We start from the raw sequence: 52,799 nt of genomic DNA, 5'->3' as shown, positions 1-52,799 counted from the left end.
CGCTCACGGGTCTCGGTGTCGTACTTCCTCGGTGCTGGCATGATTTCATTCTCCTGGTTCAATCAGGAGTCTCCACCCGACCCAGGACAGTTCACATCCTGATCCGTTCGTTTTCGATCAGGGCTCGCAGGCGTGGCAGGCCTAACGTCGCGGCGGTCCGGGCGCCCTCGTCGAGCCGCTGTGTCGCCGTTGATCGGTCGCCGCGCAGCGCCTTGATCCGGGCTCCGGCGGCGTATCGGGCGAGCTTGAAATCGACCAGGCCACCGCCGGCGCCGAGCTTGCAGCCCTCGTCGAGCAGCCGTTCCGCCTCGTCGAGCTTGCCCTGCTCGTAGAGCAGTTCGCCGAGCAGCGACCCCGCGAGCCGCGCGGCGAATGAATGGCTCCCGCCCGATCGCCGGGCAAGCCGCAGGGCTGTCCGGAAGCTGTCCTGGGCCTCGCGGACATCGAGGCGTTCGTTGGCGACGATGCCGACGAAACAGTGTCCGTGCATTACGCCGTACGGACCGATGTTCTCTGCGTGGTAGGGGGCGGCCCACTGCTGCCGCCGGAGTGCCTCGGCGAAGTCGAACCGGTAGATCGCGGCGAAGGTGGCCGCGTCCGCGGCTATGGATACGACAAACGGCCGCAACGTGTCCGGCCGCGACAGGGCCGCCGCGAGCAACTCGTCGACGCCATCGACCCGGTCGGCGCGAGCCGCCACCACGGCCCGCACCACGTCGGCCTCGGCTCGCAGCTCGGCGATCTCGGCGGCGGTGCGCGAGCCGTCGCCGAGTGTGGATTCGACCAGGTCGAGTGCCCGCTGTGTGGGCTCGGTGCGATGGAGCAGGATGTTCGCCCACGCCACCGCGAGCTGCAATCGGGGGCGGGACACCACGATTCGTGGCGGGAGTTTCGCGACGAGCCCGAGGAGGATGGACATCTGGGTGCGCTCGAGCAGATAGGTTCCATCGCGTTCGACCAACTCCACGGCCCGGTCCTGGTCACCGGCGGCCAGGGCATGGTCGACGGCCTCGCTGACCAGCTTGTGCTCGGCGAACCACCGGGACGCGGTGCGGTGCAGGTCGGCGATCCGCTCGGGGTGCTCGCGTTCGAGGCGTTGCTGCAGGCACTGCGCGAACAGCGGGTGGTAGCGGAACCACTCCCGGTTGTCGTCGATCGCGCGCAGGAACAGATCCCGCTCCTCGGCCCGCTCGAGCATGATCTGTCCGTGGTCGACGTGGGCCAGCGCGGCGGCCAGGTCACCGTGGAGTCGTTCGGCCACCGAGGTCGCGAGCAGGAAGTCGAGCATGTCCGGCTCCAGGGTGTCGAGCACGTTCTCGGTGAGGTAGTCGCCGATAGCGCGGTGCCGTCCGGACAGTGACTCGATGAGCTGTTCGGGGTCGTCGCTGCCGCGGAGCGACAATGACGCCAGCTGCAGGCCCGCCGCCCACCCCTCGGTTGTCGCGGTCAGCTCGTCGACGTCGTCCTGCTCGAGTGTCAAGCCGCCCAGGTTGACGAGCCAGGCGTGGACTTCGGCGGCGTCGAACCGGAGGTCGGTGGAGTCGATCTCGACCAGGTCGTCGTGCACCCGCATCCGGCTCATGGGGAGGCCGGAGCGACTCTGGGTGGTCACGACGACTTGCAGGTGGTGGCAGGCGTTGTCGAGGAGGAACTCCATTGCCGCGATGGTCGCGGCAGCGTCGACGCGGTGCCAATCATCGATGACGAGCACGACGGGTTCGCCGGCGTCGTGGATCTCGTTGATCAGCGCGGTCAGCACGTACCGGTCGGCCCCGTCGCCGTGATGTTCGAGCGCCTGATCGAGATCCTCGGCCAGGGTGGGGCGCACCCGCCGGATTGCCTCGAGCAGGTGCCCGAGGAACCACACCACATTGTTGTCGTCGCGATTGACGCTCAGCCAGGCGACGGCCAGCCCCTCCCCGGCCAGCGCCTCGCGCCACTGAGTGGCGAGCGTGGTCTTGCCGAAGCCGGTCGGCGCGTGGATGACGGTCAGTAGTCGCCGCTGCCCGGCCCGCAGCAGATCGAGCAACCGGCCGCGGTGCACCAGCGTCCGGGTCGGTGTCGGCGGACGGAATCGGGTCTCCGGGGCCGGTGGGGTGAGGGTGCGGGCCCCGGACCACCGCTGGGCGCTGTACCGGCCCGAGGTGGATCGGCCCGAGGGCTCGTCGTCGGGGGCGAGCATCGGATCGGCGGGCAGCGGTAGGTCGTCGACGATCAGGCCGTGCCGCTGCTGGAGCATTCGCAGGTTCTCCCCGAACTCGGCCGGGGAGGTGGGCCGATCGGCCGGATTCCGGGCCATGGCCGCTTCGATGACGGCGCACACGTCGCCGGGGATTCCCGCGCCCCGCAGGCCCGGAACCGGCTGCGTGGTGATCCGCAGAAACTGGGCCACCACCTGCTCACCGCTGCGGCGTTCGAATGCCGCATGCCCGGTGATGGCACAGAACAGCGTCGCACCCAATCCGTAGACGTCCGATGCGGCGGTCGCCGACCGCCCCTCGAGCACCTCCGGGGCGGTGAACGCCGGCGACCCGGTCACCGTGCCCGAGGTGGTCTCGAAACCACCGGCGACGCGGGCGATGCCGAAGTCGGTCAGCTGCGGCTCGCCGTAGTCAGTGATCAGGATGTTCGCCGGCTTGACATCGCGGTGCAGAGTGCCGATCCGGTGTGCGGCCTCGAGTGCCCCGGCCACCTTGACGCCGATCCCGAGCGCCTCGCTCCACTCGAGCGGGCCGGACCGGCGGATCCGTGCCTCCAGCGAATCGCGGGAGTGGTACGGCATCACGATGTACGGCCGCCCAGACGGCGTGGTGCCGACCTGCAGGATGTTGACGATGTTCGGGTGGCCGGACAGCGCGCCCATGGCGCGCTGCTCCCGCAGGAACCGTTCGAGGTTGTCCGGATCCAGATCGGCGGTGAGCACCTTGACCGCGACCGTCCGGTCGAGGGCCCGCTGCAGGCAGCGGTAGACGATGCCGAAGCCACCGCGCCCGATTTCGTGGGCGCCCTCGAACCCGGCACCGGCCAACTCCACCGCGATCCCGGGAGTCGGATCACGTTGCGTCACCAGCGGATCGAATTCGGCCATCACCCATCGACCCCGAAGCCTGGTCCCCGCACCTGCACACCCATGGAATCACCTCACGACCAGGTGATCTCAAGTTTAGTCGGCTGCAGGTGTCAACCCTCGCGGGTTGGTTCGGTTCGCGCGGAGTGCCCGTTATCCCAGGGGCGGCACAACTGAGGGCGCGCGTGTCCGCGGGGCACGCGAGATGCCTGTGCGATCGACGCAGGGGTCATCACCGCGTTTCCGGTGCGGTCGTATTGTAAAAGCGTCACGTGCTCAGTACATTCGGCGCGGTTCGACCGGACCGCGGCATGGGACCCTCATGAGCGAGAACGAAACGTCGACGGGTGCATGCGACGGGGCCACGACGGCGGTTTATGCCAGCCGCACTACTTACCGATATGCACCGCACAATCCGCCGGTCGCTCGTTGACTCACGTCCACGATTAGTCTGTCCGGTGATGGGTACGTCCGAGAAGGCCGCCCGTGCGTCGGCGGCCGTGACTGCTGGAAGGCTACATGAACGTTATCAGCGGCGCCGCGCGCGCCGCCAGAAATGCAGTCGGGGTTCTTCGGGACGCAGGAGAGGGCGCCTGGTCCTGGACGAACAGCAAGCTGCGGCAACAGACGAAAACATCGGAGGGAGCCAAGGCCGGACTCGAGGGGAAACCTCGAATCACCACCAAACCCGAGTCGGAGCCGGTGCCGTCCGAGGTGCCGCCGGTGAAGGAGGCTGCTGCCGCGAAGACACCCGTGAAGAAGGCTGCTGCCGCCAAGGCAACCGCCCAACCGGTGCCGTCCGAGGTGCCGCCGGTGAAGAAGGCTGCTGCTGTGAAGAAGGCTGCTGCCGCCAAGACACCCGTGAAGAAGGCTGCAGCCGCCAAGACACCCGCGAAGGAGGCTGCTGCCGCCAAGACACCCGCGAGGAAGGGTGCCGCCAAGACACCCGCCAAACCGACCCGGTCCGCCAAGAGAGGCGCCAAGGAAACTGGGGCTCCCCCCGAATTGTGAACATCGTTCCAGCGAGACCTTCGGTCCCGCCATCTCGGTGTTCATTATTCGGGGAACCTGTCACCCCAATCGAATCCATCACCGCCGTGACGCGGGTCGGCCACAGGCCGCGTCCTCGACCGGATCCCTGTGCATCCCCAGCCGGGCGGAGACCGAACCGGGGGGCCGGACCGGGCCGGTTCAGCGGTCCGTTGCGGGTCGGCACGTCGAGATCGCCGGTGATGCGTTCGAGGATTGCCCGGGCCGCGTGCCACGTCGAGCGAGCCCACTACAGGCGGTCATGAGTGCGGGAGCCGCCCTCGCGCAGGTGCGGCGCGAGGGCGGCTCGGTACCACCGACCGTAGGGTCCCGGGATCGGGGTGTGTCAGCGGGTCGTCACCTTCTCGGCGGGGGCAGCGTTGGCCTCGTCGATCTGGGCGGCGTCGTCGTCGGCCGATTCGGTGCGCTCGTCGGCGCCCGGGCGGGTGCGCAGCCGTTCGACGGTCCCCGCGCCGCGCTCGGCGAGGTCGGCGTACAGGTCGATGGCACCCTTGCGGTACTCGTCGTAATTTTTGCGCAGCTCCTCGACGGTGAACGCCTCCCGCACCTGCGCCCATCCGGGTAGTTCCGAGGGCAACCCGGCGAGGCGCTGCCGGAAGGCCTCGATCCGCTCCTGTACATCGGTGGGCAGTGACCCGACACGCTCCCGGGCGTCTTCGAACCACCCGGACACCTCGGTGCCGGTGTGCTCGGCGCGCTGGCGCACCTCGGCGACGGTACCGGCAACGGCCTGGACGGCCGCATCACCGGCACCGACCGTGGCGTACAGCGGCTTCGTTACGTTGTCGATGACCTTGGACTCACTTGGGGACTCACTCATCTTCGCTCTCCTGCTGTGGGGCTGGACATCAGGTGTCACCTCGGCACCTTGGGCGGCGAGCCCTCTTCGGTCGATCGGTGACATGACAGGACGATCTGCCAAAATTCGGGCCGCCGAAAATGGACTGTAGTCGACCCGGACGTCGTGCCAGCGCCGGAGACGGCGGGTAACCCCGGGCTTGGTGTGGGTCACGACGGCTTCGCCGACCGTCCGAAGGGACCGTGGAGTCCGCCACCGGGTTCGAGGCAGCGGCGCGGGTCAGGCAGGAGGAGACGGTCACCCGCACCCCTCCCGCGACGAATCGCCGGCCGATGGCCCGACCCGACCGCACTGGCCGACCACACCGCCGTTCCCGGAACCGTGCTCGTCGTCACCCCCGAGGTCGAATCGAGGTTCGCCGCCCACCTGCGCGCACCCGGCGTATGCGTGACGACCGGGCGGACAGTGCCGATAGAGGCAAGCGCCGAACCGCCGAATGTACCGTCATCGGCGGTGTGGTTCGGGATGTTCTCGGTCGAGTGTGTCCGCTCTGTGAGTGCATGGCATCGTTCGTGGCCCGCAGCGATAGCGCCGGAGCCGGCCGACGGGCGACACGGGGATTCAAAGACCCGCCCCGGGCGTGGGGTCGGTCCTCGCTCGCCGCGAAAGAGGTGGGCGAAGGGACTGGTGGTGGTCGGCGGGGAGACGTTCGCCGGTGGATTTCGGCCCCGGGTGGTGCGAGTCGGTGGCACCGCCCGGATCAGCGACGACATGTTGTGCCCCTACCGTGGGTACGGCGATCAGTCGGGCACGGTGATCCGTCCACGGACGCCACACGGCGTGCGGGACCGGGCGGCCCATCAGGCCGGTCGATCGGCGGGGTCACGGATCGACGTGGGGATCACCTGCGGCGAATCTGTCCTCGACTCCGATCGCCGGGTAGTTCTCGTGAATCACACCACCGGCCCAGCGAAGCCGTGCGAGGAGCCCGCCACCTGCCTTCGCGAGTGGCGGGCTCCGTTTCACCGGCCACCGCCGCCCGAACACGGCCTCGATCGCACCCGGTCAACCGTCGTGCCCGAGATGGGGACTCGGTCAGTGCGGGGGAGTCGGCGCGATGTATCGGGATCCCGGTCGTGGTGCACGATCCACACACCTGCCTTGGCGGTCTTTCCCGTCGGGCAGAGAGCGGGAGGCGCCCTGTTCGGCGGCGATCCCTGCCAGCTGCTCGAACACCTCCCTGTGCGTGCACCACAAGGTGCCTCGTCCGATCGGTCGAACGCGGCAACGAGTTCGCCGACCCGAGGCGTTCGCGGCGAGCAGTGGGTCGTCGACGATCGGCGGTCGCCGTGCCACCGACAGCGACTGCAGAGTTCGTCGGCAGCGCAGGGTGGGACTCGAGTGCAACGCCGACAGTCCGACGTGGGCGAGGGCGGCGACGAGATGCACGGACTGTCGGTCGCCGAGCGTGCTCAGGGGGCGGTCCGCGTCCAGCCCGGGCCACGCACTCGTGGCGACCGCGTCCGCGTGACGCACCATCACCACCATGTCCGCCCTCCCGCCGGGGGTGGCCGGGCAGAGGCCACCGCCCGACAGCACAGGGTGACCGCCGCTGCCAGGTGACACGAAGCGGGAGGGGTGTCGGGCGTGGGTTCCGGCAACCACCCTGGCGGTCGCGGACCTCGCCCCCAGAACACAACCACCACCAAACTCGATGGCAGAAACTTCGAGCCGAGTCAGGTGAATCAATTCCCGACGAATTGCACTGGCGGCAAACACAATCGGTGATTGCATTCAGAAATGAGATCAGCCTGAGGGCGCTGCCGGACCATGTGGTGGCCGAGCTGCTCTACGCCGGACAATGACATTGGGGACGAAGACCGATGCGGACCATTTTCGAACCCTGACCGATCGTATCCGCATGCACGCGATCGGGTGCCGCTGGTTTGACGTGTTGCGCCTGACCCGGATCTGGATATGTGGATCGACGACGAAGGCGCGGTATCGCTGACGCCCAGGTCAATCTGATGGCGACGGCGATTGCGCGCGCCCACGGGGCGATCTGGCAGCCGTCTGCGGGGCCGTGGTGTTCGCCAGCCCACGACGGCAACGGATCGACGGTGGGCGGGTTATCGGTCGGGCAAAGGATCGGGGTCAGACGGTGTTTGTTTGGGCTATGGTGCTGGTGACCTGGTCGGTATGGCCGTCGCCGAGTGGGTCGGGCCATGTTGTCCAGGTGTCGGGGCCGAGTTCGATTTCGGCGGTGGTCAGCAGACACGCGTCGAGTGCGTGGCGCAGTGCGTCGGGGTCGATTCCTTGGCCGATGAAGACCAGTTCTTGCCGGCAGTCACCGACTGTCTCTTCCCATTTGTCGAGTATCCCCGCGCGGCGGTAATCGTCGTCGGGCCAGTAGGTTTCGGGCAGGAACTTCCACCAGCGTCCGATGTAGCCGTGTCGGATCAGGTGGCCGGCCTGGGAGATGCTGCCGATCTCGGTGAATCGGCACGCGTTCCAGAAGTAGCCTTTGGCGCGCAGGAGACGCCCATTGGACCATTCGCTGGTGAGAAACTGGTGCAGCCGCCCGGGGTGGAAGGGGGCGCGTTCACGGTAGACCACCGAACTGATTCCGTACTCCTCCGGCTCAGGAGTGTGTTCTCCCTGGAGTTCTTGGAGCCATCCGGGTGCCTGGGCGGCCTTCTCCAAAGAGAACAGCCCGGTGTCCATGATGGTCTCGAGCGGGATCTGTCCGTGGGACATAGACTGTATGCGGGCGGTTGGGTTGAGTGAGCGCAGCACTGCGGTCAGTTCGGTCAGGTGCCCTGCTGTGACGAGGTCGGACTTGCTGACCAGAATGACATCGGCGAACTCGATCTGATCGACCAGCAGGTCGGAGATGTCGCGTTCGTCGTCGGGAGCGTCGGCCTCGACGCGGCCGCCGGTCTGGTAGTAGTGGAGGAAGCTGTGGGCGTCGACGACGGTCACCATGGTGTCCAGGCGGGCGATATCTGCCAGAGCGTGTCCGTCGGTGTCGATGAAGGTGAACGTCTCAGCGACCGGTAGCGGCTCGGAGATGCCGGACGATTCGATCAGGAGGTAGTCGAATCGTCCATCGGCGGCCAGTGCACTGATTTCCGCGAGAAGGTCCTCGCGCAGGGTGCAGCAGATACAGCCGTTGGTCATCTCGACGAGCTTTTCTTGTGAGCGGCTCAGTGAGATCTCCCGTTCGACTTCGGCGCTGTCGATATTGATCTCGCTCATGTCGTTGACGATGACGGCCACCCGCCGGCCTTCACGGTTGCGCAGGACCTGGTTGAGGAGGGTGGTCTTTCCTGCACCCAGGAAACCTGACAGTACGGTCACAGGAAGTCGTGTGTCGGCCATTGCTCTGAATCCTTCAGCGGGGTTGGGGAGATGCCGGCGATGGAGGGGGCGTCGGCGGGTACGCGCACGCGGGATGCGTACCCGCCGACGCCATTGGTGACAGTCTGGGCAGCGGGTCAGGCTGCCGGTTCGAGGTACCCCTCGAATAGGTCGACTACGACGCTGCCGGCGTCGGTGTCTTCTCCGAAGAGGTCCTCGGCCGCGAACTTGACGTGGTAGGTCGGCTCCTCGCCAGCATCGGTGCGGCCGTGGCCGATGGCGTCGGGGAACGGCCAGTCGTCGCTGGTGCGGTGGGTGACGGTCCCGACCCTGCCACGACAGTAGGCGGGCATTCGGATGTGCCCGGGAACGTACTCGTCGCGTACCCGGACACGTTGCCCGACACTGAAGGTGATGGTGTCGGTGCGGGCTGGACGTCCCTCCGACTCGGTCGGCCGGGACAAGGGGAACGGGCCCCCGGCGAGGACTTCGAGTTCGTCGTGGGTGAGGATGCCCTTTTCGACCATGAGGGTGGCAACGCCGATGACGTACCTCTCGTAATAGGGCGTCATCATGTAGTGGCGCGGTTCCAACCGTTCGACGACGTGGCGGACCTCGTCGACACTGAATGCCCCCAGGTCCGCCGCTCCGAGGAACAGCAAGCTGTAGGGGAGGTGTTCCCACTCGGTGTGGAAGGTGGGGCCGATATCGGCGTCGACGGTGTGGGGGACCTTGCCGAATCCCTGAACACCGGCGAGATCGTGTACTCCATCCATGGGTCTATCTCCTTCGATTCGGTGGTTCAGTTGGCCGGGGCCTGCGGGACTGCGACCCCGATCAGGCAGTCCTTGGTCACGACCTGCTGCAGTTGCTCCTGGCTCCAGCCTTCGGTGCCGGCCGGCCGTTGGGGCAGCACGATGTAGCGGGTCTCGGCGGTGGTGTCGTACACCCGGATCTCGACATCCTCCGGGATATCGGTGCCCATTTCTGACAGCACTTTTCGAGGTTCACGGACGACGCGGGCACGGTACTCGAAGCTCTTGTACCAGGTCGGCGGCAACCCGAGGATGGGCCACGCGGTGCACGAGCACAGGGAGCATACGATCACGTTCTTGAGGGTGGGGGTGTCTTCGAGCGCCACGATGTACTCACCCTGCGGTCCCAGATAGCCGTACTGGTCCACGGCCGCGGTGCCGTCGGTGAGTAGCAGTTCGCGGAATTCCGGATCGGTCCACGCTCGCGCGACGAGTTCAGCGCCGCGTTTCGGGCTGAAGTCCTCCTCGAAGGTCTTCTTCCACCCTTCGGTGTAACCCTCTGGGACCAGGCCCTTTCCGTCGAGCGCACGGAACAGTGCCCACGCGCGATCCGACGCCGGTGCTTGAGCTGGTGCCGCGTTGTCTGGTGAGTGTTCGATCGTTGCCGACATTGTTTCCACTTTCTGTAGGGGCTGATACTTGTGAAGTGGTGGTCTGGGTAGGCGGGTGGGACGCGCCTTGGCTCAGGCGAGACTCAGAGGTGCCGAGGTCGCCGGTTGGTCGGTCGCTGTGGGGAAGGCGCCGCGGATCTGTTCGAAGGCGTGGCCGGCGCGTAAGACCGTGGCGTCGTCGAAGCGTTTTCCGATGATCATCATTCCGACGGGAAGTCCGTTCACCAGACCTGCCGGCACCGATAGGGCGGGGTGGCCGGTGACATCGAATGGGGCAGTGTTCGCGATCATTCCGAGGGCTTTGGTGACGTAGGTGATTCGGTCCACATCCTGCGCCGGTAGTTCGGAGGCGACGTACGGCAGGGTGGGCATGACCAGGACGTCGTAGTCTTCCAGCGCCGCATCGTAGGCGGCGCGAGCGCGTGGCACCAGGTTGCGGGCCTTGCCGTAGCTCGATCCGCCCAACGCGGTGACACCGTGATGGCCGCACAAGGCGACGAGTTTGACGGTTTCGGACAGGGCATCAGCGTGCTGGATGCGGCGCTGCGCGAAGTACGCCATCAGTTCAGGGTCGTAGAGGCCGTCTGCGTTGAGACCGTAGCCGTTGCCGTCGAGCATCTGATAGGCGCCGCCGTCGGTGGCGATCACATTCCACACATGGAACGCGTGCAGGTGCCACGGAATACTCACCTCGTCGACCACACCACCAGCGTCGGTGAACCGTTGTGCGGCCGCGCGGACCGCATCATCGACCTCCGGCTGTGAGACCGCGTGCCCGAACCCCTGACTCACGACGCCGATCCGCAGGCCGTCGATCCCGGAGTCGAGGGTTGACACATAGTCATCCACCACGAGGTTGTCTGGTTGACGGGGATCGTGGTCGTCGCGGCCAGCGATCACCGACAGAAGCAGGGCGGCGTCTTCGACCGTGCGGGTGATGGGCCCGAGATGATCGACCGTGCGCTCGATGGGGAAGGCACCGGTGTAGGGGACCAGCCCGAACGTGGGCTTGTGGCCGACCACGCCACAGAATGCGGCCGGAATGCGGATCGACCCACCCTGGTCGCCGCCGATCGCGAAATCGACCTCGCCGCCTGCGACGAGAGCGGCGCTGCCGCCGGAGGATCCACCCGCCTCGCGGTCGGGGTCCCACGGGTTGCGCACTGGACCGCTGGCCGGGGTGAAGCTCGAACCGGAAAAGCACAGATCCTCACACACCGCCTTGCCCGCTACCGTGGCACCGGCATCGAGCAGTCGGGTGACCACGGTTGCATCACGAGTGGGAACGAACCCCTCCAGCGATCGCGATCCGTTCATCATGGGCACGCCCGCGACGGTCACGTTGTCTTTGATCGCCACACGGCGGCCGGTCAGCGGCCCACCCGTTGCGGTCGAGATGTTCGTGGTTACGTACCACGCGCCCAAGGGATTGTCGCTCACATCAGGTGTCGCATGATCGCGGGAGGGGGCTGAGAAGCTCTCGTCCGCGTACAGGTCGTCGACCACGTCGTAGGAACCGAGCGCGCTATCGACCAGGCCTGCGAACTCCTGCCGAGCCGCAGCGTCGAGATGTAGGCCGTAATGATCTGCGGCAGAGCCGATTGCATCGTCGTCCGGTCGGATGACTGTCATCAGGTGGTGCTCCTCACGTGATCTGTTTCACTTCGGTGCTTGACGGGCTGGGCGTCGCGCAGCATGCCGGTCTCGGGGTGGCAGTTGATGTATTCGTACAGTTGGTCGCGCGCGTCGAACACCGAGACCTCGTGATAGAGGCGGAGTTTTGACAGGCCGGCGGCGACGCGGAAGAAGGTGGTGAAGATTCGCAGGTGGGTCGGATGCGATTCTGCCCAGCGTTCGAGTTTGTCGAGAGACCCCCAGTGGCCGATGTTGTAGCTCAGATCGAGATGGTTCCCTTCCAGATCGATGTTGCGCACGAACCTGTTGCTGTAGCAGCCCACCGACTCGCCGTTGTCGCGAAGAAAGTCCATGCCCTCCTGCAAAGTTGGGAGGATTTCGTCGAGATACAGGTCGCGTTCTTCGGATTCGGCATCTTTCCAGTCCTGGCCGGACCGAATCAGCGCGATGTTGTCGTGGCCCTGTACCAACACACGGCCACCCGCAGCAGGATCACCGCTGATCACCCGCAGGTCGCCCGAGGGCTGCATCCAGTCATTCTGGGAGATCGGGAAACGTTCGCGCATCGAACCCCAGTACCCGTGTTCGTTGATCTCGCCGCTGATCCCGTCCATGACAGCGCCGACACCAGGGAGGTGGTCCTGAAAGGCGTAGAGCGTTTCGAATTGCTCGGCCCGCGGGGCTACGATCTCGCGGAAGTAGCCAAGCCCCTCGGACAGTCGTTCGTCCGATGCCCACCAATCGGCCACAGCAGGGCGTTTGAGCCAGCGACTGTGGACAGCAATGTCTTTCCAGTATCCCACGATGATGAGATTCTCGTAGCCCTGACTGTCCGCGTGATGGGTCAGGTCGTGGTGCAGCGGGCCGTCGTCCAGATCGAAGCTGGCAACGATGTGACACATGGCCGCAAGCGCGGCGGGGCGTTGCTCGTCGCCGCGGAACTGCACGCCGAGATACGCCATCACTACCTGCTGTAAGCGGTCGTCAGCACGTCCTACCCACATGGGGAAAGGGGGTTGGTAGTCGTCCGGCACACGCCGGGTCAAACTCCGCGGACATGTGAGATGGTCGCCGATTGCAGATTCCATGAGGACTCCTCATTCATCGAGTTTGGGTTTGCCGAGAACGTTCGGCAACTCGGTTCGAGTCGAAGCTATCGTCTTGTGCCGGTGTGGATTTGACTGCGAGCGACAGGTAGTTCGACGATTAGCGACACTCGGCGCTGGAACCCTTGGTCACTGCCGGAGAGTGCACGACGCCGAGAACGAATTGCGACAGAACAAGACCCGATAGGCGCGAGGGGGACGAAGTTCAGCGCCGTTGTCCCGCCTGACGGGATGTCCAGTGATGTGCTGGGGCCGTCGGAACGAGATGCGCATTGCGCGGGCCCAAGATTGGGTGTTCGAACGATTCGCACCCGATTGGACGGACAATGCAGTCCGCCCTCGCGGTCCAGTGCTGCCGACCATGGTGATCAATTCGATGCCTTCGTACCGGGCGGGGTGGTCAGTCTGGATTCTCCGCAGGACGTAGCTGTGCCGCCGAGATCATCGGCGTACATGCGCTCGTCGTGTGTCCCCGCCAAGTATGCGTGCAGTGCCATTGACCGTCGATCGGCTCGTGCCGTCGCGATTCTGTTGACACCGTCCTTCAAGTCGGCGGGCCAACGGTAGGGCCGGATCAGCATTCGGAGAAGTGCAATGACAGCGTCGAGCAGCAGGAGCGGCATGCTATGTCTCTTCGTTTGGGCCACGGCCGGATATGCCAGGCTCCACTGAGTAGCGAACGGCGACGACTTCCATAGTTTGTCCTTCTGTCTACATCGGCTATCCGCCGGCGGCCGGGACGAGGAAACATCAATCGGTCAAGAGGTCTCAACAGTCCGGGGATTCCGGCGTACTCGAACGGTAGGAGCTTCCGGGGCGCCATGTTTGACACTCAGCGACAGCCCCCTTTGCACTCCGCGACATCGTCATCGTGGGGGCGGAGCCACTGAGCGCCAGAATTCACAGTCTCGACCGCTGTCCGTCGAGTCCGGTCCGCGTGATTTACGCCCTGATACGTTTGCCAGCTTTTGTCACGGGTGAAATCGTGTTTCTTCCGCGTAAAGAGGTCGGTGCGCGTTGACATGCGGTTTCCGCGCTCCTAGCGTGAGGTTCACGCGAGCAGAGGGAGCCGTTCATGTCGTCGTTGCCACCGCCTGACGGCGACCTCGTGCATAGCTCCTGCCCGGATTGCCAGCCTGTGAAAACGCCAGAGCCGGAACCTTCACTGTCGCGTGTCGGGCCGTCACCTCAGCAGCGCCGCGAGGTGGTTCGGACCACCACGCTCGGCACCTGGATCGACACCATCCGCGACACCTTCGTCGCGCTGGACATCGACCCCGCCGAGCCTGCCCGCTTTACCGGCGCGGTCCACACCCGCCATTTCGCGCACCTGATGGCTGCCGACGTCACCGCGACATCTCAATCCTTCCGCAGAACGGCGAGGCTCACCAACCGTCACCCACTCGATTTGATGCAGATCGGCATGGTGGTCGCGGGTGAGGGACAGCTCATCCAGGACGGACGTACATGCATTCTCGGCCCAGGTGATTTCGCCCTCTACGAGACCTCACGACCATTCACCTGGAACCTGCATCCGGAATGGCACCTCCGCGTGTTCACCTGGCCGCGGGCCTCCGTGTCGCTCACCGAGAGCCAATCGCAGCAGTTGACGGCGCGGACTGTCAGGTCCACTTCCCCTGTGGGACAGTTGCTGTCGCCAATGCTGTCCGGCCTCCTCGCCGCCGACGGCGATGTGTCCTCTGGGGGCGCGATCGGGCTCGCCGGCGGCCTGGCGGACCTGGCAATCACCGCAGCGCAGGAGGAGTGTCAGCCCGAGGATCCAGATGCCGCCATGCGGGAGTTGTACGCGAACATGGTGCGGTACATCGGACAGCACCTCGACGACCCGGGCCTGTCCCCGTCCGGCATCGCTCACGCGTTCTTCGTCTCCACCAGAACCGTCCACAGATTGTTCGCGCGCTTCGACGCAACCGCCGCTGCCACGATTCGCGCACACCGACTCGAGGCCTGCCGCCAAGCGATGGTGGCACCACGCAACACCCCCCGATCGCTGACCGATATCGCGTCCCAGTTCGGGTTCATAGATCTGTCAGTCTTCAGCAGGGCATTCACGGCGACCTACGGCATCAGTCCGAGTCGCTACCGCGAACAGCACCGATGATCGAGGCCTGAAGCGGCACCGAGCCTGGTCTCGACATAGGCGCACCCCGCCGATCGGAATCAGGACCGTGTTTGACTGCATGTCTATGCACTGCCGGGGTAGGTCATCGTGCGCCTGCCCGGTGGGGATTCATGTAGTTCTGACTGAGGATCGCAATTCCCGACAGATGGTTTGTCGGATTCCCACAAGAGCTGGAGTCGGCGGGTCGAGCCGGTTCCGCCCGTCGTCGGCTGCTCCTATCCTTAGTGGGTATCCATGTCCCGGTACGCGGCGGACCGGCGGGGTGTCTGTGCGCGCAGACGGGTTTGGTGTTCACCGAGAGAGCCGTGCGTCCTCTCATCGCTGCGAACCCGTGGGCGCGGGTTGCGGTAGCTGTAACGGGAGGTACGAGCGGGTCTCGTCGTAACGATACGAAGGAGGCTGAGATGAATCAGCCAACCATGGACCCGACCTTCTATCGCAGCGCAGCCGAGGCGGCCGCCGCCCCACCGGAGCAGCTGGCCTACGTGGTCGCGTTCGATCGCGCAGCGGAGAAGCCCGATGCGCTGAGCGTGGTCGACGTGGATCCGGGCTCGGGCACATACGGCCGGGTGGTGGGCTGGACCGAGGTACCCCACCGGGGCAACGAGCTGCACCACTTCGGCTGGAACGCCTGTAGCAGCGCGCTGAAACACGAGGGTCATCACATGGAGGGGTTGGCCCGCCGGTACCTGATCGTGCCGGGTCTGCGCTCGTCCCAGCTGTACGTGTTCGACACCCAACCCGACCCACGTCAGCCCACCCTGTCCAAGATCGTGGACAGCGCCGAGCTCGCAGCCAAGGCCGGCTACTCCCGACCACACACATTGCACTGCGGGCCGGACGGCGTGTTCATGACCTGCCTCGGCGGCGGAAATGGATCGGAGGGGCCGGGCGGGATCGCACTGCTCGATCACGACACGTTCGAAGTGCTCCGGCAATGGGAGACCGACCGGGGGCCTCAATACTTCGCGTACGACGCCTGGTGGCATCTCAACCAGAACACACTGATCAGCAGCGAGTGGGGCACGCCATCGATGATCGAGGACGGGCTGGTACCGGAGCTGTTGCTGGAGAACAAGTACGGCCACGCGATCCACTTCTGGGACCTCGCCACCGGCAAGCACCAGCAACGAGTCGATCTCGGCGCGCAGCACCAGATGCCGCTCGAGCTGCGCCCCTCGCACGACCCGGAGGCCACGTGGGGATTCCTCGGCGTGGTGATCTCGACTGAGGACCTGTCGGCCTCGGTGTGGCGCTGGCACCGCGACGGGGACAGCTGGGCGGTGGACAAGGTGATCACTGTCCCGGCCGAGCCGGCCGATCCCGACCTGTTGCCGCCTGCGCTGAAACCGTTCGGCGCGGTGCCACCGCTGGTCAGCGACATCGACCTGTCGGTCGACGACAAATGCCTCTACGTCTCGTGCTGGGGTACCGGGGAACTCAAACAGTTCGACGTGCACGACCCAGCCAGCCCCGTAGAGACCGGGTCCATCCGGCTCGGCGGGATCGTGGGCCACAGCCCCCATCCGGCAGCACCGAACCAGCCGCTGTCCGGTGGCCCACAGATGGTCGAGATCAGCCGTGATGGCCGGCGGGTCTACGTCACGAACTCCCTTTACGGCGCCTGGGACGACCAGTTCTACCCGGACGGGGTTGGTGCCTGGATGGCCGAGATGCACGCCGATCCTAGCGGCGGAATGACCATCGACGAGCGCTTCTTCCCTCATGGCGAGGACTTTCGGGGTCTGCGGGTACACCAGGTTCGCCTCCAGGGTGGCGACGCCTCCTCCGATTCATACTGCTACCGGTAGCAGTCGGCGTTGGCATCGCCGACGCCTGATGAGGGGCAGCCGGATTACCCGGCTGCCAGGGATGGCGTGGAAACGCAGGCGGCGGGCCGGGACGGCTTCGTTGATCGGAAGGGCGATCGGCAGGAGGGATAGCCGATGGCCGGCGGGCGCGCACTGTGCGTCGGCGTCCCCGCGATCGGCATGGCCGCGGGCGGCGCGTGTCGGGCGATGTCGGTGCTCCGGCGGTCGGCTCGTCAGCCGACCACCGCCACTCGCCCGAGGTCAGCCTCTTGGCGAGTGCGCGCAGCAGGTCCGCGCCGGGGACGGTGAGGGCGCTGGCCGCCGCGTGCCGAGTTGATCTGTGGACTTGCAGTCCCCACACGCCGGAAGACCCGGTAGACGCATCGAGGACCCCAAGAACCTCCCCCTCGTAGCTGTGAAGAATCAACCGTTGAGAGGGGGTAGCCGAGTAAACTTTCTGGAGACTGATCGCTGTCGCCACCTGGCGAAATCCCTACCGCCGTTCGGGAGGGCACATCATGGTCGCGATGGACTCATTTCGGGTTTCGTCCGCCCAGGAGGCGCTCTGGCTGGCGCAGAAGTTGGCGCCTGGCCTGTCGAACAATATTGCAGCCTATCTCGATATTTCCGGCGACATCGACCCTCCGGTGATGGAAGCCGCGTTGCAGCGAGTGGCCGAAGAGGCTCGCTCGGTACTGGTGAATTTCGTCGAGGACGAGGATGGCCCCCGCCAGGTCGTGCGGGCATCGAACTCGTGGAAGCCATTCTTCATCGATGTCAGCGCTGAGGCAGACCCCCAATCGGCGGCGAAAGCGTCGATGGCAGAGGTTGGCGCTGTGCCCTTCGATCTGGAACGGGATGCGCTGTATCGAGCAGGCTTGATCAAGGTGCACGACACGCGCTTCTTCCTCTGTGCTGTGTGCCACCACATCGTGATGGACGGGTTCGGCGTCGCCATTCTTGCGAGTCGAATCGGTGAGATCTACACAGCGTTGAAGACTGGGATCCCGATTCCCGACTCGGGGTTCGGCGGACCGGAATTGATCGTCGACGAGGCTGCACGCTACCGGCGGTCCGATCGATTCACCCGCGACAAGGAGTTCTGGCGTAACTACACCGCTGCCTTGCCCGAAGCACTTCGACTGCCGAGGCATCCGAGTTCGCCGGTTCCCGTGACCTTGCATCACAGCCTGGCGGTGTCGGACGACGAGACCGCTCGATGGCGGACGGCGGCGGAGTCGATCGGGATACCGATGCCGGGTTTCCTGGCAGCATCGGTAGCAGGACTGTTGCATCGACTGTCGGGCATGTCGGAGTTCATGATGCGATTGGCCGTCGCCAACCGGGTCGGGGCCGCCCGCCGAACACCGGGATTGGTGTCGAATGCGGTGCCCTTCCGGGTAGAGATCCCACCGCGATCGCTTTTCGCCGGAGTCGCACACGACGTGGGTACCGAGATTCGTTCCATCTTGCGTCATTCCCGTTACCAGGGCTCTGACGTCAGAAGGGACAGAGGATTGTCCGGATCCGTGGAGAACCGGTTCGGTCCGATTCTGAATATCATTCCGTTCTTCGATTCGATCGATTTTGCAGGCAATCCAGCATCCATGCGCGGCGTGACGTTCGGCCCTGTGGACGACCTTTCAATTTCGATCTATTACGGCGGTCGGAACAGCGCCGGCATGCACATCGAGATCGACGCGAACGGCGCGCTGTACAGCAGTGAAGATGTGAGGCTCTATGCAGATCTGCTGATGGCTTTCGTCCGTGCGGTCGTCGCCGATCCGGCGGGCCGGATAGAGGAACATGACATCCTCCGACCCACCGAACGCGAACTGGTGCTACGGACCTGGAACGACACGAGAGTACCGGTACCCAAGGTTACGATTGCCGGCCTGGTCGAACAGCAGGCCGCCGCGACACCCGACGCGGTGGCGCTCACTCTCGGCGATCGGCACTGGACATATCGAGACGTCAATGGTCGAGCGAATCGGTTGGCGCGGTATCTCATCGCGCGCGGTGTAGGCCCGGAATCCATCGTGGCCGTCGCGATGCAGCGTTCCTCCGAATTGATCATCGCGCTACTCGCGATTCTCAAGGCGGGCGGCGGGTATCTTCCGATCGATCCCAACTATCCCAGTGCACGAACCGTTTTCATTCTCACCGACGCCGCCCCACTCCTGCTTCTGACCGACACCGCGACCGCGGAATCGTTGCCGGACAACGATATTCCCTGTCTCGTGTTGGACCTGAACGACGCCGACACCGACGGCATGACAGCGGTGATCGACCCGGTCGACGATGATCGGATCGCCCCGCTGAGACCGGCCAATACTGCGTACGTCATGTATACGTCCGGTTCGACCGGCACCCCGAAAGGGGTCGTCATCAGCCACCGCAACGTGGTGTCGTTGTTTGCCGGGACCGATCGGTGGTGCGGTTTCGGAGGCGGGGATGTGTGGGCGTGGTGTCATTCGCAGGCCTTCGACTTCTCGGTGTGGGAGGTGTGGGGGGCATTGGTACACGGCGGCCGGGCCGTGATCGTGCCCTGGGAAGTGGTGCGCTCGCCCGAAGAGCTGTGGAATCTGGTGCGGCGGGAGCAGGTGACGATCCTCAGTCAAACCCCGTCCGCGTTCTACGAGTTCGCAGATGCCGAACGCGAGGACCTTTCTCCGGGGTTTGATTCGGTGCTGCGAATGGTGGTGTTCGGCGGAGAGGCATTGGACCCAGGCCGGTTACGTGGCTGGTTCCCGGGCGAACGCCCGAACGCTCCGATTCTGGTGAACATGTATGGAATCACCGAAACCACGGTGCATGTGAGCCATCTGGAGTTGACCGCAGGCGTCGCCGACGGTGGTCGAAGCCCGATCGGGATTCCTATCGGTAACGCGCGCGTATTCGTACTGGGGTCGGGCCTGGTGCCGGTGCCGATAGGAGCGGCGGGGGAATTGTATGTCGCCGGGTTCGGGTTGGGCCGAGGATATGCGGGTAGGCCCGGGCTGACGGCGGAACGGTTCGTAGCGTGCCCGTTCGGAGAACCCGGTTCGCGGATGTATCGATCCGGCGACGTGGCGCGGTGGACGTCCGACGGCGAGCTCGATTTCGTCGGACGCGTGGACGAGCAGGTGAAGGTGCGGGGGTTCCGGGTCGAGCCGGGAGAAATCGAGACGGTGCTGCTGTCGCATCCGGCGGTGGCGCAGGCGGCGGTGATTGCCCGCGAACCCCCCGCCGCCACCGGCCCGGTGGACGAGGCATCCAGGACCGATAGGCAGCTGGTGGGGTACGTGGTTCTCGATCGGGGTGTCTCGCTCGTCCGTGACCGGGCGCGGGAGGCCGAGCTGGTCTCGCAGTGGCACCGGGTATACGACGACCTGTATTCCGGTGAAGCGTCCGGCGAGCAGGTGAATCCGACGGAGTTCGGCGAGGATTTCGGGGGGTGGAACAGCAGCTACACCGGGGAACCCATCGCCCTCGAACACATGCGGGAATGGCGCGCGGCGACCGTGGCACGGATTCGCGAGCTCGATCCGACTCGGGTGCTGGAGATCGGAGTCGGAACAGGACTGCTGCTGTCGCAGTTGGCGCCACACTGCGAAGAATATTGGGGCACGGACTTCTCCGCGCCCACGATCGACGCTCTACGGTCCCGATTGGCGGATCACCGGGACCCCTGGGTCGAGCGGGTGCACCTACGCGTCCAGGCCGCCGACGACCTCGAGGGTGTGCCTCGAGGGGTGTTCGACACGGTGGTGTTGAACTCGGTCGTGCAGTACTTCCCGAATGCGGCGTATCTGATCGACGTGATCCGCACGACACTGCAATTGCTGCGCCCTGGGGGCAGGCTGTTCCTCGGTGACGTGCGGAATCTCGCGTTGCTCCGGGAATTCGCGACAGGCGTACAGATCGCTCACGCAGATGCCGACACGACTGCCATGGCGGTACGCGATCGGGTGCGCCGGCACATTGCCGCCGAGCAGGAGCTGCTGCTCGCGCCGGAGTTCTTCACTGCATTGCCGAAGCTGATCCCCGATATCGGCGCCGTCGACATTCAACTCAAGCACGTCCGAGCAGTCAACGAACTGAGCTGCTACAGATACGAAGTCGTGCTGCGCAAGATGCCCGTGGAGACCCGGTCGTTGGCTTCCGTGCCGTCGACGTCATGGCAGCGATTCGGCGATCCAACCGCGCTGCGGAAATACCTTTCGGACCAGCGTCCGGACTGTGCGCGGGTGATCGGCGTGCCGCACGCCGGGGTGACGCCCGATGTCGACGCTACACACGCTCTCGACGACGCCGCTGACCGCGATCACGTCCACCCCCAGCGTGACGCGGACGGTCGGTCGGACGCGGTGTTACCTCAGGACTGTCACGACATCGGGGAGAACTTGGGGTTCGCGGTGTCGGTGACCTGGTCACCGACACCGGGCCTGATGGACGTGATATTCACCGACATCACGACCCGGACACACGACAATGCGCAGGGATCGGTCGCTGTGTCCGATGCGTACCTGCCCGACGGCCCACTCGATGACATGTCCGAGTACGTCAACGACCCCGGTGCAAGCAGACTGTCGTCCGAGGTTCGACACTTCGTGGCCGGGCGACTGCCGGAGTTCATGGTGCCCGCGGCGGTGGTGTTGCTGGATCGGTTGCCGTTGACGGTGAACGGCAAGCTTGACCGGAAAGCATTGCCGGCGCCGGAGTTCTCGGGTGGCGTGTTTCGGGCCCCGCGGTCACCGGTGGAGCAGACTCTGGCGTCGCTGTTCAGGGACGTGCTCGGACTTGCTCGGGTGGGGATCGACGACAGTTTCTTCGACCTCGGCGGGCATTCGTTGTCGGCGACGCGGCTGGTGGGGTTGATCCGCAACGTGCTGGGTGTGGAGGTTCCGATCCGGGCGGTGTTCGACTCGCCGACGGTTGCGGAGTTGGCACCTCGACTCAGGGAAGGCCCGGTCCGGGTGCCGTTGATCCCGTGGTTGCGGCCCGATCGGGTGCCATTGTCATTTGCGCAGGCCCGGTTGTGGTTCCTGTATCGGTTCGAGGGGCCGTCGGCGACGTACAACATTCCGGTGGCGGTGCGGTTGACCGGTGCCCTCGACATCGAGTCGGTAGTGGCAGCTGTCGGGGATGTGGTGGCTCGGCACGAGAGCCTGCGGACGGTGTTCGGGGAGGACGAAGGGGTGCCGTTCCAGCGGGTCCTTCCCGCAGGGGAGGCACCAATTCCGGTGCACGTGAGGGAGATCGACGAGGACGTGTTGGTGGGGGCCGTTGCGGAGGCGGCGGGACATCGGTTCGATCTGTCTGGCGAGGTTCCGGTGCGCGCGACGGTGTTGGCGTGCGGGTCCGAACAGCATGTGCTCGTGTTGGTGCTCCACCACATTGCGGGGGACGGGGGTTCGTTGGCGCCATTGGCCCGTGACATCGCGGTCGCGTATGCGGCGCGGACGGCGGGCGAGGTGCCGGGGTGGGCACCGTTGCCGGTGCAGTACGCGGATTACACGTTGTGGCAGCGGGAGCTTGTGGGTAGCGAGGATGATCCGGAGAGTGTGCTGGCTGCGCAGGTTACCTACTGGCGGGCCGAGTTAGCGGGTCTGTCGGAGTGCATCGAGCTACCCACCGATCGTCGGCGTCCGGGGGCATCGAGTTACCGAGGTGGCACCGTGGAGTTCACGATCGCCCCGGAACTGCATCGCGATCTCGAGCGACTGGGGCGGGGTCGGGGGGCGACGGTATCGATGGTGTTGCAGTCGGTGTTGGCGGTGTTGCTCCGCGGGCTCGGTGCAGGGGTGGATGTCGCGATCGGTGGGCCGATCGCGGGGCGGACCGACGAAGCGCTGACCGAGTTGGTGGGGTTCTTCGTCAACACGTGGGTGTTGCGCGTGGATATGTCCGGTAACCCCAGGTTCGGTGAGGTCCTCGATCAGGTCCGTAGTAAGGCGTTGGGGGCGTATGAGAATCAGGATGCGCCGTTCGAGCGGTTGGTGGAGTTGCTCAACCCGACTCGGTCGACGTCTTATCATCCGTTGTTTCAGGTGTCGTTCGCCATGCAGAACAACGCTTTTCCTGAGGTCGAGTTTCCCGGTCTGGAATGGACCACATTGCCGGCGCCGACCGGGACGTCGCGTTTCGATTTGTCCTTCACTCTCACTCCCGATGGGTGGCAGGGTCTGTCTGGGGTCGTCGAGTACGCGAGTGACCTGTTCGACCGGGGGACGGTGGAGGGCATAGCGGCCCGGTTTGTGGGGTTGCTCGAGAGGGTCGTCGTGGATCCGCACGGGCGGATCGAGGGGTACGAGATTCTCGAGCCCGACGAACGCAACCTCGTCCTGGACAGTTGGAACGACACGAGCGCACCGCTACCGAACTCGTCGATTCCCGGCTTGTTCGAAGCCCAGGTAGCCGCGACTCCGAATGCGGTGGCCGTTACGTTCGGTGACGAGAATTGGACCTACCGGGAGCTGAGCATTCGAGCAAATCGTTTGGCGAATAAGCTGATCGGTGCGGGTGTGGGGCCGGAGGTGCTGGTGGCGGTCGCCCTGGAGCGGTCACCGGAGTTGGTCGTGGCGTTGTTGGCGGTGCTCGAGGCCGGAGGCGGGTACCTGCCGATCGACCCCCGCTATCCGAGTGCGCGGACCGAGTTCATCCTAACCGATGCTGCGCCAATCCTGATCCTGACCGACACCACTACCGCAAGCATGTTGCCGGACAACGGCATCCCCACACTGCTGCTCGACGGTTTCTCGGACGAGGCAGGACAGCGGGAGGACACCAACCCCGACGACGGCGACCGCACAACAACACCACTACGACCGGACAACACCGCGTACGTGATGTACACCTCCGGATCGACCGGCACCCCGAAAGGGGTCACGATCAACCACCACAACGTCGTCAACTGCATGGTGCAGGTGGTCTCGAGTCTCGGTGCGCGAGGGCTGGCGCGGATGCTGGCAAGTACGTCGGTGAGCTTCGATGTGTCGGTGTTGGAGATTTTCGCTGCGTTGTGCGCCGGCGGGAGCATCGACGTGGTCCGGGACGTTCTCGTGCTCGGGGAACACGGAAGCTGGACCGGGGGTGTGATCAGCACGGTCCCGTCGGCGTTCGCGGAGATACTCGATCAGATCGAGGGCACGGTGAGGGCAGAGACGGTGGTGTTCATCGGTGAGCAGTTGTCAGGTCGATTGCTCACTGCTGTTGGTGCCGCGATTCCTGGTGTCCGGGTTGTCAATGGGTACGGTCCGACGGAGACCACCGTTTACGTGACGAGCCAGCTTGTCGAACCGTCGGACGAGTATATCGGTGAGTCGGTGCCGATCGGTGTGCCGGTACGGAATTCGCGGGTGTTCGTGTTGGGTGCGGGGCTTCGGCCCGTTCCGGTGGGTGTGGTGGGGGAGTTGTATATCGCGGGGGTGCAGTTGGCGCGCGGTTATCTGGGGCGGTCGGGGTTGACTGCGGAGCGGTTTGTGGCGTGTCCGTTCGGGGTGGGTGCGCGGATGTATCGGTCGGGAGATTTGGTGCGGTGGACTGGTGGTGGTGTCCTCGAGTTCGTGGGGCGCGCGGATGAGCAGGTGAAGGTGCGGGGATTCCGGGTGGAGCCGGGGGAGATCGAAGCGGTGTTGCTGTCGCACCCGGCGGTGGCGCAGGCGGTGGTGGTTGCCCGGGACACCCCGGCGATTGTTGGGGTGGGGCGGCAGTTGGTGGGATATGTGGTCGTCGAGCCCACCGACACCGTCACCGGTGTGGGGTTGCGAGAGTTTGTGGTGGGGCGGCTTCCGGAGTATATGGTGCCGGCGGTGATCATGGTGGTGGACGGGTTGCCGTTGACGGTGAACGGGAAGCTGGATCGGAAAGCGTTGCCGGCAGCGGAGTTCACCGGCGGGGTGTTTCGGGGCCCGCGGTCGCCGCTGGAGGAGACGCTGGTCTCGTTGTTCGCTGAACTTCTCGGTCTTCCGCGGGTGGGGATCGACGACAGCTTCTTCGATCTCGGCGGGCATTCGCTGTCGGCGACAAGGTTGGTCGGCCGGATCCGGTCGGTGCTGGGGGTGGAGGTGCCGATCCGGGTGGTGTTCGAGGCGCCGACGGTCGCCGCGCTGGCGCCGCGACTCGGTGCCGGTGCGGCTCGGGCGCCGCTCGCCCCGCGCGTGCGGCCCGAGCGGGTACCGTTGTCGTTCGCGCAGGCCCGGTTGTGGTTCCTGCACCGCTTCGAGGGCCCGTCGGCCACCTACAACATTCCGGTCGCGGTGCGACTCACCGGCGACCTCGACACCGAGGGCCTGGTGGCAGCACTCGGGGACGTGGTGGCCCGGCATGAGAGCCTGCGAACGATCTTCGGGGAAGCCGAAGGGATCCCGTTCCAGGAAATCCTTTCCACCGATCGGGTGCCCGTGGCAGTGCAGATAATCGAGGCCGGGGAGGACGAACGATCGGCGGCAGTGATCTCGGCTGCAGCGTATCGGTTCGACATTGAACACGAGATCCCCATCCGAGCAACGTTGATGAAGTGCGGAACCCAGGATCACATACTGGTGTTGGTGCTCCACCATATCGCCGGGGACGGAGCGTCGTTGACGCCGCTCGCACGTGACATCGCCGTCGCGTATTCGGCCCGCACGGAGGGGCGGGTTCCGGAGTGGGCGCCGTTGCCGGTGCAATATGCCGATTACGCCCTGTGGCAACGAGAGGAGCTGGGCAGCGAGCAAGACCCGGACAGTGTGGTTTCCACCCAACTCGACTATTGGAAAACCGAACTGGCGGGCCTACCCGACTGCATCGAGCTACCCGCCGACCGGCGTCGTCCGGCCGCACCGAGTTACAGCGGCGGGACGGTCGAGTTCTCGATCGAACCCGAAAATGCCTCGGCGATAATCGAAATGGCTCACCGGAGTGCGTCGACGCCATCAATGGTATTGCAATCGCTGCTGACGGTGCTACTCCGCAGACTCGGCGCAGGGACCGATGTTGCGATCGGTGGGCCGATTGCGGGCCGCACCGACGAAGCGCTGACCGAGTTGGTGGGGTTCTTCGTCAACACGTGGGTATTGCGCGTCGATCTGTCCGGCAATCCGCGTTTCGACGAGGTCCTCGACCGGGTCCGCAGGAAGGCATTGGCGGCGTACGAGAATCAGGAGGCGCCGTTCGAGCGGTTGGTGGAGCTCCTGAATCCGACCCGTTCGACCGCCTATCATCCGTTGTTTCAGGTCTCGTTCGCCCTGCAGAACAATGCCTTTCCCGAGGTCGAGTTCCCAGGGTTGGCGTGGGAGGTGTTGCCGGCGCCGACCGGGACGTCCCGCTTCGATCTGTCCTTCACCCTCACTCCTGACAAGCAGCAGGGTCTGGCCGGGGCCATCGAGTACGCGAGTGACCTGTTCGACCGGGGAACGGTGGAGGCCATCGCGGCCCGGTACGTGCGCTTGTTGGATCTGGTCGTCGAGGATCCGCACGGGCGGATCGAAGGGTTCGAAATCCTGGATTCGACCGAGCGCGAGCTGATACTCCGGACCTGGAATGACACCGCACCGCCATTCTCGGAGACCACTGTCGTGGAACTGTTCGAACGACAAGTGGCGGCGACACCCAACGACGCAGCGGTGACCTTCTCCGACCGGAGTTGGACTTACCGAGAAATCAACACGCAGGCGAACCGGCTGGCGCACTCTCTGATCGGGGCCGGGGTCGGCCCAGAAACCCTGGTGGCCGTCGCACTGGAACGCTCGGTCGAGTTGGTCGTGGCGTTGTTAGCAGTCCTCAAAACCGGCGGCGGCTACATTCCCATCGACCCGAACTATCCCAGCGCTCGAGCCGGGACGATCCTCGCCGACGCCGCTCCGCAGCTGATCCTGTCCGACACAGTCACCGTGACCACGCTGCCCGACAACGACATTGACGAGATACTGCTCGATGAAGACCTGAACCTCGAGAACACAGCAGCTGTCGCTGGGGGTCGCGCTGATCTGAATCCCATGGACAGCGATCGGCTCAGCCCGTTGAGCCCCGATCACGCGGCGTATGTGATGTATACGTCGGGGTCGACTGGGGCGCCGAAGGGCGTCACCGTCAGCCACCGAAGTGTGGTGTCGTTGCTCGCGGGAACCGCCGACCGTGTGGGTTCGGACACTACGGGTGTGTGGGCGTGGTGCCACTCGGTGGCATTCGACTTCTCGGTGTGGGAGTTGTGGGGTGCGTTGGTACACGGGGGCCGCGTGGTGGTGGCGCCGTGGGACGTGGTGCGTTCACCGATCGAAATGTGGGAGTTGGTGTGTCGGGAAGACGTGACAGTCCTCGGTCAGACACCTTCGGCGTTCTACGAGCTCGCGGAGGTTGAGCACGAGAACCCGGTGGTGGGGTCCGGTTCGGTGTTGCGGACGGTGGTGCTCGGCGGAGAGGTGCTGGATCCCGGCAGGCTGCGGGGCTGGTATCCGGGCGGGGATTCCCTCCATCCACAGATGAGGATGATCAATGGGTACGGACCGACCGAGGCGACGGTTTTCGCGGCAATGTATTCGCTACCCGAATCTCAGGGGGGTCCTGATCGGGTGAGTGTCCCGATCGGCGATCCGGTGGGCGGGGTGCGGGTGTTCGTGTTGGGTGCTGGGTTGCGGCCGGTCCCGGTGCGTGTGGTGGGGGAGTTGTATATCGCGGGGGTGCAGTTGGCGCGCGGTTATCTGGGGCGGTCGGGGTTGACGGCGGAGCGGTTTGTGGCGTGTCCGTTCGGGGTGCCGGGTGTGCGGATGTATCGGTCGGGGGATTTGGTGCGGTGGACTGGTGGTGGTGTCCTCGAGTTCGTGGGGCGCGCGGATGAGCAGGTGAAGGTGCGGGGATTCCGGGTGGAGCCGGGGGAGATCGAAGCGGTGTTGCTGTCGCACCCGGCGGTGGCGCAGGCGGTAGTGATTGCCCGGGACACCCCGGCGACTGTTGGGGTGGGGCGGCAGTTGGTGGGATATGTGGTCGTCGAGCCCACCGACACCGTCACCGTCACCGGTGTGGGGTTGCGAGAGTTTGTGGTGGGGCGGCTTCCGGAGTACATGGTGCCGGCGGTGATCATGGTGGTGGACGGGTTGCCGTTGACGGTGAACGGGAAGCTGGATCGGAAAGCGTTGCCGGCAGCGGAGTTCACCGGCGGGGTGTTTCGGGGCCCGCGGTCGCCGCTGGAGGAGACGCTGGTCTCGTTGTTCGCTGAACTTCTCGGTCTTCCGCGGGTGGGGATCGACGACAGCTTCTTCGATCTCGGCGGGCATTCGCTGTCGGCGACAAGGTTGGTCGGCCGGATCCGCACGGTGCTGGGGGTGGAGGTGCCGATCCGGGTGGTGTTCGAGGCGCCGACGGTCGCCGATCTCGCACCCCGACTCAGGGAAGGCCCGCCCAGGCCGCCGGTGACCGCACGGGTGCGAGATGGGCGGGTGCCGTTGTCGTTCGCGCAGGTCCGGTTGTGGTTCCTGCACCGCTTCGAGGGTCCGTCGGCCACCTACAACATTCCGGTCGCGGTGCGACTCACCGGCGACCTCGACACCGAGGCCCTGGTGGCAGCACTCGGGGACGTGGTGGCCCGGCATGAGAGTCTGCGAACGGTATTCGGGGAGGAGCACGGGGTGCCACTTCAGCGGATCCTGTCCGCCGATCAGGTGGATGCGCCTGTGCAGGTGATCGATGTCGAGGTCGACGACATGCAGGAGGCGGTTGCGGCGGCAGCGGGGTACCGGTTCGACCTGTCGGGGGAGATTCCACTGCGGGCAACGGTGTTGCGATGCGGACCCGGCCTGCAGGTGCTGGTGTTGGTGGTCCATCACATTGCGGGGGACGGGGGCTCGTTGGCGCCGCTGGCTCGGGATGTGGCCGTCGCGTATGCAGGCCGCGCGGACGGCCACCCACCGGGGTGGGCGCCTTTGCCGGTGCAGTATGCCGACTACGCCCTGTGGCAACGGGAGCTGCTCGGTAGCGAGGATGATCCGAACAGCGTGTTGACCGCTCAGGTTTCCTACTGGCGAACCGAGTTGGCGGGCCTACCCGACTGCATCGAGCTGCCAACGGACCGGCGCAGGCCACCGGCATCGAGTTTCCGCGGTGGCACAATGGAATTCGAGATCCCACCGGACCTGCATCGCGATCTCGAGCGACTGGCGCGGGGTCGGGGGGCGACGGTATCGATGGTGTCGCAGTCGGCGCTGGCGACACTACTCCGCCGGCTCGGAGCGGGCAGCGATGTTGCGATCGGCGGGCCGATCGCGGGCCGCACCGACGAAGCACTGACCGAGTTGGTGGGGTTCTTCGTCAACACGTGGGTGCTACGAGTCGATATGTCCGGCAATCCGCGTTTCGACGAGGTGCTCGACCGGGTGCGGGGTAAGGCGTTGGCGGCGTATGAGAATCAGGATGCGCCGTTCGAGCGGCTGGTGGAGCTCCTGAATCCGACCCGTTCGACGGCCTATCATCCGTTGTTTCAGGTCTCGTTTGCCCTGCAGAACAATGCTTTTCCCGAGGTCGAGTTCCCAGGGTTGGCGTGGGAGGTGTTGCCGGCGCCGACCGGGACGTCCCGTTTCGATCTGTCCTTCACTCTCACCCCGAATGGGCGGGAAGGTCTGGCCGGGGTCGTCGAGTACGCGAGTGACCTGTTCGACCGGGGAACGGTGGAAGGCATCGCGGCCCGGTATGTGCGGCTACTCAGGTGCATCATCGAGGATCCACACGGGCGGATCGAGGGATTCGAAATACTGGAACCAGCCGACCGCGAGCTGGTACTGCGGACCTGGAACGACACGCGCGTACCGATCCCGGACTCGACGATCCCGGGCTTGTTCGAGCAGCAGGTCGCCGCGACTCCTGATGCCGTGGCCGTTACGTTCGGTGACCTGAGTTTGACATACCGCGAGCTGAGCAGTCGAGCGAACCGACTGGCACGCCATCTGATCGCCGCGGGTGTCGGGCCGGAGATGCTGGTGGCGGTCGCACTGGAGCGGTCACCGGAGTTGGTCGTCGCGTTACTCGCGGTCGTCGAGGCCGGGGGCGCGTACCTGCCGATAGACCCCCGGTATCCGAGTGCGCGGACCGAGTTCATCCTCGCCGATGCTGCACCACTACTGATCCTCACGGACACCACAACCGCAAACACGCTGCCCGACAACGGTATACCCCATGTGGTCCTCGACGCCATCGCGGACGAGGACGGACTGCCTGAGAACATCGACCCCGACGCGAGAAGTCGCACGACCCCACTGCGACCGGACAACACCGCGTACGTGATGTACACCTCCGGATCGACCGGGACCCCGAAAGGGGTCGCCGTCAACCACTCGAATGTGGTCAACCTGGCGTTGCATGGATGGCCGGACGGACCCGGTGAGCGCGTGCTGCTTCATTCGTCGATGGCGTTCGATGCGTCGGCGTACGAGTTGTGGCCGACACTCCTCGGCGGAGGCCAGCTGGTTGTCGCTCCACCCGGGCCACTGGACATCGATGCGCTCGGGAGGGTCGTCTCCGCGCGTCGTGTGACGTCAATGTTCGTGACGACCCCCCTGTTTCATCTGTTGAGTGAATCGTCGGCAGAGGCCGCGGGAGTGCTCGACCAGCCACGTCAGGTGGTCACCGCGGGCGATGTGTTGGCCCCGAGCGCCGTACGACGCGTCCTCACTCGACACCCGCAGATCACCCTGGTCAACGCGTACGGACCGACCGAAACCACCGTGTGCGCCACCGCCCATTCGATGCCCGGTTCGAAGGGGTTCGAGGACGAGGTCAACGTGCCGATCGGGACGCCCATCGGCAATGCCCGGGCATTCGTACTCGGCATCGGCATGGTGCCGGTCCCGGCGGGCGTTGTCGGCGAGTTGTACATCGCCGGTTCAGGTGTGGGCCGCGGGTACATCGGTCGGCGGGGGTTGACGGCCGAACGGTTCGTGGCGTGCCCCTTCGGCGAACCCGGCTCGCGGATGTACCGTTCGGGGGATCTGGTGCGCTGGAGCACCGACGGCGCGCTGGACTTCGTCGGCCGCGCCGACGAGCAGGTCAAGATCCGCGGAATCCGGGTCGAACCCGGAGAAATCGAATCAGTGTTGGTCTCGCATCCCGCGGTGGCATCGGTGGTCACGGTGGACCGGGCAGGTCCGTCGGGGCAGAAGGTGCTGGTCTCGTATGTGGTCTCGGCGCCCGGGGTCGAGGTGGACGTCGAGGCGTTGCGGGTGCTCGCGGCGGGCCGTCTACCGGACTACATGGTGCCGTCGGCGATCGTCGTCGTCGACCGGATACCTCTCACACCGGTCGGCAAGCTCGACCGCAGAGCCCTCCCCGAGCCGGACCTCGAGTCCGACACGCCGTACCGGGCTCCGCGAACCGGCACCCAGCAGATACTGGCGGCGGTGCTGGCCGACGTCCTCGGCGTCGACCGGGTGGGCGTCAACGACGACTTCTTCCGGCTCGGCGGGGACAGCATCATGTCGACCCAGGTGGTGTCACGGGCCCAGGCTCGCGGCGTGCTGGTATCGCCGCGTGACGTATTCGAGCAACGGTCCGTCGCCGGCCTGGCCTCGGTCGCGCACCGCATGAGGGATGAAGACTCCGTCATCTTCGAGGACGTGCCGCTGCCGAGTCCGACTCCGGACCAGCGGTCCGCCGTCGAGGCGCGGTATCCCCACGCGGTGCAGGTGTGGCCACTGGCACCGCTGCAGGCGGGCCTGGTGTTTCACGCGATCCTGGCCTCGGAATCGACCGATGCATACGAGGTGCAGACCGTGCTGGGTCTGTCCGGACAGGTACATGCGGACCGCCTGAAGGCCTCGGCGCAGGCGATACTCGACCGCTACGCGAACCTGCGGGTCGCGTTCCTCACCGACGGGGTGGCCGAGCCGGTGCAGGTGGTACTCGAGGGCCTCGAGCTGCCGTGGTGGGAAGCCGACGTCAGCGGTGTCGAAGCAGGGGAGCGAGACGACGAGCTGGCACGACTTCTCTCGGACGATGCGGCTACCGGATTCGACGTATCGGCGCCACCGCTCCTGCGGTTCGGCTTGGTCACGATGGGTGACGAAGATTTCCGGCTGATCTTCGCGTATCACCACGTGTTGCTCGACGGGTGGTCGATGCCGTTGCTGATGCGGGAGATGCTGATCGCCTACGGTGCCGGCGGGGACGGATCGGTACTGCAGCCTGTGGTCTCGTATCGCCGGTATCTGGGGTGGCTCGCGACCCAGGATCGGCAGCGGTCGCTGGAGGCGTGGGAAGACGTCCTCGAAGATGTGGAGCCGGCGCTGCTCGTGACGGGGCGTCCGGAGGCGGCACGGGGATCGTCCGTGCTTGGACGCGTGCTCGACGAGGGTCTGTCGTCTCAGATGGTGGAGTTGGCGTCTCGGTTGTCGGTGACGATGAATACCCTCGTGCAGGTCGCGTGGGCGATCGTGCTGGGCATGCATACCGGCCGCCGTGACGTGGTGTTCGGCGCGACGGTGTCGGGTCGGGCCGGGCAGGTTCCCGCCATCGAGTCGATGGTGGGTCTGTTCATCAACACGATCCCGGTGCGGGTCCGGCTGAATCCTGAGGAATCCATTGCCGAGTTGATCTCCCGGGTTCAGACGGAGCAGGCGGAGTTGATCGAGCATCATCATGTTCCGTTGCCGGAGATCCAGCGGGTCGCCGGGGTGGGGGCCCTGTTCGACACCTTGACGGTGTTCGAGTCGTATCCGATCGATCGCCGGAGCCTGGCATCCCTTCTCGAGTCGAGCGGCGGCCTCGCGGTCACATCCTTGGATTCGATTGGTGGAACGAACTATTCGTTGACACTCGCCGTGGAAGCCGGTGAGCGGACGTCCGTATCGTTGTGGCACGATCCAGCCCTGTTCGGTGACGACGAGGTGCAGCGGATCGCGGACAGGTTCCAGCGGGTTCTGGAAGCACTGGTGGCTGCGCCGGAGGCCGCGACGGGGCATATCGACCTTCTCGCCCCCGAGGAACGGAGCCTGCTGGTTCCCGTTCGCGGCGCGGCGGAGACGGAGACGGTCCCGACATTGCCGGAGATCCTCTCTGCGGCTGTCGACCACGATCCGAGCGCGGTGGCGGTCGTGTGCGGGGAGCGCTCGCTCACTTACCGAGAGCTGGACGACGAGTCGAGCCGTATCGCACGGGTGTTGATGTCACGCGGAGTCGGGCCGGAATCCACGGTGGCCGTGGCTGTGCCGCGGTCGGTGGAGTCGGTGCTGGCGGTGTGGGCGGTGGCGAAGGCGGGTGGTGCGTTCGTTCCGATGGATCCGTCGCATCCGGCGAGTCGGCTCGAGTACCTGATCACCGATTCCACCGCGGGGTTCGGAATCACGGTCGCCGAGTGCGTCGATACCCTGCCGAAAGCACTCGACTGGTGGGTGCTCGACGATCCGGAGGTGCGAGCCGAGTGGTCCGATCGGTCTGCTCAATCGGTGAGCGATGCGGAACGGCTCAGTCCGTTGCGGGCCGATCATCCGGCGTACGTGATCTATACGTCGGGGACGACGGGTGAGCCGAAGGGCGTCGTCGTGCCGCATCGGGGCCTGGGCAATCTCGCGGGGGAGATGGCGGAGAGGTTCGGTGTCACGGCCGAGGCACGCGTGCTGCAGGTCGCGTCGCCGAGTTTCGATGCGTCGGTGCTGGAGTACCTGCTGGCCGCTGGTTCGGCAGCGGCGACGGTGGTGGTTCCGGCGGGCGTGGCCGGTGGTGACGAGCTGGGCAGGATTGTCGATAGCGCGGCCGTGACGCACGCGTTCCTCACCCCGACGATGTTGGCGACGGTACCGGTCGAGCGAATGTCGTCGGTGCGATGCCTGCTCACGGGTGCGGAGGCGGTTCCGGTATCCGTGGTGGCGTTGTTCGCTGCGGGACGGCGAATGTACGACTTGTACGGGCCGACCGAGGCGACGGTGGCGGTGGCGATCTCACCGGCGATGAAACCACACGGTCCCGTGACCCTCGGAGGTCCGGTGCGGGGCGCGTCACTGGTGGTGCTCGATATGTGGCTGCGTCCGGTGCCGCCCGGCGTGGCAGGGGAGTTGTACGTCGCGGGGGCCCCGCTGGCTCGGGGATATCACGATCGGATGGCACTGACGGCGGAGCGATTCGTGGCGAATCCTTTCGGCCGACCGGGCGGGCGGATGTATCGCACGGGTGATGTGGTGCGGTGGGTCGAGCAGGAATCCGGGCCGACGCTGGAGTACCTGGGGCGCAGTGATTTCCAGATCAAGATGCGGGGTCGACGGATCGAGCCGGGGGAGATCGACGCTGTGCTCGCCGAGCAGCCCTGCATCGGATCCGTGGTGACGATCGATCAGGTTGGTTCGTCCGGGCAGACGGTGCTGGTGTCGTACGTGGTTCCCGTACCAGGGGCCGCGGTGGATGTCGAGACTGTACGAACGGTGGCCGCGAGACGTTTGCCGGAGTACATGCTCCCATCGGCAATCGTGGTGCTCGAGGAGTTGCCGCTCACGCCGGCCGGCAAGCTCGACCGCAGGTCGCTGCCGGAAGCGGAGTTCCTGTCGAGTAGAACGTTCCGGGCTCCGCAGACCGAGACCGAGAAGATCCTCGCTCTCGTGTTCGCCGAGGTGCTCGGCGTGAAGCAGGTGGGGCTCGACGACGGATTCTTCGATCTGGGCGGCGACAGCATCCGGTCGATCCAGCTGGTGTCGCGCGCCAAGGCGCAGGGTGTGGTCTTCACGGCGCGGGATGTGTTCGAGCACAGGACTGTTGCGAGTCTGTCCGAGGTAGCCCTCCTGAACCGGGATTCGGATCAGGTCGTGCTCGAGGAGTTGTCCGGAGGCGCAGTCGGGTCGATGCCATTGACACCGATCGGACGGTTCCTGCTCGTGCGGGGTGATGGTTTCCGCCGATTCGCGCAGACGATGGTGCTGGAATTGCCCGACGGTATCGATCGGGCCGGGCTGGTCGCCACGATCGGCGCTGTCCTGGTCCGTCACGACATGTTGCGGTCGCGTCTGGTGACCGATGACGCTGGGGAGCAGAAAATTCTGGTCGACCCGCCGGACACGGTCGATGTAGACCGCCTGATTCGACGGGTCGAGTGTGATGACGCACCGGGCGATCCGGAGTGGCCGGGGCCGGCATCGGCCGAGTTGGATGCGGCGCTGGGGCGGTTGGATCCGTCGGCGGGCGTGATGGTGCAGTTCGTCTGGTTGGACCGCGTGCCTCGTCACGGCGACGAGTCGGTGGATCGTCCGGGCAGACTGCTGGTCGTGGCCCACCACCTGATCATCGACGGCGTCTCGTGGCGAATCATGATCCCGGACCTCGCGGCGGCGTGGGCACGGGTGCGTACCGGCGAACGGCCGGTCCTGCCGGTGGCCGGGACGTCGATGCGGCGGTGGGCGCACGGGCTCGTGGACGAGGCATTGCGGCCCGGGCGCGTGGCCGAGTTGCCGTTGTGGCAATCGATTCTCGAGGGTTCCGACCCGGTGCTGGGTGTGCGCCGATGCGAACCCACCATCGATGTCCTGTCCACCGTGGACTACGTGCGGTTGGAGGTGCCCGCACACGTCACGGACGCACTGCTGACCTCGATTCCCCGGGTGTTTCACGGCAGGGTCGACGATGGTCTGCTGGCGGGGTTGGCGATGGCGTTGACTCGCTGGCGCCGTCGCCGTGGGGTGGTCGAGTCGTCGTCGTTGATTTCTCTGGAGAGTCACGGACGAGAGGAAAATGTCCTACCCGGGGCCGATTTGTCCCACACGGTCGGCTGGTTTACGACTGCTTTCCCGATTCGCCTCGACATCGCCGGCGCCGATCTCGACGAGGCATTCGCCGGCGGCTTCGCAGCGGGCAGTGTGGTCAAAGCGGTCAAGGAACAGGTGCTGGCGCTGCCCGACCGGGGAATCGGTTACGGGCTGCTTCGCTATCTGAATGCGGACACCGCCCCGGAACTCGACAAGTATCCGGGCGGACAGATCAGTTTCAACTATCTGGGTCGGATCTCGACAGCGGATGTTCCGGAGGAATTGCGCGACCTCGGTTGGATGCCCGTGAGCGAGGGAGCGGACCCCTCCGCGTCGATGGAGCCGGACATGCCGGCGATGGCCGAAGTGGACGTCAATGCGATGGTGACCGATGGTCCGGACGGTCCGCACCTCGGGGCGACGTTCGGCTTCCCCACCGGAGTGCTCTCCCGCGATGACGTCCAGGAACTTGCCGACCTGTGGTTCGATGCACTCTCTGCACTGGCTCGGCACGTGGAGGAGCCGGGCGTCGGCGGGTTGACACCGACCGATGTGCCGCTGGTGTCGGTGTCGCAGTGCGATATCGAGACGTGGGAGGAGCGGTACCCGGGCGTGGTGGACGTGTGGCCTGTGACAGCGCTGCAGTCCGGCCTGTTGTTCCACGCGATGCTGGCCGGTTCGGGGTTCGACGCGTACACCACCCAGCTTGTTCTGCATCTCGGCGGAACGGTCGACCCGCAAAGGATTCGCGCTGCGGGACAAGCGCTGCTGGATCGCCACGCGAACATGCGGACCGCGTTCGTCGACGACTCCGGAAGCGGGCCGGTGCAGGTCGTCCTCGACGCGGTCGCGTTGCCATGGCGCGAGGTCGATCTGCGGAACCTCCCGGAGGACACGCGAGACGGCGAGTTCGAGCGGCTTCGCATCGAGGATCAGGCCACACACTTCGACCCGGCGACGCCGCCGCTGATCCGCTTCACACTCGTGACGATGGGACAGGATCGATTCGAGCTGGTGATCACCAATCATCATGTCCTGCTCGACGGGTGGTCGATGCCGCTGCTGGCCAAGGAACTACTCGCGCTGTACTTGTCGGGAGGCGACGCCGCCGCGCTACCCAGGGCTACAGGGTACCGGAATTTCCTGGTCTGGCTGGCCGAGCGCGACCGCGTCGAATCTTCTCGAATCTGGGCAGAAGCCCTCGACGGGGTGGACGAACCGACCCTGCTCGCGCCCGCGCACCCGGAACGGGACACCGCTCCGGGAGAAGAGCGCGTGTCGGTCGAACTATCCCCGGAGACGGACGCGAGGTTATCGGTGCGGGCCGCCGAACTGGGTGTCACGCTGAACACCGTCATACAGGGAGCGTGGGGGATTCTGCTCGGACGGTTGACCGCCCGGCGGGATGTCGTGTTCGGCGCGACGGTCTCCGGCCGACCGGCTGGACTTGCCGGTGTCGAGTCGATGGTGGGTTTATTCATCAACACCGTGCCGGTGCGGGTGCAGTCCACACCGGGTGACACTGCCGCGGAGTTGTTGACCCGGTTGCAGGAGAAGCAGGCCGATCTCTTCGACCACCACTACCTCGGGCTGACGGAGATCCAAAAGGCCGCCGGGGTGCGCGATCTGTTCGACACCCTGGTCGTGTTCGAGTCGTACCCGGTCGATCGGCCCGAGTTGACCGCGGCCACCGCGATCGACGGCATGGTCGTCACCGGGGTTCGCGCACTCGACGCCTCGCACTATCCCCTGACGCTGGTCGCGAGCGTCGATACCCAGCTCCGGCTGACCGTGACCTACCTGCCCAACCTGTTCGCCCCCGCGACCGTGGAAACCCTCGCCGGGCGGCTCACCCGTATCCTGCAGGCTATCGCGGCAGACCCCGACACCCCGGTGGACCGCATCGACGTATTCGAACCAGGCGAGCGCGACCTGGTGCTGGACACGTGGAACCAGACGGCGGTGCCCGTACCCGAGGTGACACTTCCCGACCTGTTCGCGCGCCAGGTGGCTCGCACACCCGACGCAGTGGCCGTGATATCCGACGACGAGGCGCTGACGTATCGAGAGGTCGCCGATCGGGTGAATCGTTTGGCGCGGAAATTGATCGAGCACGGCGTAGGTCCTGAATCGCTGGTCGGTGTCGCGATACGCCGATCGATCGAGCGTGTGGTGGCAATCTACGGTGTCGTGACGGCGGGTGGAGCGTACATGCCGATCGACCCCGACTACCCCGCCGCCCACACCCGGCACGTGGTGGAGTCCGCGGCACCGATCTGTGTGCTGACTCGGTCTGCCGATCGTTTGCAGATCCCGGGCGGTACTCCCGTGTTCGAGGTCGATTCCGGGCAATCAGCGGATTTCGAGTCCGCACCCATCGGCAACGCGGATCGAATCGTCGCGTTGCGCCCTAGCAACACGGCATACGTGCTCTTCACGTCCGGGTCGACGGGACGTCCGAAGGGGGTCGCTGTCAGCCATGCCGCGATCGTGAACCAGTTGCTCTGGATGCGTGACCATTTCGGTTTCGACCACAATGACGTGGTGTTGCAGAAGACTCCCGCGACCTTCGACGTGTCCGTGTGGGAGCTGTTCCTGCCGCTCCAGATCGGGGCGCGCCTGGTGATCGCCAAGGCCGAGGGGCACCGCGATCCGACGTATCTCGCGGAGACGATCAGATCACAGAACATCACCACCGGCGACTTCTCTCCTTCGATGCTGGCGATGCTCCTGGACAGACTCGAGCCTGGCGATTGTGAATCGTTGCTGCGAGTCCTCTGCGGCGGCGAGACTCTGCCGCCTGCGACGGCCCACCATTTCATGGAGCGGAGCGGCGCCGCGGTACACAACGTCTACGGGCCGACCGAAACAGCCATTCAGGTCACCTACCACCAATGCGATCCTTCGGATGGGACGAACGTGCCGATCGGAGTGCCGGTCTGGAACACGCGGGTGTTCGTGTTGGGTGCGGGGTTGCTGCCGGTTCCGGTGGGTGTGGTGGGGGAGTTGTATATCGCGGGGGTGCAGGTGGCTCGGGGGTATGTGGGTCGGTCGGGGTTGACGGCGGAGCGGTTTGTGGCGTGTCCGTTCGGGGTGTCGGGTGCGCGGATGTATCGGTCGGGGGATTTGGTGCGGTGGACGGCTGGTGGGGTGCTCGAATTCGTCGGGCGGGCTGATGAGCAGGTGAAGGTGCGGGGGTTCCGGGTCGAGCCCGCGGAGATCGAGGCGGTTCTCCTGAAGCATCCGGCGGTGACTCAGGCGGTGGTGATTGTCCGGGCCGCCGCCGCTGACATCGGGTTGGTGGGTTATGTAGTCGTTGACGGTGGCGACACAGGTATGGGGGGCGAGGTCCGTCGTTTCGTGGCCGGGTTGTTGCCGGACTTCATGGTTCCGGCGGTGGTCGTGGTGGTGGATCGCTTGCCGTTGACGGTGAACGGGAAGCTGGATCGGCGGGCGTTGCCGGCACCGGAGTTCATCGGTGGGGTGTTCCGGGCTCCGCGGTCGCCGGTGGAGGAGACGCTGGCGTCGTTGTTCGTGGACGTGCTCGACGTCCCGCGGGTGGGGATCGATGACGGTTTCTTCGATTTGGGTGGGCATTCGCTGTCGGCGACGCGGTTGGTGAGCCGGATTCGGTCGGAGTTGGGGGTGGAGGTCCCGATCCGGGTGGTCTTCGAGTCCCCGACGATCGCCGAACTCGCACCCCGACTCAGCGAAGGCCCGGTCCGGGTGCCGGTGTCCGCGAGGGCGCGGCCTGAGCGGGTGCCGTTGTCATTTGCACAGACCCGGTTGTGGTTCCTGTATCGGTTCGAGGGGCCGTCGGCGACGTACAACATTCCGGTGGCGGTGCGGTTGATCGGAGATCTCGACACTGCGGCGGTCTTGGCAGCAGTGGGGGATGTGGTGGCTCGGCACGAGTGCTTGCGAACCGTGTTCGGTGAGGAAGAGGGTGTGCCGTTCCAGCGGATCTTGCCGGCTGCGCAGGTCGCCGCGGCACTGCCGGTTCAGGTCGTCGATGCGGAGGACAGCACTGTGTTGGATGCAGTCGCGGAGGCGGCGGGCTATCGATTCGACTTGTCGGTAGAAATCCCCGTGCGTGCAACGCTTGTGCGATGCGGACCGAACCAGCACGCGCTGGTGCTGGTCCTTCACCATATCGCCGGGGACGGAGGATCGTTGGCACCGTTGGCCAGTGATATCGCGGTCGCGTATGCGGCCCGCGCGGAGGGCCGCGTCCCGGGGTGGGTTCCGTTGCCGGTGCAATATGCCGATTACACGTTGTGGCAGCGTGAGATCCTGGGTGAGGAGTCCGATCCGGAGAGTGTGCTGGCAGCGCAGGTTGCCTATTGGCGTACCGAGTTGGCGGGATTGCCGGAGTGCATCGAGCTACCCGCGGACCGGCGCCGACCGGCAGCACCGAGTTACCGCGGCGGCACGGTCGAGTTCACAGTCGAACCGGAATTGGACTCGGAGGTAACCCAACTGGCCCGACGTAGCGGGGCAACACCATCGATGGTCCTCCAGGCCGTGCTGGCGGTGCTGCTCCGCAGACTCGGCGCGGGGGAGGACGTTGCGGTCGGAGGGCCGATTGCGGGTCGCACCGACGAAGCCCTGGCCCCGTTGGTGGGGTTTTTCGTCAACACTTGGGTATTGCGCGTCGATGTGTCGGGGAATCCGCGGTTCGATCGGGTCCTCGACCAGGTCCGCAGGAAGGCATTGGCGGCGTACGAGAATCAGGAGGCCCCGTTCGAGCGGTTGGTGGATTTGCTGAATCCGACCCGGTCGCCTGCATATCATCCGTTGTTCCAGGTGTTGTTCGCGTTGGAGAACAATGCTTTTCCCGACATCGAGTTTCCCGGGTTGGCGTGGGACGTGCTGCCGGCACCGACCGGAACGTCCCGCTTCGATCTGTCGTTCACACTGACCTCTGACGGGAAGCCGGGGCTGGCCGGAGTCATCGAGTACGCGAGCGATCTGTTCGATCGGGAAACCGTCGAGGGAATCGCGGCGCGGTATGTGCACTTGTTGGAGTTGATCGTTGCGGATCCGCAGGGGAGGATCGAAGGGTTTGAGATCCTCGAGCCCGCGGAACGCACACTCGTACTGGACAGTTGGAACGACACGAGCATTCCGATAGCAAACTCGACGATCCCGGGCTTGTTCGAAGGCCAGGTAGCCGCTACTCCGGATGCGGTGGCGGTCACGTTCGGTGACCGGAATTTGACCTACCGGGAGCTGAGCAGTCGAGCAAACCAGCTCGCACACCGCCTGATCCGATCCGGTGTCGGACCCGAAGTGCTGGTAGCGGTCGCACTGGAGCGATCGCCCGAGTTGATCGTTGCATTGTTGGCGGTCCTCGAGGCCGGAGGCGGATTTCTCCCTATCGACCCGAACTATCCGAGTGCACGAACCGGGACCATCCTCACCGACGCCGCACCGCTTTTGATTCTCAGCGACGTCACGACCGCAAGTATGCTGCCCGACGTCGGCATTCCCCGAGTGCTTCTCGACGCCATCTCATACGAGTCATACGGGGGTGGACATTCGGAGGTGAGAAACCCCGACGACAACGACCGCTCAACCCCACTGCGACCGGACAACACCGCGTACGTGATGTATACCTCCGGATCGACGGGTGTTCCGAAGGGTGTCGCGGTGAGTCATCGGGGTGTGGTGTCGTTGCTCGTGGGGACCGATCGGTGGGCTGGTTTCGGGGCCGCGGATGTGTGGGCGTGGTGTCATTCGGTGGGGTTCGATTTTTCGGTCTGGGAGTTGTGGGGTGCGTTGGTGCACGGGGCCCGGGTGGTGGTGGTGCCGTGGGAGGTGGTGGGTTCACCGGTCGGGTTGTGGGAGCTCGTGGTTCGTGAGGGTGTGACGGTGCTGGGGCAGACGCCGTCGGCGTTTGACGGGTTCGCGGAGATCGAGCGCGAGGATCCGGCGGTGGGGTTGGGTTCTGTGTTGCGGTTGGTGGTGTTCGGTGGAGAGGTATTGGACCCGGCAGGGTTGCGGGGGTGGTTGCCAGGTGAGCGCTCGAATGGCCCGCTTGTGGTAAATGGGTATGGGCCCACGGAGACGACGGTGTTCGCGGCAACGTATGTGCTCCGGAGACTGGGTGAACCTACGGCTGGGGTGGGTGTGCCGATCGGGGCCCCGGTGGGTGGTATGCGGGTGTTTGTGTTGGGTGCGGGGTTGCTGCCGGTTCCGGTGGGTGTGGTGGGGGAGTTGTATATCGCGGGGGTGCAGGTGGCTCGGGGGTATGTGGGTCGGTCGGGGTTGACGGCGGAGCGGTTTGTGGCGTGTCCGTTCGGGGTGTCGGGTGCGCGGATGTATCGGTCGGGGGATTTGGTGCGGTGGACGGCTGGTGGGGTGCTCGAATTCGTCGGGCGGGCTGATGAGCAGGTGAAGGTGCGGGGGTTCCGGGTCGAGCCCGCGGAGATCGAGGCGGTTCTCCTGAAGCATCCGGCGGTGACTCAGGCGGTGGTGATTGTCCGGGCCGCCGCCGCTGACATCGGGTTGGTGGGTTATGTAGTCGTTGACGGTGGCGACACAGGTATGGGGGGCGAGGTCCGTCGTTTCGTGGCCGGGTTGTTGCCGGACTTCATGGTTCCGGCGGTGGTCGTGGTGGTGGATCGCTTGCCGTTGACGGTGAACGGGAAGCTGGATCGGCGGGCGTTGCCGGCACCGGAGTTCATCGGTGGGGTGTTCCGGGCTCCGCGGTCGCCGGTGGAGGAGACGCTGGCGTCGTTGTTCGTGGACGTGCTCGACGTCCCGCGGGTGGGGATCGATGACGGTTTCTTCGATTTGGGTGGGCATTCGCTGTCGGCGACGCGGTTGGTGAGCCGGATTCGGTCGGAGTTGGGGGTGGAGGTCCCGATCCGGGTGGTCTTCGAGTCCCCGACGATCGCCGAACTCGCACCCCGACTAGGTGAGGCCACTGAACCCGATTTGCTCGATCCGTTCGCGGTGATCTTGCCGATCCGAAGCGAAGGGTCCGGACCGCCGCTGTGGTGTATCCACCCGGGCGGCGGTCTGAGCTGGTGCTACCTGGGCCTTCGTGCCCACCTTCCCGATCAGCCCATATATGGTCTGCAAGCAAGGGGTTTCGATGGAGTGATGCCGCTACCGACGTCGATCGAGAGGATGGCCGCCGACTATCTCGAGCAGATCCTCACCGTTCAGGAAGACGGCCCGTTCCTTCTGCTGGGTTGGTCGTTCGGTGGCCTTGTCGCCCATGCGATCGCCACCGCGTTGGAACGCCGAGGACTCGAGGTTGTACTGCTCGTTTTGATGGACAGCGCGGCCGGACTTACGGATCTTCACACCGTTGAGAAACCCTCGGATGAGGAACTGCAGCAATCGATACGGGCATGGGCACACACCCGATACGGAGAGATGGTCGACGCGCCCGAGTATGCGCCCATCGAGGATGCGGCGTTTACGCTCTATCGGAATCATCTGCAGCTGTCGAAGACCCATGTCCCGCCGCTCTACCACGGGGATATGGTGTTTCTCCGCCCAACGTTGACGGAAGACGGCTTGACTTCACGCGACTCATCTGCCGAAAGCTGGGAGCCATACGTCACTGGCAACATTGAGTCACATGACATCCACAGCACACACTCTGATATGGACCAGCCCGAAGCTCTCGCCGAGATCGCTCAGATCATCCACGACGAGCTTTCGAAACCCGATCGGTACACGCGACTACGCGGCTACCGTAATCGGCGGTGATCAGGTCTGCTCAGAAGTTTCACTGGGAATTCGCCCCAGGCTAAAATCGCTCTTCGGCACGCCATCGCCCCAGGTGGACACATGACGTGGAATATGCACGATGGTCCCAGGCCCACCGTCGGCAGTGTGGCCCGCAACCACCTCGCGAACGAGCGAACCTACCCGGCGTGACTATGCATGAGATGCATGAGCATTAGCGTAGCGGCGCTCGGCGTGGCAATTGCGAAGTCCGCCCCCCAACCGAGGTCTCCATGCCGTGGCATCAGAACTCACCTACATCGCTGCCGGGCTTCTGGTCGCCGGCGACGGGACCTTCTGCTGCCGGGCGTTGGAGACAGCAGGATGCCCGGGTCTTCGCCCCGTAGCATTCGGCGGCATCGCCATCGCCAGCCTCGTGGCGTTGCTCGGCATGACAGCCATCATCGGCCTCTCTGACCGATCTCATGGGGCAGTCCAACCGCTCGAGTCTGGCGTTAGCCAAGTCGACTTGACCGCAGGACCGTAACCGCCCGATTTCATGTCGGTGGCGAATCAAGGAGTGGGTGATGAGGAGCTCAGCTCAGTGGTGTTGTGGCAGAAAGGTGTCGAGGCCTTCAGTCGAACAGGCCATACTCGGGCCCCATGGTGTGCGCCTGCTTGAATCCGTACTGATCTCGGTATCGATACAGGCGAGAGGTGACGGGAAGACTCACAGCGCGGGGCCACCATGAACCACCGGGGAATCGGGACGCCAGAAATCTGCAGAGATCTGCAGAGAACGGCAGTGACCGTTGCGATCCGGCTAACCGGCGGGCCTCTGTGCATCTCCTGCTCGTTGTCGAGATTTTCCGCAGCGTCGCCGCCGACGCCTCAGCTCTGTTCATGGTAGTGGCGCTCTGCGCTCCTGCGAGGTGTGGGTGACTTCGTGGCGGGGTGGCGTAGGCATGTGTGCGCTGGAACAACGCCGCCGAATCGCTGAATAGGCATCACGATCATTCATTGATCATCCTGCTGCTCAGAAAAGGTCGGATTCTCGCGAGGGGCCGTAAACGAGATTGGGGCGGTTTGCCTGATGGACAAATCGTTCCGCGGAAGGGCGGCGGTAGGTTGCTGTTGCTCCAAGACCCGGCATTCGCGTCGAATGACAGATCTTGGAGCAGAATTTAGCGCAGGGACCCTCGCCGACACGCCACCTGCGAATGCCCGATCGCCCCCCGGCTTCCCATTCAATCCACTCGACCGTGGAACTCAAATGCAATGGCGCACGGGCGTCAGTGCGCAGCGTCGTAGGCCTCTGCGATCGCGGTAGGAATGCGCCCGCGAACACCGATGTCATAGCCCTGTTCCTGAGCCCATTCCCGTACTGCCCTCACATGGTCACGGTCCCGCCGCACAGGTTTCCGTTTGACCTCACCACTCGACGTGAGTGTGCCCGCGGATCGATTCTTGCGGCCACCCGTCTTCGTGGCGTAATCGATGTAGTGATCGAGTTTCTTGTGGAACTCCCTCGCGTTCCTCGCCGACAAGTCGATCTCGTAGTCGATTCCATTCACGGAGAAGGTGATCGTCTCGCCCTTTCCCTCCGCAATGGCAGTTCCGTCGATATCGTCGACGTGTTCGACAACTATTTGGCGCGCCATTCCAACTCCTTCGTCACTTTACGCACCTACTCTACGTCCATTACACAATGCTCGCCTCAGCCAAAATGCTGTACTCGACACTGCATGCATCGAAAATAGCAAATCGGAAAAGTATCTTGGCGGAAAGAGCCTCATCCACCAGACGGGTCCGCTCGAATCCAAGTCGGGGTGTTGGAAGTAGCCGCAGCCAAGAGGCGCGATACTCAATGCCCGCAGGTCAGCCGCGCGCGCCGACAGGGTCCCCCCCAAATGGACACGGTGACTCGCGTTCGATTCCGCGCCGCCGCGCCCGGAACGATATGGGCTCGCGGCGACGCGATGACCTCACGATGAGGGCGGTGGACGGGGGACTCGGTGGATGCATTCGCGGATCCGGCCTGTGCGGGCAGTCCGATGTTTCAGGACGGATGGCTGCGGGCACGCCGGGACTATGACGACCGAACACGGAACTACGCATGTCTCCGCATCCGGGTCGGCGGGGAACTGTCCGCTTCCGCCTCTGAGGCCCGGTGGCCGGTTGCACATCGTCGAAGGTCGACCCTGGCGTCGGGCGCTCGACTGCGTGGCGGTCGGCGGCAGGGAGGGTAGAAGGCCATGGCACGGTGTGACGAACCCGCAGGATCTGGATTTGCTGCTTGTTGTGCTTTCGACAGATCCCCGCATGGTGTTGTGTCTGGAGGTTGTCGACGGAGATGCGGCCGACCGCGGCGGCAACCTCATGGTGCGTCCTTCCGAAACGGTTCTGTTCCGTCACGGCATTCTGTTCGATGCAGTGAAAAAGCGTTCAGGGCTTCATGTTCGGATGTACGAGAGTTACTGCGGGGTGGATGCGCATGCGATCTTGGATGCCCTCGATAAGGAGTATCACCTCGATACAGCGTGGTTCACCCCTGCGCGGTGGCTCGAGGGCCACGGGGTCGACTTCTAACTGTGCACCAGTCGGGGGCAGGCGGCGGTACGAGCCGCCGATCCGCTGGATCAACCGGGCAGCGCCGGGCGAGTCCCCGCTGTCCTGCGCCCCTGAATGGCAACGCGGCATAGCCGAGCCACGACGCCGAGGGGTGTCGGCGGGTCGTTCGTGAGTCGAGGGCCGGGGACGATGATGCGCGGCGGCTGTGTCAGCCGTTGGCGTGGAATGGGGCACCGTGGCCGCGGCGCCGCGGGGTGGGGCGGCGGAGGAGGACCTCGAGGGCGGCGGTGCCGCCGAGCAGCAGCATGAGCAGTGCCCTGTGCGTGTTCACGGGATTCCTTCCTACCGGGCGGACGCCGGTGCTGTGTCGGTGGCGCCGGTCGAGTGGCGATCGGCGAATAGGGCGGCAATCCGGGTCCTGATCTCCTCGGTACTGATCGAGGTCCTGTGGAGGCCGGGGCGTGGGGAGGTGGTCAAGGTGTTCGGTGTGCTCATCGGAGGGTGTTCTTCCTTCCTGTCCGGGGGAAACTAATGTCGAGTAGAGGATTTCGATCATCACCGTCACCACGGCGCCGTCGGTCACGGCGGCCACGGGGTGGCTTACAGGCCGACTGCCTGTTCGAGGGCGTCGAGTTCGATGTCGAGGTGGTCGAGCATCGGGTACAGGTTCGGGACGGTGCGCCGGCAGCCGGTCAACCCGAATACGAGTTGGTCGTCGCTGCTGGTGCAGGTGATGTTCAGGGCTTGTCCGGTGACCGGGATCGACAGGGGGTAGAGGGAGTCGAGGCGGGCGCCGTTCCAGTACAGCGGGGTGTCGGGCCCGGCGATGTTGGAGATCACCAGGTTGAACGGCGGACGCTGCGGTCCCCGCCTGCCGAGGAGCATCTCGATACCGAGGGGGGCGGCGCCGAGGGCGCTCGTCGCCAGCACTTGTCCGGGGCTCATCGCGCGGAGGGCGTGTTTGCCTTCACGCATGCAGGTGCGCACTGTGTCGAGCCGGTGGGCGGGGTCGGGCAGGTGGGTGGCGAGGTTGCACATCAGGACCCCGATCCGGTTCCCGCTCGCGGATTCCGAATCGGTGCCGGAGGTGTTGGGGCGCAGGGAGACCGGAACCATCGCGATCAGTGGCTCGGCGGGCAGCGCACCGAGATCGTGCAGGTAGGTGCGCAGTGCTCCGGCGGACATCGCCAGGATGATGTCGTTGATGGTGGCGTCGGCGTGTTTGGCGAGCAGCCGTATCCGTTCGAGCGGAAAGGTGCGGGCGGCGAAGTGCCGGGCGCCCCCGATCGCGACGTTGAACATTGTGTGCGGTGCCCGCGTCGACAGCGGCCCGCCCTCGGCGCGTAGGGCGCGGTCGACGGTGCCGGCCAGCGCCGGTGCCAGACCTGCGACCTCGCCGGCCGCGTCGCGGGCGGCGCGCAGGACTTGGCTTGGTAGGCCGCGGAGATTCATCGGCATCGATGACGCTGGTGCCGGCCCGGCCATGCCAGTCGCAGTGGCGGGTGCGGCGGGTTGCCATGGGGCGGGCATACCCCTGCGGGTGGGGTCCTCGCTCATGCTGCGGCGCAACAGGTTCATCGCGGACGCGCCGTCGGCGAGGGCGTGATGGATCTTGGTGTATACCGCGTAGCGGCCCTCTGCGAGGCCCTCGATCAGGTGCATCTCCCATAGCGGGCGGCCGCGATCGAGTGGGGTGCCGTGCAGTCGGGACACCAACGTCATCAGTTCGCACATGCCGCCCGGCACGGGGACGGCGTTGCGGTGCACGTGATAATCGACGTCGACGTCGGTGGCGGTGTCCCAGCCCCACTGCCCCAGCGTGGTCACCGATCGGCGGGCCCGCTTGCGGAATATCGGGGCCACCTCGTCGGAGTCCACTGCTGTCGCGAACATCGCCCCCATCTCGGCCGCGTCGGCGCCCTCCGGCGGAGTAAAGATCGCAAGCCCACCGACGTGCATCGGATGCGCCCGGGAGTCGCCGAGGAGAAACAGCGAATCGGTCGGCGACATCGGCAGCAGCATGTGAGGCCTCCTTCCGTCTGTCCGTGTCGAGTATCCGCACTGCCACTGCAGGTACTTCAGGGGCTGAGGGTTCAGCTCCAGGTAATCGGGTCGTAAGATAACGGTTAGGTGTGGTTCATGTCACAAACCGGCATCCCTGTTTAGTTGTACAGGACGTGCGGACGACCGCGCGAGGCCGAAAGTCCCGGATAGGACAAGTCGGGCAATTCGCCAGTCGGCCGGACTGGGGATGGGGGCCCGGCCGGCGGACGAGTCAGCCGAGCCGATGGATGTCGACAGGAACCCGCTACCTGCGCAGCCCGTACCGACAACACCGTGCTCATACCCGGTTCGCTGCGCACCGGACAGCTTCGACCATGACTCCACAAGGCCCTCGGCACCGGTTCCCCCGTCGGCGCGACCCATGGTGCTGACGAGCAGTGCACACTTACACCCGGCGTGTCGGCCGCTACCTTGTGTGCGGGTCAGCGCGTCGGAGGGGCCGACGGCCCGGGTGAGGTGAGGGGCTGAGTCATAGTGATCTCGACAGCTTCACCCGCTGCTCGGCAGCAGTACCGTGCGTATCAGATCGGTCGTGGCATTGGCGAGCTGCGGGCGGGAGCTACCGGTTGCACGCCCCGGCGCAACCCTCGATCCACTGTGTCGTCGGGTTTGATCTTGTCGTTGGGATTGATCCACATAGACCGCTTGTCGTTGTCGGTATCCGTCTCGAATGACGGCCAACCGCTGCGGCGGCCGTCGAAACAGGCTGAGATTGTGCTTCTGGGCAGTTCGACATTCACGCCATCTCGGGGACGTGCAGGTGCGCGATGGCGAGCTCGAACTCGCATGTATCGAGCACCTCGGCGTTCGCCTCGCGAACTCCTTCGTCCCGGATCCGGTCAATGCGTTCCCTGTTGCGTTCCATCGCCTCGGCGCTGTCGAATGTCAGCGACGACACCCCGCGACCCGCGGCGTGGTCGAGCATCAGGCTGGCGCTGCAGAAGCCGTCGAGTTCCTCCATCTTGGGCAGTGCGGCTATCTTCCACACATCGACGCCGCGGTCCATGTGGGCCGGCTCGGTCTTGAACCACGTGACCCGGCAACAGGCCCCGCGCTCCGAATGGTGGTCGCGATGCATGACAGCGATGTCCCACCGCGATACCTCCGTGGTGCCGTGGAAGACCTCGGCTGCGTCGTCGCGCAGCTTCAGCACCGGTCCCTCGCTGGCGCGTAGCGATTCCTCGTCCCGCCACGAACTGGTCGCGATGCACCGGCCCGAGCCGCGATCGACCAGCAAGGACATTCCGAGGCAGCCCTCGACGTCCGCCAATGCCGGCATCACGGTGTCGCGGACGTGTTTGATCCCGGCGTCGATATACGACGGATGCGCTTGAATTGTGGTTGAGCGTGCGAACACGATCGGCACCCTTCTCCTCAGGGCGGCGCCGACGCGGCGTCGCCGGTCATTTCCCCTTGTTTCACACTGCTCCCCCTATCCGTCGGAGGCAATGGGCGGTGGCCGGTGTACGTGGCGAGGTTCTGCCGCAGCTGCGAGCTCCGACGACCACGACGTGGAGCTGCCCGGATCGGCTTGTGAGGGTGATGCTCAACTGCCCGGCCCGATGGTGGGGCCCTCGCCGAGGTCGAGCGGGACCGCGAGCATCGCGGTCAACGGCGTCTCGGGGACACGACCACATCCGAAGGGGCACCGGTGCAGGCGGCGAGCCGGCGCAGTTGTTTCAGGGGCCAGGATCGGGCGGCGACCTTGCGGCTGCGGCCGGTCGGGGCGTTGAAGATCGTCGGAGGGGACTGCAGCGGCAACGTCAGGTGTTCTTCGGTCAGTCCGTGGTAGCCGGCGCGGACCAAGGTAGGGATGGTGGCCGCCATCTCCCGCGTGATGCCCGGGCCGGACCGCAGCAACCCGCGTGGGTCGAGGGAGGGATGTCGCGTTGGGGCCGCGACCGACGGATTCGACGGTGCCGGGCAGTCCCGGAGGTCCGGGTCGACCGAGAGCGTGCGGTGCGGCAGCCTCATCCCGGAGGCGTCGTCGGTCAGCGACAGATGAAATTTCGTGTACACCGCGGTGCGTCCGTCGGTCAGGTCCTCGATGACGTGCATTTCCCACATTGGGTGCTGCGGATCGAGGGGCATCGAGTCCTCGAGCCGACCACCACGGATACCCGTGCAGTGGGCGGAAAGCGCGTTTTCGGAACAAGTCCGCGGCCTCGGCGTGGGCGCGCAGGCGCTCGACCATGGTGGCGGCGTGGGCGGCGGGTGCGGTGCCGTTCGGGGGATCGAACAGGGTCAGGGTGGCCACGTCGATCGGGTGCGACGGGACTCGTGGAGCACGAACATCGCCTCGGTCGGGCTCATCGGAATCAGTCCGAACCCAGCTCGCACACCGCACCTCCCGGCCGCTGTGTGGTTTCAGCAGAGCACACAGCACCAGCCATGACCGTGCTTTCCGCCGACACGCCGAAACTGGGCCGCAGTGATCCACACATGCGAACAGATCCGCGGGCCCTCAGGTGGTCGACGGCCGGCCTAGTACCTCGTCCCACCAGTCGGCGAGCGGGCTGGGGTCGGGCCAGATGATCGGATCGTCGGGTATCGACGAGGATTCACGCTGGTCCTCGTCCTCGCCCTCGGACTTTCGCTCCGGCTCGGCGTCGACCAGGGTTTGCCGCGCAGCCCCGCATCGACCAGTGGCTACCATCGGTGCCCGGTCCGGGCGAGTCGTTCGCCGGAGCGGCGGCGGATCGGTGGGCGGCGACGGGTTGCGGACCACGGGGTGGAATTCGTTCTCGAGCACGAACGTTTGCTCCTTCGCTGAACGCATCGGCCACCGGACGCGTGGTGTCGTCCGGCCCCCATCGCGGGGGTGACCCTACGCGTCACTGTCGATGCCCTCTCAGTTGTAACCGACCCGCCCCGCCCTGTCAGCCAAACGTCCAACACCGCGGAGGCCTGGGGAAGTCCTCACCTCGGGCGAGCCGTGACCGTCGCACGTTGCTGATGTAGCCCACCCGAATGACACCGCCGATCGCTGTGCTTTTGCGACACTTACTACGGGGATCGTCCGCCTCTACCGTGGCGGGGTGACATGAAGGGGGCGACCATGGCCCAGGCAGTGCGTATATCTCGTGTCGTGCGCGGCATCGCCGCCGCTTCCAGCGCGGTCCTCGCGTCGTTCGGTATCGCGTTGTCCGTGACGTCAACTGCTCACGCTGCACCGGCGGACGTGCAGTTCTTTCTTCCGACGTTCGGTGTAACGGCTGCTCCGCCGTACATGTTGTCGTCGGCCGTCGGTGGATGGGTTATTGCGCAGACCGACCCTGAAAAACCGGGGATGACGCGATTTGTAGGCGACGATGCCAGCTATTGCTTCTGCAGTATCCAGTGGCGAAATCTATCGACGGGGGCGACCGGGACAACGCAGGTGGTACCGAGAAGCACGCTGAATCGTGGGTATGTACCAACGGGGCCGGGAGTGCTTGTCGCCGCCGTCGGGATTCCCGGGACTCCGAGCGTCACGTTGTTGCCGGGTGCCGGGGTGTGGACGGTTCCGTAGATCGCTGTCGCCGCGCTATGATGACATCTTCCGCGTGAGTCCGATCGTTGATCCGCAGGCTGAAATCTGCGGTCTACCTCGCTGCCTCACCGCGCAACCGTGAGCAGGTACTTGCCAGGCCGCGCCCCGTGCCAGCGACTGCTGGTGGTCGCGGATGAGGTCGGGAACGGGTTGTAGCGCCTTGTCGGTTCGGGTAAGCGGTATGCCTTCCACGTAGGGGAGACACTGCTGTTGACGTGGATGGCCGAGAACGCCCCCGTCTCGTGGATCGCGCATGAGGAGCCGTGGGAACTCGAGGATCCGTTGATCGCGAGCTTGGACGTTCCACTCAACCAGGACGGCAACTCACGCAATTTCTTCTACCTCCAGTTGAAGGAGTTGCGCGCCGCTGCGCAGCACCGGGCTGATGATCTGCCCGGTTTCTTCCGAAGCCCGGCGTGGGCGGCGGTGGATCGAGGATCTCTCGGGTTTCATCCGAATGCTGCGACCCATGGTTCTCGTCAAAGGTTCAGGCAGACGATTGATACGGACAGTGTGGCGGCGTTTCGTGGTGATGGACTTGTGCGCGATGGTGTTCCCTCACTGAAAGACTGGGCTTGCGAGGAGCGTTACGCCGTCTTGCGGTGTTCAAGCGGGTGATTCAGCGCCGTATCGAGGGGCGTGTCCTGTCGGGCTTCGATGATCAGCTCGTGAAGTCGTTGGCGAAAGCGGGCCGGCGTCATTCCGAACGTAACGAAAGTCTCGTCGTCAGGTGGGCCGCCGTAGGGTGCCCATTTTTCGGCGAAGCCGATGAATTCATTCAATTCCTTCCGTTGTAGCTGGCCGAGAAACGTGCCGGATCGGACAGCGCGGCGGTGGTTGCGTCGGCGCCGGTAGTTGCGAATCGCCGCTTCAACGTTGGGTTCGGCGCTATTGGATGGTCTGGCCGACTCAGAATCGGCGATCGCGCGGCGGGATGGTCGCGTAGTTAAGTGGGGCATTGCTTTTGAGTGCTTTCGTCTGTCGGGCGATTGGTGATCTTGTAGGAGGCGCCGATTCACCTGGTTGGTTGGCAGCTGTCAATTACATTGACTTCCACTGTTGAACTCCGCTGCAGTCGAACCGATCACAGTGCCGGGGCGGCGTCGATTTGGCCGGATGTCGGGGTACCCCATGAGGTTCGGTGACGGTTGCCGCTGCGACCATGGGCATAGCGCTCGAGTCGATGACGTAGAGGTCCATTTAGGGGGAGCCTCTGGTGGTGTAGGTGAGGTCTCGGGCGATAGGGGCTGCGAAGGTGCCGCTGACGACTGCGCCAAGTGCGGATCTGATGGATGTCACCGGAGCATCGACATCCGGAGAGAAGTACGTCCGTGTACACCGTGGACATGGGGCCGTGTGCCGTTCGGATCAGCCGCACGGCGACCCCGTATCCGGCACGGCATTCGTAGCGGAGCGCGAAGGAGTGGCCGCGGTGTTCGTGGAGTTTCTCGAACATCGGGTCTTCGCCGCCGGTAGGTCGGCGAAGATATCCGACAGAGACGAGGGTGGCGGAGACCGCGAAGGGTTGGTCGGCAGCAGGGGCATTACTATGTTGCGGTTGCGGCCGACGAGGTCACAGACCTGCGCGGTGATCACAGCCCCCCGACGATGGACATTGATCCGGATACCGATCGATGGGAGGGCCGCCAGTTGTTCAAGTGCTGGGTTCGCAGCGGCGAGCCGCACGATCTTGTCAACGATCAGTGCGGCACCGCCCACGAGAACGGTGTTGCCTGTTAGCCGGCAGGAAACAACGGTTGATGCATGCATGGAAGACTCGTAAGACTAAGCCTAAATCCACCGATCGACTGATGTGTCCGTGGTGAGTTTCGTTGTGCGTCAGCGAGTTGGTTACGGGCGTGGGTGATCGTCCGACCTGCG

The 52,799-nt window shown here is 65.2% G+C and carries 20 protein-coding genes and 1 pseudogene; 6 read left to right on the top strand and 15 right to left on the bottom strand.

From position 1 onward, the window contains the following. Window positions 1-91 precede the first annotated feature (91 nt). Window positions 92-3,088, bottom strand: coding sequence for a protein kinase (locus ACFWAY_RS37700; RefSeq protein WP_378514149.1), 2,997 nt, complete (start codon window positions 3,086-3,088; stop codon window positions 92-94). A gap of 498 nt (window positions 3,089-3,586) precedes the next feature. On the opposite strand from ACFWAY_RS37700, the gene ACFWAY_RS37695 reads away from it, so the two are divergent. Next, the gene (locus ACFWAY_RS37695) at window positions 3,587-4,078 is read left to right on the top strand and encodes a hypothetical protein (protein ID WP_378514148.1); all 492 of its coding nucleotides are present in this window, start codon (window positions 3,587-3,589) and stop codon (window positions 4,076-4,078) included. Between the two features lie 364 nt (window positions 4,079-4,442). Here ACFWAY_RS37695 and ACFWAY_RS37690 read toward each other — a convergent pair whose 3' ends face one another. The 7 genes from ACFWAY_RS37690 to ACFWAY_RS37660 all read right to left on the bottom strand — a co-directional run bounded on the left by ACFWAY_RS37690 (window position 4,443) and on the right by ACFWAY_RS37660 (window position 12,425). Beyond that, on the bottom strand, window positions 4,443-4,937 hold the full coding sequence (locus tag ACFWAY_RS37690) for a hypothetical protein (RefSeq protein WP_378514147.1): 495 nt from the start codon (window positions 4,935-4,937) through the stop codon (window positions 4,443-4,445). A 1,074-nt stretch (window positions 4,938-6,011) separates the two neighbouring features. Continuing rightward, window positions 6,012-6,464 (bottom strand): histidine phosphatase family protein, encoded by a 453-nt coding sequence (locus ACFWAY_RS37685; RefSeq protein WP_378514146.1) that lies wholly within the window; start codon window positions 6,462-6,464, stop codon window positions 6,012-6,014. Between the two features lie 606 nt (window positions 6,465-7,070). After that, the gene (locus ACFWAY_RS37680; protein WP_378514145.1) at window positions 7,071-8,297 is read right to left on the bottom strand and encodes a GTP-binding protein; all 1,227 of its coding nucleotides are present in this window, start codon (window positions 8,295-8,297) and stop codon (window positions 7,071-7,073) included. 116 nt (window positions 8,298-8,413) lie between these two features. Next, complete coding sequence (gene nthB / locus ACFWAY_RS37675; RefSeq protein ID WP_378514144.1) at window positions 8,414-9,052, bottom strand: nitrile hydratase subunit beta; 639 nt, start codon at window positions 9,050-9,052, stop codon at window positions 8,414-8,416. Between the two features lie 26 nt (window positions 9,053-9,078). Further along, window positions 9,079-9,702 carry a nitrile hydratase subunit alpha gene (gene nthA, locus ACFWAY_RS37670; RefSeq protein ID WP_378514143.1) on the bottom strand — a complete coding sequence of 208 codons (624 nt, stop codon included), beginning with the start codon at window positions 9,700-9,702 and terminating at the stop codon, window positions 9,079-9,081. Between the two features lie 72 nt (window positions 9,703-9,774). Continuing rightward, the gene (locus ACFWAY_RS37665) at window positions 9,775-11,334 is read right to left on the bottom strand and encodes an amidase (RefSeq protein WP_378458718.1); all 1,560 of its coding nucleotides are present in this window, start codon (window positions 11,332-11,334) and stop codon (window positions 9,775-9,777) included. Further along, window positions 11,334-12,425, bottom strand: a complete 1,092-nt coding sequence (locus ACFWAY_RS37660) for a phenylacetaldoxime dehydratase family protein (protein WP_378514142.1) — start codon at window positions 12,423-12,425, stop codon at window positions 11,334-11,336. The genes ACFWAY_RS37665 and ACFWAY_RS37660 overlap by 1 nt, the downstream gene beginning before the upstream one ends. Window positions 12,426-13,518: 1,093 nt before the next feature. Between ACFWAY_RS37660 and ACFWAY_RS37655 the strand changes: the two genes are divergently transcribed. The 3 genes from ACFWAY_RS37655 (at window position 13,519) to ACFWAY_RS37645 (ending at window position 42,793) form a co-directional block, all read left to right on the top strand. After that, window positions 13,519-14,565: a helix-turn-helix domain-containing protein gene (locus ACFWAY_RS37655; RefSeq protein ID WP_378458716.1), complete on the top strand. Its 1,047-nt coding sequence runs from the start codon at window positions 13,519-13,521 to the stop codon at window positions 14,563-14,565. Between the two features lie 425 nt (window positions 14,566-14,990). Further along, window positions 14,991-16,397 carry a selenium-binding protein SBP56-related protein gene (locus tag ACFWAY_RS37650; RefSeq protein WP_378514141.1) on the top strand — a complete coding sequence of 469 codons (1,407 nt, stop codon included), beginning with the start codon at window positions 14,991-14,993 and terminating at the stop codon, window positions 16,395-16,397. Between the two features lie 527 nt (window positions 16,398-16,924). Further along, window positions 16,925-42,793: a non-ribosomal peptide synthase/polyketide synthase gene (locus ACFWAY_RS37645; RefSeq protein WP_378514140.1), complete on the top strand. Its 25,869-nt coding sequence runs from the start codon at window positions 16,925-16,927 to the stop codon at window positions 42,791-42,793. Window positions 42,794-44,043: 1,250 nt separating this feature from the next. Here ACFWAY_RS37645 and ACFWAY_RS37640 read toward each other — a convergent pair. Next, window positions 44,044-44,412, bottom strand: a complete 369-nt coding sequence (locus ACFWAY_RS37640; RefSeq protein ID WP_378458880.1) for an Lsr2 family protein — start codon at window positions 44,410-44,412, stop codon at window positions 44,044-44,046. A 604-nt stretch (window positions 44,413-45,016) separates the two neighbouring features. Between ACFWAY_RS37640 and ACFWAY_RS37635 the strand changes: the two genes are divergently transcribed. Beyond that, window positions 45,017-45,340, top strand: a complete 324-nt coding sequence (locus ACFWAY_RS37635; protein ID WP_378458881.1) for a hypothetical protein — start codon at window positions 45,017-45,019, stop codon at window positions 45,338-45,340. A gap of 190 nt (window positions 45,341-45,530) precedes the next feature. On the opposite strand, the gene ACFWAY_RS37630 is transcribed toward ACFWAY_RS37635, so the two are convergent. From ACFWAY_RS37630 to ACFWAY_RS37610, 5 genes are all read right to left on the bottom strand, one after another. Further along, complete coding sequence (locus ACFWAY_RS37630) at window positions 45,531-45,653, bottom strand: hypothetical protein (RefSeq protein WP_378458882.1); 123 nt, start codon at window positions 45,651-45,653, stop codon at window positions 45,531-45,533. 269 nt (window positions 45,654-45,922) lie between these two features. Further along, the gene (locus ACFWAY_RS37625) at window positions 45,923-47,344 is read right to left on the bottom strand and encodes a wax ester/triacylglycerol synthase family O-acyltransferase (protein WP_378514139.1); all 1,422 of its coding nucleotides are present in this window, start codon (window positions 47,342-47,344) and stop codon (window positions 45,923-45,925) included. Between the two features lie 778 nt (window positions 47,345-48,122). Further along, window positions 48,123-48,752: an antibiotic biosynthesis monooxygenase gene (locus tag ACFWAY_RS37620; protein WP_378514138.1), complete on the bottom strand. Its 630-nt coding sequence runs from the start codon at window positions 48,750-48,752 to the stop codon at window positions 48,123-48,125. Between the two features lie 242 nt (window positions 48,753-48,994). After that, window positions 48,995-49,477, bottom strand: coding sequence for a wax ester/triacylglycerol synthase domain-containing protein (locus ACFWAY_RS37615; RefSeq protein WP_378514137.1), 483 nt, complete (start codon window positions 49,475-49,477; stop codon window positions 48,995-48,997). A 373-nt stretch (window positions 49,478-49,850) separates the two neighbouring features. Beyond that, window positions 49,851-50,138: a hypothetical protein gene (locus ACFWAY_RS37610; RefSeq protein ID WP_378514136.1), complete on the bottom strand. Its 288-nt coding sequence runs from the start codon at window positions 50,136-50,138 to the stop codon at window positions 49,851-49,853. Between the two features lie 957 nt (window positions 50,139-51,095). Between ACFWAY_RS37610 and ACFWAY_RS37605 the strand changes: the two are divergent. Beyond that, window positions 51,096-51,536 (top strand): annotated as a pseudogene (locus tag ACFWAY_RS37605) (GIY-YIG nuclease family protein); the annotation flags it as partial. Here ACFWAY_RS37605 and ACFWAY_RS37600 read toward each other — a convergent pair. Then, complete coding sequence (locus tag ACFWAY_RS37600; protein ID WP_378514135.1) at window positions 51,506-51,877, bottom strand: hypothetical protein; 372 nt, start codon at window positions 51,875-51,877, stop codon at window positions 51,506-51,508. The pseudogene ACFWAY_RS37605 and the gene ACFWAY_RS37600 overlap by 31 nt on opposite strands. Window positions 51,878-52,799 lie beyond the last annotated feature (922 nt).

Source organism: Rhodococcus sp. NPDC059968 (assembly GCF_042738615.1).
Lineage (GTDB): Bacteria > Actinomycetota > Actinomycetes > Mycobacteriales > Mycobacteriaceae > Rhodococcus_F.
This window is presented reverse-complemented; position numbering and strand designations above follow the sequence as displayed.

What these genes read in the sequence shown, in the direction of transcription:
- ACFWAY_RS37700 (WP_378514149.1), bottom strand. Translation starts at nt 3,088, where the DNA reads ATGGCCGAATTCGATCCGCTGGTGACGCAACGTGATCCGACTCCCGGG.
- ACFWAY_RS37695 (WP_378514148.1), top strand. Translation starts at nt 3,587, where the DNA reads ATGAACGTTATCAGCGGCGCCGCGCGCGCCGCCAGAAATGCAGTCGGG.
- ACFWAY_RS37690 (WP_378514147.1), bottom strand. Translation starts at nt 4,937, where the DNA reads ATGAGTGAGTCCCCAAGTGAGTCCAAGGTCATCGACAACGTAACGAAG.
- ACFWAY_RS37685 (WP_378514146.1), bottom strand. Translation starts at nt 6,464, where the DNA reads ATGGTGGTGATGGTGCGTCACGCGGACGCGGTCGCCACGAGTGCGTGG.
- ACFWAY_RS37680 (WP_378514145.1), bottom strand. Translation starts at nt 8,297, where the DNA reads ATGGCCGACACACGACTTCCTGTGACCGTACTGTCAGGTTTCCTGGGT.
- nthB (WP_378514144.1), bottom strand. Translation starts at nt 9,052, where the DNA reads ATGGATGGAGTACACGATCTCGCCGGTGTTCAGGGATTCGGCAAGGTC.
- nthA (WP_378514143.1), bottom strand. Translation starts at nt 9,702, where the DNA reads ATGTCGGCAACGATCGAACACTCACCAGACAACGCGGCACCAGCTCAA.
- ACFWAY_RS37665 (WP_378458718.1), bottom strand. Translation starts at nt 11,334, where the DNA reads ATGACAGTCATCCGACCGGACGACGATGCAATCGGCTCTGCCGCAGAT.
- ACFWAY_RS37660 (WP_378514142.1), bottom strand. Translation starts at nt 12,425, where the DNA reads ATGGAATCTGCAATCGGCGACCATCTCACATGTCCGCGGAGTTTGACC.
- ACFWAY_RS37655 (WP_378458716.1), top strand. Translation starts at nt 13,519, where the DNA reads ATGTCGTCGTTGCCACCGCCTGACGGCGACCTCGTGCATAGCTCCTGC.
- ACFWAY_RS37650 (WP_378514141.1), top strand. Translation starts at nt 14,991, where the DNA reads ATGAATCAGCCAACCATGGACCCGACCTTCTATCGCAGCGCAGCCGAG.
- ACFWAY_RS37645 (WP_378514140.1), top strand. Translation starts at nt 16,925, where the DNA reads ATGGACTCATTTCGGGTTTCGTCCGCCCAGGAGGCGCTCTGGCTGGCG.
- ACFWAY_RS37640 (WP_378458880.1), bottom strand. Translation starts at nt 44,412, where the DNA reads ATGGCGCGCCAAATAGTTGTCGAACACGTCGACGATATCGACGGAACT.
- ACFWAY_RS37625 (WP_378514139.1), bottom strand. Translation starts at nt 47,344, where the DNA reads ATGCTGCTGCCGATGTCGCCGACCGATTCGCTGTTTCTCCTCGGCGAC.
- ACFWAY_RS37615 (WP_378514137.1), bottom strand. Translation starts at nt 49,477, where the DNA reads ATGCCCCTCGATCCGCAGCACCCAATGTGGGAAATGCACGTCATCGAG.
- ACFWAY_RS37600 (WP_378514135.1), bottom strand. Translation starts at nt 51,877, where the DNA reads ATGCCCCACTTAACTACGCGACCATCCCGCCGCGCGATCGCCGATTCT.